This window comes from Microcoleus sp. CAWBG27 (assembly GCF_020883145.1).
Classification (GTDB): Bacteria; Cyanobacteriota; Cyanobacteriia; order Cyanobacteriales; family Microcoleaceae; genus Microcoleus.
This window is the reverse complement of record NZ_JAHREU010000051.1, coordinates 11,815-60,346: the sequence shown is the minus strand read 5'-3', so window position 1 is coordinate 60,346 and position 48,532 is coordinate 11,815. Positions and strand designations below refer to the sequence as shown.

Annotated in this window: 46 protein-coding genes and 1 tRNA gene; 31 read left to right on the top strand and 16 right to left on the bottom strand. The window is 45.5% G+C overall.

Annotated elements, in window-relative coordinates:
- The first annotated feature begins 140 nt into the window (after positions 1–140).
- Together QZ938_RS23715 and QZ938_RS23710 are read left to right on the top strand one after the other, a co-directional pair.
- Complete coding sequence (locus QZ938_RS23715; RefSeq protein WP_363318883.1) at positions 141–2,309, top strand: sigma 54-interacting transcriptional regulator; 2,169 nt, start codon at positions 141–143, stop codon at positions 2,307–2,309.
- Positions 2,290–2,523 carry a hypothetical protein gene (locus QZ938_RS23710; protein WP_293353604.1) on the top strand — a complete coding sequence of 78 codons (234 nt, stop codon included), beginning with the start codon at positions 2,290–2,292 and terminating at the stop codon, positions 2,521–2,523. Before QZ938_RS23715 ends, QZ938_RS23710 begins: the two co-directional genes overlap by 20 nt.
- Positions 2,524–2,725: 202 nt before the next feature.
- On the opposite strand, the gene QZ938_RS23705 is transcribed toward QZ938_RS23710, so the two are convergent.
- Complete coding sequence (locus QZ938_RS23705; RefSeq protein WP_293151591.1) at positions 2,726–2,899, bottom strand: hypothetical protein; 174 nt, start codon at positions 2,897–2,899, stop codon at positions 2,726–2,728.
- Between the two features lie 189 nt (positions 2,900–3,088).
- On the opposite strand from QZ938_RS23705, the gene QZ938_RS23700 reads away from it, so the two are divergent.
- Positions 3,089–3,436 carry a hypothetical protein gene (locus QZ938_RS23700; protein ID WP_293151588.1) on the top strand — a complete coding sequence of 116 codons (348 nt, stop codon included), beginning with the start codon at positions 3,089–3,091 and terminating at the stop codon, positions 3,434–3,436.
- A gap of 122 nt (positions 3,437–3,558) precedes the next feature.
- Positions 3,559–3,825, top strand: coding sequence for a hypothetical protein (locus tag QZ938_RS23695; protein WP_293151586.1), 267 nt, complete (start codon positions 3,559–3,561; stop codon positions 3,823–3,825).
- 113 nt (positions 3,826–3,938) lie between these two features.
- Here QZ938_RS23695 and QZ938_RS23690 read toward each other — a convergent pair whose 3' ends face one another.
- Entirely contained in the window at positions 3,939–4,328 is a 390-nt protein-coding gene (locus QZ938_RS23690; RefSeq protein ID WP_293151583.1) for a tautomerase family protein, read from the bottom strand.
- 57 nt (positions 4,329–4,385) lie between these two features.
- Between QZ938_RS23690 and QZ938_RS23685 the strand changes: the two genes are divergently transcribed.
- The 5 genes from QZ938_RS23685 (at position 4,386) to psbM (ending at position 9,425) form a co-directional block, all read left to right on the top strand.
- Positions 4,386–4,568 carry a hypothetical protein gene (locus QZ938_RS23685; protein WP_293353602.1) on the top strand — a complete coding sequence of 61 codons (183 nt, stop codon included), beginning with the start codon at positions 4,386–4,388 and terminating at the stop codon, positions 4,566–4,568.
- A 186-nt stretch (positions 4,569–4,754) separates the two neighbouring features.
- Positions 4,755–6,311, top strand: coding sequence for a DUF512 domain-containing protein (locus QZ938_RS23680; RefSeq protein WP_293353600.1), 1,557 nt, complete (start codon positions 4,755–4,757; stop codon positions 6,309–6,311).
- 141 nt (positions 6,312–6,452) lie between these two features.
- Positions 6,453–8,360, top strand: a complete 1,908-nt coding sequence (locus tag QZ938_RS23675) for a TolC family protein (RefSeq protein WP_293353598.1) — start codon at positions 6,453–6,455, stop codon at positions 8,358–8,360.
- Positions 8,361–8,773: 413 nt separating this feature from the next.
- A complete protein-coding gene (locus tag QZ938_RS23670; RefSeq protein ID WP_293151570.1) occupies positions 8,774–9,070 on the top strand; it encodes a 2Fe-2S iron-sulfur cluster-binding protein in 297 nt (98 codons plus the stop codon).
- 241 nt (positions 9,071–9,311) lie between these two features.
- Positions 9,312–9,425: a photosystem II reaction center protein PsbM gene (gene psbM, locus QZ938_RS23665; protein ID WP_293151564.1), complete on the top strand. Its 114-nt coding sequence runs from the start codon at positions 9,312–9,314 to the stop codon at positions 9,423–9,425.
- A 100-nt stretch (positions 9,426–9,525) separates the two neighbouring features.
- On the opposite strand, the gene QZ938_RS23660 is transcribed toward psbM, so the two are convergent.
- Entirely contained in the window at positions 9,526–10,380 is an 855-nt protein-coding gene (locus QZ938_RS23660) for a universal stress protein (RefSeq protein WP_293151561.1), read from the bottom strand.
- Between the two features lie 301 nt (positions 10,381–10,681).
- Between QZ938_RS23660 and QZ938_RS23655 the strand changes: the two genes are divergently transcribed.
- A complete protein-coding gene (locus tag QZ938_RS23655) occupies positions 10,682–11,185 on the top strand; it encodes a thioesterase family protein (protein WP_293353596.1) in 504 nt (167 codons plus the stop codon).
- A gap of 665 nt (positions 11,186–11,850) precedes the next feature.
- Complete coding sequence (locus QZ938_RS23650; RefSeq protein ID WP_293353594.1) at positions 11,851–14,682, top strand: right-handed parallel beta-helix repeat-containing protein; 2,832 nt, start codon at positions 11,851–11,853, stop codon at positions 14,680–14,682.
- A 246-nt stretch (positions 14,683–14,928) separates the two neighbouring features.
- Here the strand turns inward: QZ938_RS23650 and QZ938_RS23645 are convergent, their stop codons facing one another.
- Entirely contained in the window at positions 14,929–15,834 is a 906-nt protein-coding gene (locus QZ938_RS23645; protein WP_293353592.1) for an alpha/beta hydrolase, read from the bottom strand.
- A gap of 14 nt (positions 15,835–15,848) precedes the next feature.
- Positions 15,849–16,295, bottom strand: a complete 447-nt coding sequence (locus tag QZ938_RS23640) for a SufE family protein (RefSeq protein WP_293353590.1) — start codon at positions 16,293–16,295, stop codon at positions 15,849–15,851.
- Between the two features lie 97 nt (positions 16,296–16,392).
- Between QZ938_RS23640 and QZ938_RS23635 the strand changes: the two genes are divergently transcribed.
- Positions 16,393–17,028: a methyltransferase domain-containing protein gene (locus QZ938_RS23635; protein ID WP_293353588.1), complete on the top strand. Its 636-nt coding sequence runs from the start codon at positions 16,393–16,395 to the stop codon at positions 17,026–17,028.
- A gap of 129 nt (positions 17,029–17,157) precedes the next feature.
- Here the strand turns inward: QZ938_RS23635 and QZ938_RS23630 are convergent, their stop codons facing one another.
- Positions 17,158–17,523 (bottom strand): hypothetical protein, encoded by a 366-nt coding sequence (locus QZ938_RS23630; protein ID WP_293151543.1) that lies wholly within the window; start codon positions 17,521–17,523, stop codon positions 17,158–17,160.
- Positions 17,524–17,847: 324 nt separating this feature from the next.
- On the opposite strand from QZ938_RS23630, the gene QZ938_RS23625 reads away from it, so the two are divergent.
- The 3 genes from QZ938_RS23625 to QZ938_RS23615 all read left to right on the top strand — a co-directional run bounded on the left by QZ938_RS23625 (position 17,848) and on the right by QZ938_RS23615 (position 20,292).
- Complete coding sequence (locus tag QZ938_RS23625; protein WP_293151540.1) at positions 17,848–18,576, top strand: response regulator; 729 nt, start codon at positions 17,848–17,850, stop codon at positions 18,574–18,576.
- Positions 18,577–18,586: 10 nt separating this feature from the next.
- Positions 18,587–19,195 (top strand): adenylate/guanylate cyclase domain-containing protein, encoded by a 609-nt coding sequence (locus QZ938_RS23620; RefSeq protein ID WP_293353586.1) that lies wholly within the window; start codon positions 18,587–18,589, stop codon positions 19,193–19,195.
- Between the two features lie 161 nt (positions 19,196–19,356).
- Positions 19,357–20,292: a spermidine synthase gene (locus QZ938_RS23615; protein ID WP_293353584.1), complete on the top strand. Its 936-nt coding sequence runs from the start codon at positions 19,357–19,359 to the stop codon at positions 20,290–20,292.
- Between the two features lie 716 nt (positions 20,293–21,008).
- Here the strand turns inward: QZ938_RS23615 and QZ938_RS23610 are convergent.
- The 5 genes from QZ938_RS23610 to QZ938_RS23590 form a co-directional block, all read right to left on the bottom strand.
- Positions 21,009–21,446, bottom strand: coding sequence for a hypothetical protein (locus QZ938_RS23610; RefSeq protein WP_293151531.1), 438 nt, complete (start codon positions 21,444–21,446; stop codon positions 21,009–21,011).
- Between the two features lie 136 nt (positions 21,447–21,582).
- Positions 21,583–23,364 (bottom strand): ABC transporter ATP-binding protein, encoded by a 1,782-nt coding sequence (locus QZ938_RS23605; protein WP_293353608.1) that lies wholly within the window; start codon positions 23,362–23,364, stop codon positions 21,583–21,585.
- 377 nt (positions 23,365–23,741) lie between these two features.
- Positions 23,742–25,289, bottom strand: coding sequence for an RtcB family protein (locus QZ938_RS23600; RefSeq protein ID WP_293353582.1), 1,548 nt, complete (start codon positions 25,287–25,289; stop codon positions 23,742–23,744).
- Between the two features lie 494 nt (positions 25,290–25,783).
- Entirely contained in the window at positions 25,784–27,619 is a 1,836-nt protein-coding gene (locus QZ938_RS23595) for an APC family permease (RefSeq protein WP_293151526.1), read from the bottom strand.
- A 67-nt stretch (positions 27,620–27,686) separates the two neighbouring features.
- The gene (locus tag QZ938_RS23590; protein WP_293353606.1) at positions 27,687–28,526 is read right to left on the bottom strand and encodes a prephenate/arogenate dehydrogenase; all 840 of its coding nucleotides are present in this window, start codon (positions 28,524–28,526) and stop codon (positions 27,687–27,689) included.
- A 138-nt stretch (positions 28,527–28,664) separates the two neighbouring features.
- Between QZ938_RS23590 and QZ938_RS23585 the strand changes: the two genes are divergently transcribed.
- From QZ938_RS23585 to QZ938_RS23555, 7 genes are all read left to right on the top strand, one after another.
- Entirely contained in the window at positions 28,665–29,024 is a 360-nt protein-coding gene (locus QZ938_RS23585) for a hypothetical protein (protein ID WP_293151523.1), read from the top strand.
- Positions 29,021–30,583 carry a pentapeptide repeat-containing protein gene (locus tag QZ938_RS23580; RefSeq protein ID WP_293151520.1) on the top strand — a complete coding sequence of 521 codons (1,563 nt, stop codon included), beginning with the start codon at positions 29,021–29,023 and terminating at the stop codon, positions 30,581–30,583. The genes QZ938_RS23585 and QZ938_RS23580 overlap by 4 nt, the downstream gene beginning before the upstream one ends.
- 96 nt (positions 30,584–30,679) lie before the next feature.
- Entirely contained in the window at positions 30,680–32,242 is a 1,563-nt protein-coding gene (locus QZ938_RS23575) for a pentapeptide repeat-containing protein (RefSeq protein ID WP_293353580.1), read from the top strand.
- Between the two features lie 79 nt (positions 32,243–32,321).
- A complete protein-coding gene (locus QZ938_RS23570) occupies positions 32,322–33,851 on the top strand; it encodes a pentapeptide repeat-containing protein (protein ID WP_293353578.1) in 1,530 nt (509 codons plus the stop codon).
- Positions 33,852–33,873: 22 nt separating this feature from the next.
- A complete protein-coding gene (locus QZ938_RS23565) occupies positions 33,874–35,403 on the top strand; it encodes a helicase C-terminal domain-containing protein (RefSeq protein ID WP_293151511.1) in 1,530 nt (509 codons plus the stop codon).
- 64 nt (positions 35,404–35,467) lie between these two features.
- Entirely contained in the window at positions 35,468–35,680 is a 213-nt protein-coding gene (locus QZ938_RS23560; protein WP_293198299.1) for a DUF2839 domain-containing protein, read from the top strand.
- Between the two features lie 128 nt (positions 35,681–35,808).
- Positions 35,809–35,880: transfer RNA gene (locus QZ938_RS23555), tRNA-Val, on the top strand.
- An 89-nt stretch (positions 35,881–35,969) separates the two neighbouring features.
- On the opposite strand, the gene QZ938_RS23550 is transcribed toward QZ938_RS23555, so the two are convergent.
- Positions 35,970–36,176, bottom strand: coding sequence for a type II toxin-antitoxin system HicB family antitoxin (locus QZ938_RS23550; protein ID WP_236506884.1), 207 nt, complete (start codon positions 36,174–36,176; stop codon positions 35,970–35,972).
- Entirely contained in the window at positions 36,176–36,370 is a 195-nt protein-coding gene (locus QZ938_RS23545; protein ID WP_293151501.1) for a type II toxin-antitoxin system HicA family toxin, read from the bottom strand. The genes QZ938_RS23550 and QZ938_RS23545 overlap by 1 nt, the downstream gene beginning before the upstream one ends.
- 427 nt (positions 36,371–36,797) lie before the next feature.
- On the opposite strand from QZ938_RS23545, the gene QZ938_RS23540 reads away from it, so the two are divergent.
- From QZ938_RS23540 to QZ938_RS23525, 4 genes are all read left to right on the top strand, one after another.
- On the top strand, positions 36,798–37,460 hold the full coding sequence (locus QZ938_RS23540; RefSeq protein WP_293353576.1) for a restriction endonuclease: 663 nt from the start codon (positions 36,798–36,800) through the stop codon (positions 37,458–37,460).
- On the top strand, positions 37,457–38,929 hold the full coding sequence (locus tag QZ938_RS23535; protein ID WP_293353574.1) for a class I SAM-dependent methyltransferase: 1,473 nt from the start codon (positions 37,457–37,459) through the stop codon (positions 38,927–38,929). The genes QZ938_RS23540 and QZ938_RS23535 overlap by 4 nt, the downstream gene beginning before the upstream one ends.
- A gap of 106 nt (positions 38,930–39,035) precedes the next feature.
- Positions 39,036–39,980, top strand: a complete 945-nt coding sequence (locus QZ938_RS23530; protein ID WP_293353572.1) for a nucleotidyltransferase domain-containing protein — start codon at positions 39,036–39,038, stop codon at positions 39,978–39,980.
- A 74-nt stretch (positions 39,981–40,054) separates the two neighbouring features.
- Positions 40,055–40,822: a nucleotidyltransferase domain-containing protein gene (locus QZ938_RS23525; protein ID WP_293353570.1), complete on the top strand. Its 768-nt coding sequence runs from the start codon at positions 40,055–40,057 to the stop codon at positions 40,820–40,822.
- Between the two features lie 123 nt (positions 40,823–40,945).
- On the opposite strand, the gene QZ938_RS23520 is transcribed toward QZ938_RS23525, so the two are convergent.
- Positions 40,946–41,314: a hypothetical protein gene (locus tag QZ938_RS23520; RefSeq protein WP_293353568.1), complete on the bottom strand. Its 369-nt coding sequence runs from the start codon at positions 41,312–41,314 to the stop codon at positions 40,946–40,948.
- Here QZ938_RS23520 and QZ938_RS23515 point away from each other — a divergent pair.
- Positions 41,304–41,594 (top strand): hypothetical protein, encoded by a 291-nt coding sequence (locus tag QZ938_RS23515; RefSeq protein ID WP_293151480.1) that lies wholly within the window; start codon positions 41,304–41,306, stop codon positions 41,592–41,594. The two genes, QZ938_RS23520 and QZ938_RS23515, sit on opposite strands and share 11 nt — an antisense overlap.
- A complete protein-coding gene (locus tag QZ938_RS23510; RefSeq protein WP_293353566.1) occupies positions 41,591–41,887 on the top strand; it encodes a type II toxin-antitoxin system RelE/ParE family toxin in 297 nt (98 codons plus the stop codon). The genes QZ938_RS23515 and QZ938_RS23510 overlap by 4 nt, the downstream gene beginning before the upstream one ends.
- 220 nt (positions 41,888–42,107) lie before the next feature.
- Here the strand turns inward: QZ938_RS23510 and cobJ are convergent, their stop codons facing one another.
- Both cobJ and QZ938_RS23500 read right to left on the bottom strand, forming a co-directional pair.
- Entirely contained in the window at positions 42,108–43,880 is a 1,773-nt protein-coding gene (gene cobJ, locus QZ938_RS23505; RefSeq protein WP_293353564.1) for a precorrin-3B C(17)-methyltransferase, read from the bottom strand.
- 217 nt (positions 43,881–44,097) lie between these two features.
- The gene (locus QZ938_RS23500; protein WP_293353562.1) at positions 44,098–44,304 is read right to left on the bottom strand and encodes a hypothetical protein; all 207 of its coding nucleotides are present in this window, start codon (positions 44,302–44,304) and stop codon (positions 44,098–44,100) included.
- A gap of 226 nt (positions 44,305–44,530) precedes the next feature.
- Between QZ938_RS23500 and QZ938_RS23495 the strand changes: the two genes are divergently transcribed.
- The 3 genes from QZ938_RS23495 to cobW all read left to right on the top strand — a co-directional run bounded on the left by QZ938_RS23495 (position 44,531) and on the right by cobW (position 48,205).
- Positions 44,531–46,360, top strand: coding sequence for an N-acetylmuramoyl-L-alanine amidase (locus QZ938_RS23495; RefSeq protein WP_293353560.1), 1,830 nt, complete (start codon positions 44,531–44,533; stop codon positions 46,358–46,360).
- A 196-nt stretch (positions 46,361–46,556) separates the two neighbouring features.
- The gene (locus tag QZ938_RS23490) at positions 46,557–46,952 is read left to right on the top strand and encodes an SH3 domain-containing protein (protein WP_293151468.1); all 396 of its coding nucleotides are present in this window, start codon (positions 46,557–46,559) and stop codon (positions 46,950–46,952) included.
- 218 nt (positions 46,953–47,170) lie between these two features.
- Entirely contained in the window at positions 47,171–48,205 is a 1,035-nt protein-coding gene (gene cobW, locus QZ938_RS23485; RefSeq protein WP_293353558.1) for a cobalamin biosynthesis protein CobW, read from the top strand.
- Positions 48,206–48,532: the final 327 nt, after the last annotated feature.

Genomic DNA, 48,532 nt, shown 5'->3' with positions numbered 1-48,532 from the left:
ATTGGATGCAACTTTCAACAGTAACATCGGGTAGATTAAGCAGTCTGTCAAGATGAAGATCCATACGGTAGAAATCAATTAGTAGTATCTCATTATACACTTTTCACCAAAAAGCCAGAAGAGCCGCCTACGCTCAGCGCTTGGCCGCGAAATTAGAGCAGCTAGAAGCAGAAATCGCCTATGAAAGAGAGCGTCAAAATGCCCTCCGCAGCTATCTAGTACCGCAGGCGAAACGGGGAGTAATTGGGAATAGCCGTTATGCGGTAAAATTGCGCCAACAAATTCGGGCTGCATCGAGTGACGAGCGATCGGTTTTAATCTCTGGCGAACCTGGCTTACAAAAGGATAATTTAGCTGCTTTAATTCATTTCGGTTCAAGTCGCCGCAACGAGCCAATTATTCAGATCAAAAGTGCCTTGCTTCAGAGCAATGGAGCAGAATTATTCGGGCGTTTGGGCAGTAAGCCGGGGTTGTTGGAATGGTTGGGAGAAGGGACGTTAATTTTAAATGACGTTCAAGAATTACCCGCTCAATTAAGCCCCCAAATTCAGCAACTATTAACCGAAGGAACCTATACACCAGTTGTCAGAGAAGGACAAATACCGCCGCAACCGCGTTCTAGCAATGCTCGAATAATTTTAATCTCAGAAATCGTCCAACCCCAGCTAGATAAGCTGACGCAACACAAGATTAAAGTACCGTCACTGCGGGTGCGTAAAGAAGATTTAGAAGCACAAGTCAACTATTATCTCAACATCTTTTGTCGCCAAAAGAAATTAGTCAAGCCCCAAGTCACGCCAGAAGCAATTCGCCGCTTGCAAGCCTACGATTTTCCGGGAAACTTGCAGGAATTGCAGGGAATGGTCGATCGCGCTTTAGTTCAAGCACAGGGGAGTCAGGTATTAACCGAAGAAGTCTTTTGGGCGCAGGCGGCAAAGCAACAAAAATTTCGGCTCAATTTATTCAAGATATATCCCAAATTCCGGCAATTTTTACGGAGCGATTGGTATCCAGATCGCGTCAATTATTGGTTTACCACTTGGGTATTTGCATTGGTGGTAATTATCCTGTTTGTTGCTCCCCAAGATCGACAGCATAATTTTGCCCTAAATATCTTTTGGGCTTGGTGGTGGCCGTTAATTTTATTATTATTCCCCATCATCGGGCGATTGTGGTGCGCTTTTTGCCCTTTTATGATTTATGGAGAAATCGTCCAAAAACTATCGCTGAAAATTTTCCCGCGCACTCTCAATAAATGGCCGCGCCAATTAGCCGAAAAATGGGGCGGATGGTTTCTCTTCGGAATGTTTACTTTGATATTTCTGTGGGAAGAGTTGTGGGAGTTAGAAAATACCGCCTATTTATCCAGTTGTTTGTTATTGCTAATTACGGCGGGTGCGGTAATTTTTTCGCTGATATTCGAGCGGCGGTTTTGGTGTCGTTATTTATGCCCGATCGGCGGCATGAATGGATTATTTGCTAAACTTTCAATTATCGAACTGCGCGCCCAACAAGGAACCTGCGCGGCGGAATGCAGCACCTACCATTGCTATAAAGGAGGCAAAGGTTTTGGGGAAGGATTAACTACGAATGGATGTCCGGTTTATTCCCATCCCGCCCAATTAACCGATAATAAAGATTGCGTATTGTGCATGACTTGCTTAAAAGCTTGTCCCCATCGATCGGTAGAATTAAATCTGCGCCCTCCCGGCATTGAATTGTGGACTACCCACGTTCCCCACGGTTATGAAGTTGCCCTGTTATTTCTATTATTAGGCGGAATTTATATCCACCGCTTGCCGGAGATAAATAGTTTGTTGGGGCTGGGCATCAATTTAGAACAATTTTTACCACATTTAGGACTGTCAATCGCGGTGTTAATTATCCCGCCAATGATTCCGTTAGTGGCCTATGCAGTCATGCAAGCAATTTACCAATTGGGAAAAGCAGAAACTCTCCCATTTAAAATTACTAAACCGCTTTCATTTGTCTGTCTCGCCTACGGATATCTACCTCTAGTTTGGGGCGGTAGTTTGGCTCACTATTGGCGATTGGGTTTGCAGGAAGGCGGGCGAGTGATTCCCGTAGCTTTTGCGACTTTCGGACAAATTAGAGATGATTTGCCGAGTTTTGTGGGAGATCCGGCGGTGATTAGTTTCTTGCAAGGTTTCACTTTAATTGTGTCATTGTTTGTGACGATATTTGTGACTCAGAAAATTGCCAAGCGATCGATTAAATCTTTGATTCCTCAGCATTTAGCGAGTTTGTGTCTGATGGTGAGTTTGTGGTATGCGATCGTTGGTAACTAAAATAACCATTATCAAGTTCGTAGTGCGGACTTTAGTCCGCAAGTTCGTAGTGCGGACTTTAGTCCGCAGGTTTTTTTGGACTGAAGTTCACACTACAAACCGTCTCGGTTCTCCGTATTTTGCGGACATCATCAAGTTCGTAGTGCGGACTTTAGTTCGCAGGTTTTTTCAAGTTCGTAGTGCGGACTTTAGTCCGCAGGTTTTTTTGGACTGAAGTTCACACTACAAACCGTCTCGGTTCTCCGTATTTTGCGGACTAAAGTCCACACTACAAACCGGCAGGTTTTTGCGGACTAAAGTCCACATTACAAACCGGCAGGTTTTTGCGGACTAAAGTCCACACTACAAACCGGCAGGTTTTTGCGGACTAAAGTCCACACTACAAACCGGCAGGTTTTTGCGGACTAAAGTCCACACTACAAACCGGCAAGTTTTTGCGGACTAAAGTCCACACTACAAACCGGCAAGTTTTTGCGGACTAAAGTCCACACTACAAACCGTCTCGATCGCTGGTAATCGATCGGACATGATATGATATGCCCATGCCAAGCAGTACGACATTGAGCAGCAAGCAATGACCGGACAAACATTACCGCTTTTTCATATGACCGAAAAGAGTTAGAAATCACAGTTTAATATCATGATTAAGGTTGCTTGAAACTGAGATTTTGCGCCTGTCAGAGAAGCCGGGTTAGTAGCAAAAACTCTGTAACAAAACCTATATTTTTAGTTATAAATCCAATTTCTCAACTATTATTAAAAATGCTGAAATATTTCACTTGAAACAAATTATGTCAATACCGAAAAAAGGAACAAGAAAAATCATTGTTGATGGGGAACCTTTCATCTGGCTCATCCGCAGACAACCTACTTATACACAAGAATGCTTTCATGGCGGAAATCTTCATGTTGCAGTAGATGGTGTCGCAAAACTGGGTTCCGTTTTAGTTGTTATCACCGATCGACCCCATCCTCAATGTGTGGTAAGAAAACAAGAAGTGAAACCAGTAACACCCTCTGATGTAGCACAATGGATACGGCAAGCGATGCAACTCGGATGGCAGCCTAGACTATCTGGAATAACTTTTCGCGTGCAAATTGCAGCGCAGTGTATGGAAAAAATATAATACTTTATGCTGTTGCCCAACATAAAGCATTATATTAAAGCTCATTCAGTTGATTTGGTAAATGTAAACATCGTCTGAAAGTTAAAAGTGTATAATTAAGTTGACAACCACAGAGAACTGCGATGACTATTCTGAAACCCCGTTATAGCAAGCAAGAGTTTGCACGACTTGGCGATGAGATATACGATCGCATAGTGCGATCGCAAGTTGAGCCGAGCAACAAAGGTAAAATTGTGGCGATCGATATTGAGACATCTGCATGGGAGATCGATAGTAACGAGATAGTTGCCTGTAGCCGACTCCGAACAAAGTACCCGACTGCTCAGATATGGATCGTGCGCGTTGGTTCAAGCTATGTCCGTCGTTTTGGTGCCGTATTTTCGGACTAAAGTCCACACTACAAACTGTATTTTGCGGACTAAAGTCCACACTACAAACTGGTGAGAAGAATCAAAACCTTGCGGCTATAATTTGAAATGGAATCTCCCCGCGCCGCAGGTATTTAAACCTTTATTTTGTAGTTTAAATTCAATTCATCTCCAGGAACTCCCCTCACGCCCCAATTGTGTGGTGGCACTTCATATAGGATAATTTCAATATCGTTAGGTGCGATATTTAATGCAGCATTCAGCTTTTGGTAAATCAGGCGCATCAGGTTTTTCTTGGCTTCAACACTTCGCCCTTCAAATAAACTAATTTCTATCACCAGATATTGGTTAGTTCGATCGCCCGGATAAACAAAATCCTCTTGGGCTAGCGAGATAAACCGTTGAAATCGCTTGTCTGCTGGGTAAGATAAGGCTTCGATCGTACAAGCATGAATGCTGTCTGATATCGTTTGCCGGTGTTGTTGGATGAATTCTGTATGTCCGTAGATTTTAGTTTGAGGCATAATTCAAGAATTGAGCGATCGCAAAAAGTTGCGTATTGATAACTGTGGGGTTAAACGATGGAAATTTCCACGATTGGGCTGAGTGTGAGTTTGATCTCGGGCGGTACAACCTTTGTTGGAGCATTGCCCGTGCTATTTTTGCGGAAAATGAGCGATCGCCCGATCGCAATTATATTAGGTTTTGGCGGCGGTTGTCATGCTGGCGACAACAGCTTTTTCGCTACTCATTCCGGGGATTGAAGCTGCAAGTCAGCTTAGATGTCACTCTCAAACTGTCAACTGTCAACTGTCAACTGTCAACTGTTTCTCCCGACCCAGCGCGCTTGACAAATAATATAAATTGTGATAGCGTTGTAGGCTGAATTTAAAATAAAAATCTTTTTTTGAACAGCAATTTATCAAACTTGAAAACGCTAGCGCGATCGTATGAGCGACTCCTCCACCAGACCAGCCCGAATTACTAAAGTTATCCCCGACAGTATCGCTGCCGAAATGGGATTTGATGCCGGAGACTCCATCGTCGCCATCAACGGCGAAAAACCTCGCGACTTGATCGACTATCAATTCCTGTGCGCCGATGAATTTCTGGAACTAGAAGTTTTAGATGCTAAAGGCAAAACTCACAAGTTGGAAATAGAAAAAGACTATGACGAAGACTTGGGTGTGGAATTTGAAACTGCCTTATTCGACGGACTAATTCAGTGCAACAACCGCTGCCCTTTTTGCTTTATCGACCAGCAGCCTCCGGGAAAGCGCGAAACTCTCTATCTCAAGGATGATGATTACCGCCTCAGCTTTCTTTATGGCAGCTATCTCACTCTCACTAATCTGACTGAAAAAGAGTGGAACCGAATCGAACAAATGCGGCTTTCTCCTCTTTATGTTTCTGTGCACGCTACGGAACCAGATGTGCGAATTCGCTTGTTGAAAAATTTTCGGGCTGGGAAGATTTTAGAACAAATCAAATGGTTTCAAGAGCGCCGCTTGCAAATTCACGCTCAAGTTGTGGTTTGTCCGGGGATTAATGATGGCGAACATTTGGAACGCACTTTGTTGGATTTGGCAAAGTTTCATACTGGAAATATCCCGGCTGTGGCTTCGGTGGCTGTGGTGCCGGTGGGTTTGACTCGCTTTCGTCCTGCGGAAGATGAATTGATTGCTGTAACTGCCGAAAAAGCGCGGGAAGTTATCGCGCAAGTGCAGAAAATTCAAGCTGTTTTGAGTCAGGGGAAAGGCGGCGGCAAGGCTAAGAAAAAGAATTCAAAATTCACCCCCCCCAGCCCCCCCTTGCTAAGGGGGGGAGAAGAGTTAGAAGATGTAAAGGCGAATAAAAAAAGCTCAAAATTCACCCCCCACAGCCCCCCCTTGCTAAGGGGGGGAGAAGAGTTAGAAGAGTTAGAAGATTTCAAATCTTCTGGGAAAAAGGGAAATTCAAAATCGCGCTGTATTTGGCTGGCTGATGAGTGGTTTTTAATCGCGGGTTTGGATTTGCCGTCGGCGGCGGATTATGAAGATTATCCCCAAATTGGTAATGGTGTGGGTTCGATCCGGCAGTTTGTTGGGCAGTTTGAAACGGCTTTTGCTAAGCTGCAACCGTTGCCGGTGATTGAGCCCCGCCGGTTGGTTTGGGTGGTGGGAAATGCTGTTGAACAGGCTTTTCGCCCGATCGCACAACAACTAAACCAAATTCCCGGCTTGTCCGTCAACATGGTGGCACTTTCCAGCCGCTACTGGGGACAAACTATCACTGTTACGGGTTTGCTCACCGGGCAAGATTTACTCGAAGCTTTGCAGGGAAAAGACTTGGGAGATGGCATCCTCCTGCCCTCGGTCATGCTAAAACAGGACTCACCTCGTTTTCTTGACGACATGACTGTAGAACAGCTCGAAAAGTCCCTGAAAACCCGGATTTTGCCGGTAAGTGGAGTAGAGGAACTAATCTCGGGGGCGATCGGTCTGGCAACTGCTGAAGTTCAATTGTAAATTTTGAATCAAGCCTTCACCAGCAACAGGAGTACGGTAATTGTGACTTGCTAACTGTCGGGTTCAGGAACCAAACTAGAAACTTGAGACCTCAATCTTGCTCTAAAATTGTCTCTAGAATTGCAAAGTAATTAAAAAATTATGCGTGTTTTTCGTCAAATCGTGGTGGTCGGAGTGGGCGCTGCAATTACTTTCAGCAACGCCGGACAAAGTGCTTCAGCACAGTCTCCGGCTCAATCTCAGGATGGTTCCCCCCTTAGCAATCCGATCGAATTAGCGCAGAATATTCGATCGACCTCCAACACAGCCTCAGAACCAACATCAGAAGATCCACAACAGTCGATCGCCCAAAACCCACCAACATCCGAATCTCAAAAAGCTGGGGAACAGTCGATCGCAGCAACTCCCCCCATTGAGTCAAACCAACAAGCATCAAAGCCCCAACAGGCTGCTCCGGCTGCCCCATCTACCCAGCAGCAGGAGTATTTAGCGCAGTCTCCAAAACCAGCACCGGCAAACAACCGGCAGAAACCTGTTCCGAGCAACCCCAACAATGTTCCGGTGCCGAATTTGCCAGCACCTGTTCCCCGCGGCACTCCGAATGAAAGTTTCCCCCCTTTGCCCCCGAAGGGTATTTTAGACACCAAGCCCCCGACGAACCTAGAACCGAACCCGAATCCGCTACAGTTTCCGACAAAGCCCGAGGATGTCAGAATCGAGCAAACTCAGTCAATTACTTTGCAGCAGGCGATCGATCTGGCCCGCCGCAACAGCCAAATTTTGCAAATCGCTCAGAAACAAGTCGAACAAACTCGATCGGTTGTACGCGAACAACAAGCTGCTTTATTTCCCGATCTGACTTTTCAAATGAACGCCAGCCGTCAAGTCAGCGCCAGCGGACAGATTGGCGTGCAGACTCGACTTCGCCAAAATGACAATTTACCCGCCAGCCGCCAACTCCCCACAAATTCTCCCGAATTTCAAAATTTCGGCAGCATCGGTCTCAACAACACTTTGCAGTTGAGCTACGATCTGGACATTTTCGGTCGCCGTACCGCTAATATTCGCGCAGCTAGGGAACAGTTGCGCTTTCGGGAACTCGATTTGGAACGTCAAGCCGAGGAACTCCGCTTCGACACTTCTGAGGCTTACTACAACCTGCAAAACTCCGACGGACAAGTTGCTATCCGCCAAGCTTCGGTGAGAAATGCCCAGCAAAGTTTGCGGGATGCGGAAGCTTTGGAACGAGCAGGGGTGGGAACCCGCTTTGCTGTGTTGCAGGCTCAGTCAAATGTGGCCAACGAAGTGCAGCAACTGTCCGTGGCCCGTCGCGATCAGCGAGTGGCCCAGCGGCGGCTGGCTGAGATTTTGAATATCAGTCAGTCGGCAAACTTGACGGCGGCTGACCCCGTGGAGCAAGCTGGCTCCTGGAGGCTGTCTTTGGAAGAGAGTATCGTGCAGGCTTTTAAGAATCGCCCTGAGTTGGAACAGCAGTTAGTACAGAGGAATATCAGCCAGCAACAAAGGCGATCGATTCGGGCGGGCGGGCTACCTCAGGTTAATGTCACTGGTTCCTACAACTTTCAAGGGCTAACTACAGACGATACCAGACCGTTTGCAACTCGCGGCTGGGCGAGCGGGTATGCGGTGCAAGCCAATCTGACTTGGAATTTCTTCGACGGGGGCGCGGTGAAGGCGAGGATAAAACAGCGGGATGCCGATATCTCGATCGCCGAAAGTCGATTTGACCAAATCCGCAACCAGGTGCGCCGAGAAGTTGAACAAGCTTATTTTGGTTTGGAGTCGAGTTTTGAGAATATCGAAACTTCTGAAGCCGGAGTTTTGCAGTCGAGGGAAGCTTTGCGTCTGGCGAGACTCCGGTTTCAAGCTGGCGTAGGCACTCAGACTGATGTAATTCAGGCGGAAACAGATTTGACGAGGGCTGAGAGAAACCGATTGTCGGCAATTGTCAACTACAACCTGGGGCTTTCGTCTCTCCAGCGCGCTGTGACCAATCTTCCTACTAATAACCTCTCGGATGCTCCTTAATACCAGTTGACAGTTGACAGTTGACAGTTGACAGCGTTAATCAGTTGACAGTTGATAGTTGACAGTTGACAGCGTTAATCAGTTGACAACGACCTCGAAGTCGGAGGATTTGGGGAATGAATAGTGTGATTTTAATTTCTCCCGACAAGGCGGGCGGGCTTTCAACCAATTCTTTCTGGTAACAAAAGCCCACTGTACCTCAACTCCCAGCCACGATCTGCATCAGTCACTCCCACTCATCACTCATTCCCCAATTCCAAAATCTAAAATCTAAAATGGGTTGGGTTCAGTTGGATTGGGGCGATTCCTTGTCGGGATAGCTACAAAAGACAATTAGACATTTGTTAAATATCCGACACTCCACTTAATATTTTGTAATAGAGTTCTATGTCAACTGCGTTAAAGGATCGGCAATGGCCAATATCAAGTTTGTGAAGGAAAATCAGGAAGTCATCGCAGCAGACGGAGCCAATTTGAGATTCAAAGCTCTGGAAAACCGCATCGACTTATACACGTTTTCGGGAAAGATGATGAATTGCGGGGGCATCGGTCAATGCGGTACCTGCATTGTGGAAATTGTCGAGGGTAGTGAAAATCTGTCGCCCCGCACAGACTTTGAGAACCGCAAGCTCAAGAAAAAGCCAGAAAACTATCGCTTGGCTTGTCAAACCATGGTTAACGGCCCGGTGAGCGTCAAGACTAAGCCTTAACTGCCGGTGGGCGAAGTGAAGCGGAGGGATGGGGGATGGGGCATGGGGCATGGGGCATGGGGCATCGGCCAAACAGGGCATGGGGCATTAGGAAATAAAAATTCTTGGATTTTGAATGTGGATTTTTTACCTATTCAACTGTCTGGTGCTACCTTCTGCTCCATTCCAGTTTCCCTTTTGCCTTTGAGTGGTATCCTAGTTGTGTGTATTTTCATATTTTCCGATACAGGCGGGGGTCTTCATGGAAGTTAACGATTTAGGGTTTGTGGCAACCATTCTGTTTGTATTGGTTCCCAGTGTTTTTCTAATCATTCTGTACATTCAAACCGCTAGCCGTGAAGGCGGAAAACAATAGCGACTGCTGCTATTTATTTCTGGCGAAAGCTAATTGCAAAAAAAGCGCCAACAGTTTTTTACTGGGGCGCTTTTTTTTGTTAACAGTTAGTGTTGAGAGTTTAGCTGACGATCGTCCGAGCGAGCAAGACGGGACAGTTGGCGTAGACTCGCACGTAGTCTGATAGGGAATTTCCTAGGAGTCGATCGAGATCCAGGAAATTTTTAGCAACGTTTGGCCGCCGATCCGGGGAACCGATTACCAACAAATCTGCATTCACTTCCTCTGCAATCTGACAAATTGCTTCACCGGGCTTACCTGTAGCACTCACGCAGCGGTAGCTAACTCCCATTTGTTTCGCGAGTGCTACTCCCGGAGCCAATACGGAGTCTTTTTCAGCATTTGCTGTCACATCTTCGGCGTATTTTCCAGTCAAATCTTTGGTGACGTGTACTAGAATTATCTGCCCGCCACTCACTTCTTTAACCAAAGATAGCGCAAGCTGCAATGACTGTTTGGCAGATTCTGAGTTGTCGAGCGCTACCATGACGCGCTTGATTTTTTTGACGTAGATGTCGTCTTTTACTAACAACATCGGTCTCGATGTTAGCTGGAAAACATACTGGCTGACTGAGTTTTCCAAAATAGATTGCAGCCGTCCGAATCCCCGCGAACCCATAATTACTAAGTCGGATTGTTCTTCTTCTGCGACTTGGCAAACTGTGGTTTTCGGGTCTCCCTGTTTCAGCCGCGGATTGACTTTGCTGGGATCTATTTTCAAAGACTGCACTGCTTGTGCTAAAATTTTACCTCCTTCTTCCAACTTCTCGGCCATGCCATCGGAAGTTACTTGCTGCGGCACGACGTGCAAAACGGTGACAGAGCTTTGTTGCAAGGAAGGGATGTCCATCAACATATTAAACATCTCTTCGCACAAGCCGCGACCGGCGACGGCTACTAAAATTTTTTCTATCATAGTTTTTGGCGTGAAAACAGTTGAGTTTTGTTGTGGGGCGCTCTCTCTAGGGCGTTGTTATACCAATTTAATGTGAAGTTGCACATATCTTGATCCCCCTAAATCCCCCTTAAGAAGGGGGACTTTGAGCGGAATCTTGTCCCCCCCTTATTAAGGGGGAGTAGGGGGCAAGCTAAGGGGGGATCGGATTCTATGCAGCTTCATAAAAAATTGGTATTACTCTAGTCGCTTAATGTTAAGCATAGGCCTCAAGTTTGCTTTATGATTTGTAGAAATGTAGCGTTTTGGAACAATTTGTAACGTGCTAGAGAACGATCGAACTCAACCAGAACTTGCAGCAGGTGGTGCTATTCAAAAGCGACCTGGAATGATGGACTCGGAGGGCTGGTTTGAATATTTGGTGCGAGTCTACCCCCACCATACTGACTACAGCGGCGCGGTTTGGCACGGGACTTATCTGACTTGGATGGAGGAAGCTAGGGTGGAAAGTTTGCGCTCTCTCGGCATCGAGTATGCAGAGTGGGTGGCGCAGGGTGTCGAATTGCCGGTGGTTGAGCTTTCACTGCGCTACCACCGCTCTGTACAAATGGGTCAATCTGTGGCAGTCAGAACCCGGATGGCTGCTAGCGAGGGCGTGCGGCTGCTTTGGGATTACGAAATTCGATCGCCCGACGCTCAAGAATTATACGTGACAGCACAGGTAACTTTGGTTGGTGTCGATCGGGACAAGGGCAAGATTATCCGTCAATTGCCGCCGGCGCTGAAGGAAGCTTTAACAAGGCTTTCTGTTAAACCTTTACCCTAAGCTTTGGTTAATTATCCAAAATAGTTGGCCCAGACATCATAAGTAGAGTGGTTGAATTTTCAGTCATTAAACAAGATTGCACTGATTCGCTCGCTCTACTTAAAATTATCTCTATTTTATTTTTGTTAGATAAACTTTTAATCTACGATTGACCTGTCAATCAAATATTTATGCCAAACTTCTACTTATACCAATTGAAAAAATCCTTGCTACAACACTCTTAGTTGAGTTTGTTTAGTCAACTATTGTCGCGCTTTGCGTCGCTATAGCAATCCTAAATCATTTGTGCATTTCTTACTCCCTCCCCTTAATAAGGGGAGGGTTGGGGTGGGGTAAAAAACTTTACGACTCCTGCAAGGACTGCTATAGTTTGATGTTCTGTTGTTTTTGGAATAGATGGCGAGACACCCTATCAATATTGTTGCATTAATTTTCCAAAATTGTATTAATTCGCTGCCCAAATATCCCAATTAATGCGCTCTACACAACTGCATCGCGCATTAATATTAACATTTAACAATGTCAAAAAATGTAAATAAATATAAATTCTTTTGCCAGTTAAACACAGGCACTAAATTTGTGATATCCTTGAACAAGATAGTGTTTTTTGATCGTCCCTTTTGGAAACAGCAAAATAACTCAAGTTATATCAATTAAATAAACAAATGGAAGCATTACTTTTATTGATAGGATTTGCAGGCGGGGCATTAGTCTGCTGGCTAATTTTGAATAAGCGAAATTCACGCAATTTGGTGCGGATGCAGGGTTCGCAGGAAGCCATATCGAAGTTGGCGTCGCAGTTGGATGCTAGAACTTCGGAATTGCGGCAAAAAATGCAGAATGAAACTCAGCTAAATTCTGAAATGTCTGAGCTACAAACTCGCTTGGAAATTGTGACTCGCGAGCAAGATGTTTTAAACAATCAAGTGTCGGAATTGGAAGAATTTTTGGCAGGAATTGCTGAGGAGCGATCGCAAGTTAATGCTCTGATTGCTGATTTGCAGTTTCAGCTAGAAAATGCTCAACAAGCTGAGTCCCAGTTAGCAGAAGTGGCAGAACTTCAATATCAGTTAGAATTGGCTCAGCACGAGCGATCGCAACTTAACGCTCAAATCCGGGAAATGCAAGCAGAGTTAGAGGCGGTTAATGCAGAACGTTCTCAATTTAACGCTCTGCTTTCGGAAGTTGAAAGTCAGTTGGAAACTGCTAGCCAAGGCAGATTGCAGGTACAATACCAGTTGTCAGAAATTCAAATTAAGTTCGATCGCTCAATTCAAGAGCGGGAGCAAATTCAGTCTCAATTTTCGGGATTGCAAGCTCAACTAGAGAGTTCAGAGCAAGAACGAGAAATCCTCAACTCTCAATTGGAAACCGCCCGCCAACAACCAAATCAACCGCAACCTGAAGCATTAGAGCTGGAAACGCAGTTAGAAGCAGCGAATCAGGATAAAATGCAGTTAAACTCTCAGTTATCTGAGCTGCAAAGTCAATCAGAAACGGTTGTTCGAGAGCGGGAGCAATTGCTGGCTCAGTTGTCAGAATTGCAGGTTGAATTAGAAACGGCTAACAGAGAGCGATCGCACATTTACTCTCAAATGTCGGAATTGCAAACTCAAATCGAGACAGCCAATCAGAATCAAGCTCAACTGCAATCTCCAGTACCCGAATTAGAACACCAGTTAGAAAGTCTACATCAAGAGCGATCGCAACTGCAATCAGATTTAGAAACTGCAAACACCGAACGCTCGCACCTCAATTCTCAACTGTCGGAATTGCAAAATCAAATCGAGACAGCCAATCAAAATCAAACGCAACTGCACTCTCAAATATCCGACTTAGAAAATCAGTTAGAAAATGGGCGTCAAACTCGATCGCAATTGGAAGAGCAACTCAATTCTCAAGTCTCGGAATTGCAAAGTCAAATCGAGAGAGCCAATCAAAATCAAAATGAACTGCAATCTCAAATATCCGACTTAGAAAATCAGTTAGAAAATGGGCGTCAAACTCGATCGCAATTGGAAGAGCAACTCAATTCTCAAGTCTTGGAATTGCAAAGTCAACTTCACACAGCCAACCAGAATCAAAATCAACTGCAATCTCAAATATCCGACTTAGAAAATCAGTTAGAAAATGGGCGTCAAACTCGATCGCAATTGGAAGAGCAACTCAATTCTCAAGTCTCGGAATTGCAAACTCAACTTGAGACAGCCAACCACAATCAAACCCAACTGCAATCTCAAATATCTGAATTAGAAAATCAGTTAGAAAATGGGAGTCAAACTCGATCGCAATTGGAAGAGCAACTCAATTCTCAACTGTCGGAATTGCAAAGTCAACTTGACACAGCCAACCAGAATCAAAATCAACTGCAATCTCAAATATCCGACTTAGAAAATCAGTTAGAAAATGGGCTTCAAACTCGATCGCAATTGGAAGAGCAACTCAATTCTCAAGTCTCGGAATTGCAAAGTCAACTTGACACAGCCAACCAGAATCAAAATCAACTGCAATCTCAAATATCCGACTTAGAAAATCAGTTAGAAAATGGGCGTCAAACTCGATCGCAATTAGAGTCTCAGCTAGAAACTGCAAACAGAGAGCGATCGCACATTTACGCCCAACTCTCGGAAATGCAAAGTCAAATCGAGACAGCCAGCCAGACTCAAAATCAACTGCAATCTCAAATATCTGAGTTAGAACATCACTTAGAAGCAGTATATCAAGAACGGTTGCAGCCAACATCCGAAATTGCCGCCACAGGGGAAGAATCACCAAAAGCTGAATTAGTCGATCAAAACGCCGAGTCAACCCGAAACTCAGGAATTGGGAAAAATCAAGAAATTGTAGTTTCTCAGCAAGGCGAAGGTGACTATACCACTATTAGCGAAGCCCTAAAAAATGCTGTTTCTGGTACGAAAATTCACGTGCATCCGGGTGTGTATAAAGAAAGTATAATAATCGACAAGTCTGTGGAAATTCTCGGCAACACAGAAGCGGGTAGCGTCACTCTTGAAAGCAGCCAGTCTAACTGCATTCAAATGGCAACAGACAGCGCTTTAGTGCGAGGATTAACAATTAAAACAACAGGGAAATATTACGCTGTAGATATTCGCCAAGGCGAGTTAATCGTAGAAGACAGTGATATCACTTCTGCCAACTATTCTGTAGTGGGAATTTGCGGCTCTAATGCCGATTCGGTAATCCGTCGCTGTCAAATTCATGATGGAATATGGAACGGAATCTTTATCTCGGATAATGGCAAAGCAACGGTGGAAGATTGCACTATCTCTAATAACGGTACTCTGGGAATAGGTGTCGGATTGGGAGGAAAATTGATTGCGCGTCGGTGTAGAATTAATGGTAATCAAGGTGAGGCGATCGCAGTTTATCGAGATGGTATTGCTACGGTGGATGATTGCGATTTAACCGGCAATACTGGGGGCGCTTGGCGGATTGCAGATAACGGATATATTCGCGGGAAAGGCAATCAAGAATAGAAGAAGTCATTAGTCATAGGGCATAGGGCATAGGGCATAGGGCATAGGGCATAGGGCATAGGGCATAGGGCATAGGGCATAGGGCATAGGGTGTGTCGCTTGCGAAAAATCTCTAACTCGATATCGACAATCGAGCCAGCGACGCACCTGAAAATTAAAAATGTATGCGAGAAGCCTAAACAAGCCTAAATTCCTAACAATTGAACTAAATTTTCCTTCATCATGAAATCTATTTAGCGCTGAGTCTTAAACAAAAGACTTAACCGCATTTGCCAAATCCGCCGCATACTCTTCGTGTAAGCCCAAAGATCCCGGAATAACTCGCGATTCCACTCCCGGTAATTGGGCTAATACTTCCATTTCCGCCTTAGATTTTGGCGGTGCTTTCTCAGCAATTACAACCATCACCGGTACTGCTAATTCTTGGAAGTTGGCGACAAATTCTTCTCGGGTTTTTGCCGGATCTAAACCACCAGTTACAAAAGCCGCCGAACCAAATCTCGCACCCGCTTTCTGAGTAACTTTCCACTTGTTTTGGATGAAATCGGGGGTGACTTTTGCTGCATCCGCGTAGACGTGGCGGCGGTACATTAAACCCAGGAATGACGGCGCAGTGTTCAGTTTGTAAAGGAATTGACCGAGTAAGGGCGATCGTACTAATTCTCTCACAATTCCGTGCCAGCCGCTTTGCTGTTTGCTCATCGTCGGTAAAGGCCCGCGCCAAGTCGGTGCAGCTAACACAATTTTTGACCAAACATTCGGCTTTGACTGCGCTAATTGCATAGCATAACCCGCAGCGTGACCGGCCGCAACTACAGCCACAGGACTGCTAAAAGTAGACTCAACAACATCCTTCAGAAATTGATGGTATAATTGCGGTTCGTAGTCGGTTCGCGGGCGAGCCGAGTCGCCAAAACCAGGCCAATCTACACTCACAACTTGAAAGTTAGGAGCCAACAATTCCGCTAAAGGACGCATTTCTGCTCGTGTTGAAACTGTACTGAAAGCTGGCAGCAATAATACGGTGTTTCCTTGTCCTCTGGTTTCGTAAATAACTTTGATTTGCGTTCCTTTCCACTTCCAGAGATATTCTTGAACTGTCGCGGGATAGTTGCTAGAATTAGATTTGGTTAAATCAGCAGTCTGAGTCACAGCTTTTTCTCCTGTTAATTTGCTTCTGCTTGCGCGCTAACTTCGCAATCCAGTGCCTTATTTCTCATCATTTGAAAAATGTTGTAAAATCCGTTAGCGCGGGAAGGTGTCAGGCTGACATTCAATCCCGTATCTTGAATAAAATCTGGGGTAACGCTGACTATTTCCGCAGGCGTCAATCCGCTCAAACCTTCCACGAGCAAGCCAACTAATCCTTTGACTAACTGAGCGTCTGAATCGCCTTCAAAGGAAACTTTTCCGTCGGCTAAAGTTGCGGTAATATAAACTTGTGACACGCAGCCAGAAACTTTGTTTTCTGGCAGTTTATTGCTTTCGGGAAATGGTGGGAGTCGCTTGGCATACCACAGCAGTTGTTCGTAGCGCTGTTTCGGATCGGAGTGTCGCTGGAAGCGCTGGACGATTTTAGCTAGGGTTGGCGGTAGCGCGGTATTTGCGGACATGATTTCGATTAGCGGTTTACATCGCTAATATTATACATTTCATTTTAGCAGTCGGTGCGGGCGATCGCCTATCAGAATAGGTTATTGTAGAGACAAATTGCGTGAAGCGTTCGCTCTCCCCTTCCCGAAGGCTAGCTATCCCGTTATTAATCGCCCTACAAATCTCAACGGAGGAAATATGGTATTTGGTGCAGTTGACGAACATTGGTGCCGAGTTGTGATGAACTGCGAAACTCGCAACATCGTTAAAAGCTTGCAGCCCGATCGATTAAATACCTTAGAAATCTCTGGCGACAGTTGGGGCAAATTAGAATCTTTTCAAAGCTATAAATCCCTCAACTATCCAGAGTTTGACATTTGCGAGTGTTGCCTCGATCAAACATTTGATTTAATCATTGCCGAACAGATATTTGAACATTTACTTTGGCCTTACCGCGCTGGCAAAAATATCTATCAAATGCTCGACAAAAACGGTTATTTTTTAATAACTATACCGTTTTTGATTCGGATTCACGATTACCCTAACGACTGCTCTCGCTGGACAGAAACAGGAATCAAATACCTGCTGGCTGAATGCGGTTTCAATTTAGAGCGCATCCAAACAGGCTCTTGGGGAAACCGCGCTTGTATTGTGGCAAACTTCTCAAAATGGGAATATTACAATGCTTCCATTCATTCGTTAGCAAATGAGCCGGATTTTCCCTTAGTAGTATGGGCTTTGGCGCAGAAATAATACCCCGATCGCCGGCTTGTCGATCGCCAATCGGTATAAATTATTGTAGAGCCCAAGTGCGATCGCCCACAAATATCAAATGTCGCAACGATCGCGATATTACCAAAAAAACATTCGCTTTCTGGGCGCTCAAGTCAGATCCAGAGGCGGCAAGCCGCGCAACTGCCGCAGCGAGTTGATACACAACTGACAGTCGCAGCCAAACAGCGCCGCCGCCGCATCGCTTTCTTCTTCGGTAAAATCCAGCATCGCCACAGGCTGGCCATCCCGCGGCTGCCAACCAATTGTTTGTTTAGCATTAGCAGCAGCGGTTTTCGCGGGAAGGCGCACGCAACTCAGACGTTGGGTGTGGGGCGATCGCACGCAGGTTGGTGCATCAGCCGATTTACCCGGTGTTTCGCCTATGTTTTGAGCATTTTGGGCGATCGCGCTCAAAGACATCAGAGATCCAAACAGCGTCGGACTTACAAGCAAAGTGAGGAGCAATTTATTCATGTGTCGTCCTTAAGAACTTCAACGTACACAGTAGCGGATTATCTGTGGCAATTCAACAAGGTTTTTGGCTTGCATCAGTACAGTTTGCCGTTATTAAGGTTTAAAATCCGAATATTTTTTTTATCAAACTTGCAATAATTCCCCGTATTGGCAAGCAGATTTTTGCGATCGCGATCGCCTGTGCTTCCCAGTTTAAGATTTGTTGCAAGTTTAGATAATTCCCCTAGCTAGTGATAACAAAATCATTCAATGTGGGTAAAATAATGTCAGTCAGGGCAACTCGAAGCAGCGCGCAAGTTTACATCAGAAACCAGGTGGGGAGTGATGAGTACAGTTTTAGTTGTGGAGGATTCCCGCAGCCAGCGGGAGTGCATTTCACATCAGTTGAGATGCAGTGGATTAAATGTAATTCAAGCATCTGACGGTGTAGAAGCACTAGATAAAGTTGAGAGAAATTACCCGGATTTAGTATTATTAGATATCGTAATGCCCCGCATGGACGGTTACGGTGTTTGCCGTTTAATTAAAGCTAATCCCGAAACTCGGAATATACCAGTAATATTTTTAACCGGGAAGGGACAGCAGCTAGCTTTGTTCTCCAGGGCGATCGATCGCGCCGAGGCGTATGTTAGCAAACCTTGGCAGCCCAGGGAACTTTTGGCAACCATCAAAAAAGTATTGATTAATGCCAATATTAAGTTCGATCGGGCTTCGGCTGACGCTTGGACGGAATACGGCATTTTAAACTTAAGTACGATCGAATTGTATCAAAGTCGCGCCGATGCTTGGACAAAATACAGCGCCCAAATTATTAAATTGTACGATACCAGCATAGCAGCTTTCCAGCAAGCTTTGGCAATTGAACCGACTCACTCGACGGCCAACAAGTATCGCAACCGAGTTCAGACTGTCCGGGCAATTTTGATGAAAAAGATTGAGCAAAATCAACCTTGCAAAGTTTGCGATTATTATTACGGCAAAGATGGTATAAATTGTGCAGTACATCCCGCTGGCCGCCCTCAGCCTTTTTGTCGCGATTGGGAGTTTAATTAATTAAAATACAATGAAAACAAATAACCGCACTAACTTGGAACAACTGCTGCAAGAAAGAAACGAAAATCCCCAAAGAACGGCAGAAATTGATGCCAAAATTAATGCGACTTTCCGCCAAGAACACACCATATTGGTAATGGATATGTCGGGGTTTTCGCGAACGACTGTCCGCTACGGAATCATTCATTTTCTGGCAATGATTCACCGGATGCACGGAATTGTCAAACCGATAATTGCGGAATGTGGCGGTACTGTTGTTAAGGAGGAAGCAGACAATATTTTTGCAGTATTTCCCGATGTAAAATCTGCTGTGGAATCTGCAATTGAATCTCTGAAACAAACGGTGGCTGTCAACACGACTCTGCCGCCGGATATGGATATTTACCTCTGCATTGGTATTGGCTGCGGCGATGTTTTGATGCTGGAAGGAGAGGATATGTACGGTTCGGAATTTAATCTAGCAGCCAAGCTGGGAGAGGATTTGGCGGAACGGGGAGAGATTTTGCTTACCTCAGCAGCGTTTGAAAAGTTTGAAGGTGATAAGCAAGATTGGGAAAGAATAGATTTTTCGATTTCGGGTTTAGATTTGGTGGCGTACAAGCAGGTATCATCTACTTAATTTATCTCAGGTTTTTTTCACAATACCCGAAAATAAAATTAATAATCTCCCGTGTTAAATCAAAGAAACCGGGTTTTTTCTGAATCTCTCGACTACGACATAGGATTTTAGTAAAAACCCGGTTTCTCACTACGCGTCCAGGAATATTAAATTTAAAATTAATGATTAACGAACCCAAAAATTGGAAAACTATTAATTTATCTGCGATTAAGCAGCGGCTGGCTTGGGTACAACAACAGCCGGATGGAGTTGTATTTTGCAAAGAGTCGGGAGTTCACTATGTTGCAGTTAGAAAAGATAAAGGTCAAATTAAGCTATGTTTAGTAGAAAAAGTGAATTTGTATACAGATTTATTGCAATCTGTGTTCAACCTCAACAATCCTCTGCATTTAGTTTCAGAATATACCCAAGCGATGATGTTGGGTTTATTGTGGCAAAATCAACCTAAAAAAGTTTATATAGCTGGGTTTGGCGGCGGCAGAATTCCGTTAGTTATGCACCATTATTTGCCGGAAACTGTTGTAGAATGTGCTGATGTAGATGCGATCGCCCTGGAAGCAGCCATCGAGTGTTTTGGAGTGCAGTTCGACAGCAGACTCAGCGTCGCAATCCAAGATGGGAGAGAGTACCTAGAGCAGCAAAGCCCAGATGTGCAGTACGATATAATTATGACTGACGTGTTTTTTGGCAACGGCTACTTTCCACACCGGCTAGCAACTAAAGAATTTTATGAACTTTGCCAAAAACATTTGTCAACCGCCGGAGTTGTTTTAGTAAATCTGCTGCAAAGAGATGAGTTTTATGCCCAAAAGGTGAAGACTTTTCAAAGTGTGTTTTCCCAGGTATACGTCTGCCCTTGGAAGGATATTAATAGTGTTTTAATTGGGACTAACGGCCCTATTTTAGAGAAAGACGAGATTGTTTCCAGGGCAAAATACGTGCAAGATGGACATGAATTTTCGTTTTCCTTGACAGACAGAGCTCTTGATGTGAAAATAGGTTCAGAATTGGGTGAAATTATACCTGATTTAGACCAAGCTCAAATTTTGACCGACGATTTGCCACCTGCGGGTTATTTTGATTGCTGGTTATTTTGATTGATATCAAACACCACAAAACTGGTTCGTAGTGAGGACTTTAGTCCTCTCAAAATGCTGCGGACTAAAGTCCTCACTACGAACCTAATTAACATTTTTTCTACCGGATTAGATATAATTTATCCTTTGTTATTTTGATTGCTGGTTATTTTGATTGATATCAAACACCACAAAACTGGTTCGTAGTGAGGACTTTAGTCCTCCGAAAATGAGGACTAAAGTCCTCACTACGAACCTAATTAACATTTTTTACCGGATTAGATATAATTTATCCTTTGTTATTTTGATTGCTGGTTATTTTGATTGATATCAAACACCACAAAACTGGTTCGTAGTGAGGACTTTAGTCCTCCGAAAATGAGGACTAAAGTCCTCACTACGAACCTAATTAACATTTTTTACCGGATTAGATATAATTTATCCTTTGTTATTTTGATTGCTGGTTATTTTGATTGATCAAACACCACAAAACTGGTTCGTAGTGAGGACTTTAGTCCTCTCAAAATGCTGCGGACTAAAGTCCTCACTACGAACCTAATTAACATTTTTTACCGGATTAGATATAATTTATCCTTTGTTATTTTGATTGCTGGTTATTTTGATTGATATCAAACACAAGAAAACTGGTTCGTAGTGAGGACTTCAGTCCTCATTTTCGGAGGACTAAAGTCCTCACTACGAACCTAATTAGCATTTTTTACCGGATTGGATATAATTTATCCTTTAATATATTCAGCCATTTGTTTTTCTAGGCGATCGATCAATGTATCGACATCCGCTGCTGCGAGTTCAAAACAATCAGGGGGTGCGGGGTCAATTTCAAACAAAATTAGCTTGATTTCACCTTCGCCGATCGCCAAAATCGCCACCTCTTTCTCGGGTTTGTGAGCGTTTAGCACTCCTAAAATTTCCTGAATATGACTTTTAACTTGACGGTTTAACTCTTCTACTGCTTCTTTCTTACAGTACACGAAACGTGGCGTTCCGGCAATATCAATGCCCAAAATATCGTCGCTTTCTTCTCCTCTTTCCTGAAACAGCCCCCAAGCTAAAGCCGCCAATTCTTGTTTGTTGGCTGCTACAAATTTATCTAATTTGCGCCGCCAGTTATTTTGTTTTTTTTCTTCTGAATCAGGGCTACCAAATAAAAACATTTTCTCTCTTTGCTTGTAGAAACTAATATTTTGGAGTTCGTAGTGAGGACTTTAGTCCTCTCCTGCGGGATTTAAGGACTAAAGTCCTTACTACAAACCATGCTTTAAGGACTAAAGTCCTTACTACAAACCATACTTATTTTATACCAGATTGCACGCGCCAGAGCGACGCATAAACTCCATTATGTTCGATAAGTTGTTCGTGATGACCTGATTCTACCACTCGCCCCTGCTCCATGACAAAAATGCAATCGGCATTACGGACTGTAGAAAGACGGTGGGCGATCGCAATTGTAGTCCGATTTTTGGTAATTCGTTCGAGCGATCGCTGAATTGCGGCCTCCGTCTCGTTATCCACCGCTGAAGTAGCTTCATCGAGAATCAAAATCGGTGGATTCTTCAACACAGCCCTCGCAATCGCAATCCGCTGTCGCTGTCCCCCCGACAATTTTTGACCGCGTTCCCCTACAATAGTATTGTAGCCATCCGGCAATTGCGCGATAAACTCGTCAGCTTCCGCAATTTGAGCAGCATTTACTATCTCTCTATAGCTGGCATCAAAAGTGCCGTAAGCAATATTTTCAGCCACCGTACCGTGAAACAAGAATACATCTTGACTCACCAATCCGATCGCTCTCCGCAAATCTTTTAAATTCAGGGTAGTTAATTCTATGCCATCGAGATAAATCTGACCGTATTGTACCTCGTACAGCCTCATAATTAATTTTACCAGCGTACTTTTTCCCGAACCAGTCGCGCCCACAATTGCCGTAGTCTTCCCCGCCGGCAGAGTCAGGGAAAAATACTGCAAAATCGGTTTTCTTTGATTGTAATAAAAGGTAACATTTTTAAATTCCAGCGTGCCTTTAATCGAACTAACCGGCAGCCGAATATCACCGGTGCGAATTGCGATCGGCGTATCCAACAAATTCATCACCCGATTAGTAGAAGCCATGGCGCGCTGGTATCGATCCATAGTATCACCCAGCCGAGTCAGCGGCCACAGCAACCGCTGGGTCAAAAACACCAAAACGCTGTAAGTCCCTACAGACAATCTGCCCGCCACTACCTCCAAACCGCCCAGAAATAGCGTTGCAATAAAGCCCAGGAAAATCACCACGCGAATTAGCGGAATAAAAGCTGCCGAAATTGCGATCGCCCGTCGGTTACTTTGGCGGTAAGCTTGGCTTTGGGTTTCGATGCGCTCAGTTTCATAATCTTCGGAAGTAAAACTTTTAATAGTAGTAATTCCAGTCAAATTATTCGACAATTGCCCGTTCAAAAAACTTACCTTTTCCCGCACATCAGCATACAGTGGAGCAAGGCGATTTTGAAATGCAAACGAGCCCCAAATAATAAAAGGAATCGGCAGCATTGACAGGATAGCAACAGCAGGAGATGCTGCAAAAAAAGCAGCGCTAATCACAATTACCGTCGTACTTACCTGAATCACTTCATTGGCACCACCATCCAAAAACCTCTCAAGTTGATTGATGTCATCATTGAGAATTGAAATCAAACCGCCGGTGCTGCGTTCTTCAAAATAAGCTAATTCTAATTCTTGTAAATGGCTGTAAGCTTCCAGACGCAAATCGTGTTCGATATCCTGAGCCAAATTGCGCCACAAATAATCATAAGCATATTCAAAAATAGATTCCAAACTCCAAACAATCAAACTCAAAAAGGTAATGATTGCCAGTTGCCAAACAACATCTTTTATTCCCCACTTAGCAAGGATAGAATCTTGTTGTTTGACCACGACATCAACGGCAATACCAATTAATGCTGGTGGCGCTAAATCGAAGAATTTATTCAGCAGCGAACAAATACTTGCCAGCCAAGTTTTGAGGCGGTAGCGGCGCCCGTACTTCAGCAGCCGCTTGAGGGGATGGACAGGTTTAGAGGGATTTGGTGACAATTGAGGATGGGGATAATTGGACAAGTTTTAGATTTTACACTTACTTTCACGGCTTTGGGAACGGGCTAGAAGCCCATTCCACACCTATGAAATTGTTTTTGGGAACGGGCTAGAAGCCCATTCCACAAGCTGTAAAATTGTTTTTGGGAAAGGGCTTCTAGCCCGTTCCACACCTGTGAAATTGTCTTTGGGAACGGGCTAGAAGCCCTTTCTACAACCTGGAAATTGTCTTTGGGAACGGGCTAGAAGCCCATTCCACAACCTGGAAATTGTCTTTGGGAACAGGCTAGAAGCCCATTCCACAACCTGGAAATTGTTTTGTGAAACGGGCTTCGACGCGGTTCGTGAAAACAGTTTTTGATAACCGACAAATCAGCCTAGGCTTTAAACGTTAACACAGGCTTCATTTTAGCGACTATCCGCACCATTTGTGCCTCCACCTGAACGTCAATTACTGGTTGAATTGGTTTGTAAGCTGCCGGGGCTTCTTCGATTCTACGTTCTTCCCGCAAGGTAATGCAATCTATGCCGGTTAATCCCAAAGCGCCGTCTGTTTTGTCAGCACCTTGGCGACTCAAATCGAAGCGCGATCGCGCCCTGCCCGCACCGTGAGAAGCCGATCGCAAAAATCGATCGTTTCCCAAACCAATTAGCAAATAAGACGGCGCACCCATCGAACCCGGTACAATTACAGGCTGGCCGGAATGTGCGGGACAAGCGCCTTTGCGCGTTACCCAGCCGTCACCTTCAGGTAAGGTAATATTGTGAGGCAAATCGTAAACTAAAGGAGCTTCGATATCCCCGAAAACTTGCCGCAAACGCAGTCGCAGCAGTTCTGCTAGCAGCAAGCGGTTGATAAAACCGTAATTGGCGGCCGTTGCTTCCGCTTGTAGGTAGCTGCTCACAAGTTCGGGATTGGCTTCGACAGACAGGGGAAACAGCCCGGATTCAGGGTATTTTAGGGTTTTCGGCCAGGCTTCGCAAGCTCGATCGCGCCACATACCGCCGATGTATTTGCCGACATTTCGCGAACCGGAGTGAATCATAAAAGCGATTTGTCCCGATCGAACTCCCCAAGTATAGGCCGTAGCTCGATCGACAACTTCTTCAACCACTTGAATTTCTACAAAATGATTGCCGCCGCCGATGGTAGCTAACCCGCCATCCCTTACAGTGCCGTCGTTTGGGACTAATTCTTCGGGAGCCCATTTGACATCGCCATTCATCGAACCACCGAGAAAAGTGCGTGAAGCGCAGCTATCCCGCAGGGAATCGCACTCACCCGCCAACTGCTCAAAATCCGAATTTGCGGCGCTACCCATTGCCCGATCCAGCATACCATCCAGCCATCCGGGTATCCCGTGTTGGAACATCGCGCGGGCAGTTTTTGCAGTCATGCTGACATCGCGAGTACCGAAGAAATAATCGCCTTTCATCAACTCTACAAATCGATCGCGCTGGCTGAGGAATTGTTCGATCGACAAATCAGCAACGTGCAAGCGCATCCCGCAGTTAATATCGGAACCGACAGCCGCCGGAATCACCATTTTGTCAGTTTGGACGATCGAGCCAATAGCCACTCCCGCATCCCCCGGATGGAAGTCTGGAGTGGCGCAGGCGCGACAAACACAACCACCTTGAGGGTGACGGACATTCGCCAAATTTGCTAACTGTTTCAGCGCTTTTGCTTCCACCGGAAAACCTTCTGGAAGCAAAACTTCTGCTGTTATAGGACAGCCATTTTCACTGTTTTCTGTTGTAGAATTGGCATCTTGCCAGTCTTCTCCTGTACAATTGGCATCTTGCCAGTTTTCTTTTAGAGAACTATTGAGACAAATCGAGTAGACTTTGTTGTTGTAACTCACATCAAGACCTTGTCGAGACAAAGCTCGCAAAAGCCTGTTCAAGTTTTTTGGCTGCTGCATAAGTAGTCTGTTGCGGGTTGCAGTGCAACCCCCACAAATTGAAGAGATGTTGTAGTTCGTAAAAGACTTTGGTTCAGCAGCCGCAATCTTTTTAGAGACAAGTTGAAGGCAACTTTTCTACTTATTACAATTCTCACATATCATTTTTGATATGTCAACTTCCAGCGAGTATCAGAAACCGGGTTTCTGCCTAGATACTTCGCAAACACACAAAATTTTTGTCAGAAACCCGGTTTCTTTTCCCAGCGAGTATTAGAAACAGGGTTTCTGCTTAGATACTTCGCAAACACACAAAAATTATTAGAACTCTTGCAAAAATCCAAAGCACCCCATCCCAACCCTCCCCTTATTAAGGGGAGGGAGCAAGATTATTCTTGTTTCCCCCCGCGGGAGGGGGGACTTGCGCGGGGTAAATTTGACTTTTGCAAGAGGTCTCTTGTCAGAAACCCGGTTTCTTTTCCCACAGTCTCCTCAATAATTCCTGTTTTCATAGTTTACAGATAATATCTAACCGTTGTCACAACCCGACTTTTTTTAGCCAGCAAAGCCGCCTTCAAAAAGAAAGCAGTTTGATTGTGCAGCAGTCCCTCCCACCAATTTTTCGTCACAAAAGCCGGAATAATTAGCGTTAAGAAAACTCCCGGGCGTTGCTCTTCAAACAAAGTCAAAAAGTGAGTTAAAGCCTCACCAACAGAACGGTAAGGCGATTCCAGAATTTCTAGGGGAATGTCAGATTGCAAATCTTGCCAAGCCGCTTGCAGTTTTGCTCTATCTGTCAAACCTATATCTACGTGAACCGCCACAACCTCATCAGCAATTAAACGAGCGTAATCCAAGGCATCAAAAGTTCCCCGGTGCAACTGGCCAACTAACACCACCGCCGGATGTTTCACCAGCTTAACTTTAGGTCTGGGAGGATAAGATATAGGTTCTATTCCCTGAATGCTCAAGCGAGCCGCTACATAACGATAGTGGCGGTGAATTGCTAAAAACAGACTGACTACAATCGGAATAGTGACTACCACAACCCAAGCTCCCAAAAGGAATTTTGTCGCAATAATTACAGCCAAAACCCCCGTTGTTGCCACTGCACCAATACCGTTCATCGCAGCACTAGCTTGCCAACCTTTACCTCGCTCCTTAAACCAGTGAATCACCATTCCCGATTGAGAGAGAGTAAAAGAAGTGAAAACTCCAACCGCATACAGTGGAATTACTGCGGTGGTATCGCCTCGGAAGATGATAATTAACAGAGCCGCGCAGAGGCTGAGCAAATTAATGCCATTAGAATAAACTAGCCGATCGCCCAACAGCGACAACTGCCTCGGCAAATACCCGTCCCGCGCCAAAAAATAACAAAGTCGCGGAAAATCCGCATAACTCGTATTCGCAGCCAACAGCAAAATCAGCAGAGTTGCTGCCTGCAAATAGTAATAAAATATACCGACTCCAAAAATATCTTTTCCTAAGACAGAAAGGAGTGTTTCATTTTCAGTAGGAATCACATGATAGACATTAGCTAAGTAACTAATTCCCAAAAACATCACTCCTAGAATTACCCCCAAATAAGTTAAAGTCAGGCGCGCATTCTTCCATTCAGGAGGCTTAAAAGCCAACACTCCATCCGATATAGCTTCAACTCCAGTCAGGGCTGTACAGCCCGCGGCAAAGGCGCGCGCGATCAGAAACAATCCCAAAGGTTCCTTAGCTGGAATGTTTTCTAATGCTGGCAAAACATGACCTGTTGCCTGTTGGAATAAACCGCAGCCAATCAAGATAAAAATGCCCACGATAAACGCATAGGTGGGAACCATAAATATCTTGCCAGATTCCCGCAGTCCTCTGAGATTGGCAAACATGATCAGGACAATACAAACTAAGCACAGTTCAACGGTATAGGGCAGCAACGAGGGAACTGCGGAAGTCAAGGCGGCAATACCAGCGGAAATACTGACTGTTACGGTGAGGATGTAGTCAATCATCAGCGAAGCCGCTGCGATCAAACCGGGATAAATACCTAAGTTTTCTCGCGCCACAATGTAAGCGCCGCCACCGTTGGGGTACGCTTTTATTGTCTGTCGGTAAGACAGCGCCACGATCGCCAACAGTAAAACAATAATTCCCGAAATCGGCAGCGATAAACTCAAGCTGCTGCTCCCTGCTAGTAACAGCACCAGGAGAGTTTCTTGAGTAGCGTAGGCCACAGAAGAAAGTGCATCGGAAGCAAGAACAGCTAGTCCTGTAGCGTTGTTCAGCCGTTCGTGAACAGATGCGCTGGTGGGGAGAGATTCACCCAGTAAAACCCGCTTCAGCCGAGAATAAGTGTACATTGAAACTCAATATATAGGCGTCCACAAATCATAATGGAGGCGGGGACAGTTTTCAGCAATTTTGGGCTCACAAGTTGTAATTATCTCTGGCTTGCTGAGTCAGCTTCAGCTTCTGTTCTAGAGCTTGCCAATCTTCGGCTTCGATATCGCTGATGAATTCGTCGAGACTGTCGCGGTAAATAGAGAGCGATCGCAATAATTGCTCTCGATTGTACTTGGCCACCATCACTCCTAGCTCGGGGTTGCCGCCCCCTACGCGGCTGGTGTCCCGAAAACCGGAACTCGCCAAATTTTGGGCTAAATTCACAATATCTCGATCGCCCTCTCGATCGCACGCAGCCACCAGCGTCGCACTAGCCATTATCGGCAAATGAGAAATCCAAGCCACAGCTCGATCGTGTTCTTGAGGGCCACACCGATAAACCAACGCACCCAACAACCGCGCGATTTCCTCAACCTTCTCCACAGACTGCGGCGGAGTCTGTGCAGTCGGAGTCACCACATAGGGCCGCCCTACAAACAAATCCCTCACCGCCGCCTCAATCCCGCTTTCAGCAGTCCCCGCCATCGGGTGTCCCCCGACAAAATTCGGCCACAGAGCCGACACAGCCTCGACAATGGGAGTTTTTACCGAACCGACATCGGTTACAATCGCATCAGGGGAAAGATGGGGAATTAATTTTTGGACGATCGGCTCGATCGCTCCTAGGGGCGTGCAAATAAAAACCAAATCCGCTGTTGCCATCAAAGACAGGTGTATGCTGGCTTCAGAGACAACACCTCTGGCTTGCGCCCGATCGCAAGTCTGTTGGCGACTCGAAACCCCAACAATATTAAACCCGCGCGATCGTAAATCCAGAGCGATCGAGCCACCAATTAAACCAAGTCCTACAATACCGATATTCATCATAAAAAATGGGTTTGAAACCCCGTCCTTCGCTTGACGGCTTGACAAGAAAATTTTCGGATTAAAACCAACTTTCGCCAACAATCAAAACTTTGTCCAAATTCCTTTTCACGGATTGAGAAGCAAGCTGAAAGCGTTGTGCGAGCGCTATGGTTTGGTCGAGAACAGGAAGAATCGCATACCAGCAAGGCTAGCGCATTGGATGAGGACGATTTGCCTGTTTTCAATGCTAACAATCCCGTAACTTACCAGTTTTCTGGCAAGCTAGTTAAACGGGGTTTGTATCGGACTAAGGACGGACATTTGGTTAACCCGGATTGTAATGAGGCTGTAATTACTGGTCGCAAAAGTAAGCAGAATGGTTTTACCGGACTGTCTAGAGGGTGCCAGAACCCAGCCATTAAGAGTCAAAATCTCTTAAGAATCCCCATCCGTTTTACGGCGGGGAGTGTCAATAGCAATAAAATGGGGATATTTCGATACGGTACCGCCCCATGACAGTCGAGGAACTCCTGAAAAAATATGCCGCCGGAGAAAGAAACTTTGTCGGAATCAACCTGACTGAGGCCAACCTCAGCGGCGTCAACTTGAGCGGAGCCAACCTCACAGGTGCGAATCTGAGTGTAGCAAACCTAAGCGGAGCTAACCTCAGCAAAACCAACCTCACCGGTGCCAAACTCAACATCGCCAGACTCAGCGGCGCCCATCTCGGCGGCGCCAACCTCACCGACGCCGACCTCAACGTCGCCTACCTAGTGCGAGTTGACCTCAAAAAAGCCATACTCACAGGAGCTAAACTGATCAGAGCCGAGCTAATTCGGGCCGAACTCAGCGGAGCCAACCTCAGTGAGGCCAATCTCAGCGGCGCCACACTCACCGAAGCAACGCTCCGAGGAGCCAACCTCACTCAAGCCAACCTTCGAGGCGCTCACCTCAGTGGTGCGTGCTTGACAGAAGCCAACCTCGAACAAGCCAACCTGCAAGGCGCCGACCTCAGCCGAGCCGACCTCAGCGGTGCGGACTTGCGAGGTACCGAACTCCGACAAGCCAACCTCACTCAAGCCATACTCAGCGGAGCCGACCTCAGCGGCGTTAATTTGCGCTGGGCCATCCTCAGCGGCTGCAACCTGCGCTGGGCCGACCTCAGCGAAGCCAAATTGAGCGGCGCCGACCTCAGCCGAGCCGACCTCTGCCACGCCAACTTGCTCAATGCCAGTTTAGTTCACGCCGACCTGTCAAACGCCTATCTGATCCGCGCCGACTGGGTGGGAGCCGACTTAACCGGAGCCACCCTAACCGGAGCCAAACTCCACGCAGTTTCGCGGCTCGGCATCAAAACCGAAGGCATGACCTGCAAGTGGGTTGACCTGAGCCCCAACGGCGACCACAGTCAAATTTACTGGTTGAACTCTGGAGGAACCCACGAATTTTTTCACGAAACCTTACCCACAGTTAGGATTGTAATTGACTCGCCCTTAGACCAAGGCGCTCATTTTGCCCTAGCTGCAACTTATTACCAAATTGCCCAACAATACCCGAGTTTAAGTCAGCCACCCACGATAGAAGTCAGCTCCAGGCGCACCGTACTCGCCTTTAAAATGGACAGCGATGATAAATTATTTGCCACGGCCTACGTTGCCATTATTCCTTTTAACGACGGTGCTATAACTCAGAAAAACCTGATAGCTTTGATGAAAATGATTCAATCCCACGATGCAGGCAAACTTAGCGTCAAAGAATCCAAACACGTCCAGTTATGCAGCAAAGCTCTCAACCAAGCTATCAGCAAAGTAGACCAAATCAAAATTTCCAGTTCTTTTCCCAAAATCGGTGAAAGCATCAATTTTTTTCAAATTCCTACACAGATGCTCTTAATCAACTCCCGCGACCAAAGACTCAGCGTATATCACCACCCAGCCTTCGGCAAGCGCCTGATCAAAAAATACGATCCCAGCAACTCCAGCGCAGGCAAGTTAGCTGAGGGCACAAAATTGGGTCAAGCTAATATCGCCAGCATTTTGGATTTTATAAAAGGCTTCCACAATATAGATGTCTAGGCATATTGCATGAAGTTACAAAAAATGCTTATTCTATTTTAAAGGTTGGCATAACAAAGCTTTGTTCTACCTAACACATCAGGGAAAGTCAAAAGCATGGACGCCGAAGAACTCATCGCCAAATATGCAGCAGGAGAAAGAGACTTTACTGCCATCCTGCTTTGCGAAGCCAATCTCAGCAGGATCGATCTGAGTGGGGCTAATTTCAGCGAGGCAATCTTGAGCCTCACCAACCTGAGCGGCACCAATCTGTCAGGGGCCAACATGAGAAAAGCCAAACTCAATGTTGCCAGACTCAGCGCTGCCAACCTCAACAAAACCAACCTCAGCGGCGCTATCCTCAACGTGGCTAACTTGATTCGGGCCGACCTCAGCGAAGCCCAACTCGTCGAAGCTACATTGATCAGAGCCGAGCTGATCCGAGCTGACCTCAGCGGTGCCAACTTGAGCGGTGCCAACTTGAGCGAAGCAGATTTGAGAGAGGCCACCCTGAGAGAAGCCAATCTAGAGCAAGCCGACCTCAGCGGAGCTCACCTGAGAGGCGCTTGTCTGACAGCGGCGAACTTGGAACGGGTTAACTTGCACAGAGCCGACCTCAGCAGGGCAGACTTGCGAGGAGTGAACCTATGCAATGCCGAACTCAGACAAGCTAATCTGTCTCAAGCCAACCTCAGCGGCGCTGACTTGCGAGGCGCTAATCTCCGGTGGGCCGACCTCAGCGGTGCCAACTTGACTGGTGCTGACCTCGATGAAGCGAGATTGAGCGGGGCGAACTTGTACGGGGCAAATTTGAGCAACGTCAACCTGTTGAACGCTACTTTGGTACACGCGGATTTGACTCAAGCCAATTTGACTCACGCTGATTGGGTGGGCGCAGATTTGACGGGGGCGGCCCTGACTGGGGCAAAAATTTACGCGGTGTCGAGGTTTAATCTGAAAGCCGATGATATAACCTGCGATTGGGTGGATATGAGCCCAAACGGCGATCGCAGCCACATTCAGCGCTTTACCCCAGAAGAATCTCAGCGGTTTTTTAATGCTACACCGCCGACAGTACAAATTATTGTCGATCGACCCCTCGACCCCGACGCTAACTTTGTCCTCGCCGCTACCTACCGCCAAATTGCCAGTCAATACTCGGGTTTGAGCAATCCTCCCAGCATAGAAGTTAATTCGCGGCGCACAATCATATCATTTAGAATAGAGCAGGACGAGCAACTCTTTCCCACAGCTTTCGTTGCCATTATTCCCTTTAGCGACGCGGCATTTACTCAAAAAAATCTCATTACTCTGATCAAGATGATTCAACCCCAAAACGGCAATAATCTAGGCGTCAGAGTCTCAAATTTGGTAGTGCAATTGAACGTCGCCATGACCAAAACAATTAGAAAAATAGGGGAAATGAAAATGCAGCCGATTCGCCTCGATCGCGAACCGATGTCGAGTTTTTTTCAATCGCCTACCCAAACCATACTGGCCAACTCCAGCGCCGAAACTTTGATGGTTCACTATCACCCAGACTTTGGCAGAAACTTGACCAATTTGCCGGGAGTCAACAAAACCTCGATGGGGCCGGCAATTAAAGCGCAAAGATTTACAACCCCGCCCCTAAATACGGTGATTGAATTTGTCAAAAGCTTTTATCAGCTTGGTGAGTAAATAATATAAATTTATTTATAATTTTTATATTAATGCCACATAAAAATTAGTCCATCGCCCTTTCAGCTAGGTAAAAACAATGGAAGCAGAAGAACTTCTCAAACGATTTGAACTCGTCAAAAGATACACAGAAGGTGACAGAGATTTCACAGGAATCAACCTGAATGAAGCTAATCTCAGCCGCATCAACCTCAGCCAATCAATTTTAAGGCAGGCTAGCTTATTTGTCACCAACATCAGCGGCGCTAACTTGAGCGAAGCTGACTTGAGCGAAGCTAACCTGAATGTGGCTAGACTCAGCAGCACCAATCTCTCGCGGGCAATCTTAAACGGAGCTAGTCTCAACGTAGCAAACTTAGTCAGAGCCGATTTAACTGGAGCTCAATTAATTGGAGCATCTCTGATTAGAGGAGAATTAGTCCGCTGCGAACTTAGCAAGACTAACTTCAGTAACGCTAACATGACTGAAGCAGACTTAAGAGAGGTAAAACTGACACAAGCGAATCTGTCTGGTGCGAATCTTTCCGGTGCAAATCTTAGAGGTTCTTCAGCAAAAGAAGCTAGCTTTAAAGACGCTAATTTGCACGGCGCCGATTTGATGAAAGCAGAACTTAACGGCGTCAATTTGAGCAATGCCGATCTGAGACAAGCTTCTTTGCAGGAGGTGAATCTCAGCGGTGCTGATTTGAGCGGAGCTAATCTCAAATGGGCGGATTTAAGCGGAGCTAACCTCACTGGTGCCGATCTGAGCGATACTAAATTGAGTGGAGCTAACCTCAGCGGAGCAGATTTAAGAAATGCTAATTTAGCCAATGCGAGTTTGGTTCACGCCGATTTGACAGAAACCAATTTGATTAATGCAGATTGGGTGGGCGCAGATTTGACCGGGGCAACTTTAACTGGGGCAAAAATGTATTTGGTACCCAGATTTGGTATCGTTGCAGATGATATTAATTGCCAGTGGGTTGACATCAGCCCCGCAGGCGATCGCAGTTTGGTGCAACAATTTAATTCGTCGTCTGAAGCGAGAAAGTTTTTAAATCATACGCCGGGGTTGGTGCGAATTGTGGTTGACGCACTTTTAGACCACTCAGCCAACAGAACTTTAGCAACAACCTATAGCGAAATAGCTAAGCATTACGGAGCCATGAGCCGTCCTCCCAATATAGAAGTGGGCTATCGCCGGACAACTCTGACTTTTAGATTTGATAGCGACGAGCATTTATTGCCAGCAGCTTTTTTAGCGATTGTTCCTTTTAAGGATGCCTTAGAAACTCAGAAAAATGTGGTGGCGGTTGGCAAAACTATCGCAAATCAAAATTTAGAAAAAAAACGGATAATACAGTTATCTAAAGCATTGAATGCAGCAATGGCTAATTTAACTGATGTGAAAAGAATGCTGGAAACAACAATAAATGTCTCTCAGGAAACAAACTTTTTTCAGTCACCTACCCAAACTATTTTAATTAGTTCGGGGCAGGAGAGTTTTACAGTGCAGTCTCATCAGGATTTTGGTCGGCGAAGTGGAAATAATCAGGAGAGTAAATTTAGTTTGGCTGTGGGTCAAAAAGTAGTTGATTTTCTGGCAAGTTTTGATTATCTTGATTGATAAATATCAACAGTGAAATCGATTGATTGAGGTAGAAGTCCATAATTCGCTGCTCCGCTTTTTGCGATCGCACTCCGAGCCGCACTGGCCCCACCATTTAACGATGGCGCGACTGGTGGCGCGGGCTTTGCGCTTGGGGCGGAGCGCTCTGATCCAAACTGGGCTGCCGGCATCGGCTTACCGACAGCGATATCGAGTCAGCTATTTGATGCCAATTTTGATGTGGCCGGATCCGGTGATTTTAGTGGCGCCGACACCGCTGCTGGAACATTTGCAGGAGGTGGAAATTCCGCGATTGCAAGAGTGGCTGCAAACTGAAAGGCCGTTAGCGAAGCCCTCGAAGAGGATCGAGATTTATTCCCATAATGCCGCTGGACGGGGGTTGATGCTAGCAGATCCGCAGTCTTGGCTGGCGGCGCGCTTGACGGGAAATTCGGAACTTCACAGCAATATTCCGACAATTATCGACGGTGTGGATGATTTGGAAGTTTGGACGCGGCAGCAATTGACGGTGGGTTTGGCACCGGCCCATTGGAATGATTTAATGGAATCTGAGCCAATGCTGGCGGATGAGATCCGACAAGCGCGAGTGTTGCTAACGCGGGCTGTGTTTCAGCATCCAGCTAAACCAGACGAGTGCTATTTGCTAGAAACCGCAGAGCAAAATATTTTGCAAGGGCTGTTTGAAACGATCGAGCAAAACCCTGGGATTCCGCCTGCTTGGAGCAATTTTTGGCAGCGGTGGAACACCAACGGCAGACTGCGGTGGGCGCAAATTCATCGCTCTGCTGGGTCATTTTCGCTATTCTGCGCGCCGGTGCAGGTGGCTGATGTTTTAAGCAAAATTTGGTCTGCTGTGCCTGTGGTGTTGATTGGTGGGGCGGTGGATGTGGAACAGAAGGCTCCGATCTTCCGGCAAATGATGGGATTGCCTGAGTTGACGAGTGTGAAGTTTTCGCCCGATCGACAAAACGAGTTAATTCAACTGTACATTCCGAACTGGCTGCCGCTGCCGAATACGCCGGAATTTCAGGGTGTTTTAATGGAAGAAATTCGGACTTTGTTGTTGATGAGTGCGTCGGTGGCGGGTTTAACGGTGCTGATTGTGGGGGATGTACCGCTGAAGGCTCGGATGGCGGCGATTTTGGCTTCTGAGTTCGGTTCTCGGGTGCAGGTGGAAAAAACCGAGGTGGGCGAGAATGCGATTTTGGTGACTGGGTGGGAGTTTTGGCGGCAACATCAGGGGGAGTTGAGTGCACCTCACTTGCTGGCGATCGCGACTTTGCCGCTACCTTCTTTAGAAAATCCTTTGGTGACGGCGCGTGTGGCTTTTTATAAGGAGCAGCGGAGGGATTGGTTTCGGTTGTATTTGTTGCCGGCGGCGTTGAATGAGTTGCAGCGGGCGATCGCACCTGTGCGCGAGCGTCAGGGGGTGGTAGCGATTTTTGACAGCAGGGTGATTCACCGCAGTTACGGACAGCAAATTTTAGCGGCGCTGAGTCCGTTTGCGAGGATTGATTATTTGGATACGACTTGGTTGACGCAGGCTTGAGATGACCTGTTGGCGTATAATTTGGTTGTTATCGAATTGAAATCTAATTTAGCAGACAAAGATTATGGGCGAATCTAAGCGTCGTAAAGAGTCGATCGGCGATGGATACGGTAAAGAAGAGCGTATCTATCCCTGGCTACCAATTACGAAAACTCAAAGCGAAGATTTTCTGAAGTGGACATCTCGCGGAAGCTGGGCAGGGATTAGTCTGTTGGTGGCTTGGTGGATTGTGGTGCGGTTTGTTGGCCCTGCGGCGGGTTGGTGGGTGGTTGATTGATGGTGAGGTGCGATCGACAATTGGGCGATCGCACATTGTGTCGAATTTTCACTCCGAAACTAGCGGCTGAATTTTTTGGGAAATTTTAGTTGCTAATGGGGAGTCAGTATGTTATGATGTCTATCTGCGGGCAATTAGCACAGTGGTAGCGCACTTCCTTCACACGGAAGGGGTCACAGGTTCAAATCCTGTATTGCCCATAAAAAACTTTATCCTATCGGTCTTATTTCTGAGTTCATGCAGGCGGACTTAGTTTGACTCTTGCGCGGTTTCAACCACCGTCAGATTCTTAAGCTTCAACATATTCGCAAATAGAAACAGGTTCGGGAATCGGAAAAGCATCCTCTTGCAGTCCTTCAATATGAAATGCGATCGCCTCTTTAATTAAATTTCTCACCTCTTCTAAACTTTCAGCCACAGCTACACATCCGGGTAAATCAGGAACATACGCACCGTAGCTAGTTTCACCTTTTTCAATTACAACAGCATAACGCATTAATCTTCCTCCCCTAGTTGAGATTGCCGCAAAACACTTTTAAGCGTACCAATTGGCATATCAACGCCTAAATTACCTGACACAGTTACAGTTCCAGCCTTTTCTGGGTGTTTGAATTGACGGTGACTGCCCCTTGTTCTAGCTAGATACCAACCATCATCTTCTAACATTTTAATAACTTCTCTAACTTTCATTTTTCATCGATCGATAAAACTAATCAACTCCCGCACTTTTATTCCGATAATATACTCTAACTTCACCAACCTCTCAATTGTAACCTGGGGCGGCTGATAAAAAACCTGATTCTGCATAAATTCGGGAACTTGGGAGTTATACTAAACATGATATAACTTCAATACTTCGGACATTTTTAGATCTAATCGAGTATCTCAAACCCTTGATGGCTATAGGGATGAGTATTTTTTCAATGTTTGAGTCTAGCCCTGACTTTCAAAAAAACATTAAAAATGCCAGGGCTTACGCTGTAACGCTTACAGAGTCGTTGAAAAACTGTCCGAAGTATTGATAACTTAGGACACTGATAAATAGAGATCGAACCGCACCCTAACTTACCAACGTTCATTGAAAGTATATGTTCACAAATTCTGCAAGGCTCGCTATATGACAAGTCTGACCGTAGAAATTCTTTGTTCTGAGGCCGCAATATTCTCAGCCGCCGAGTCTCAACACCCGGAACCTTTGCTTTATGGCATCACAGACGGAAAGGCTGTTGGAACATATTTGGAGCAAAAGTTCAGACTCTATCTCAAGCAGCAATATGAATTTATAGATGGCAATTCAGCAAGTGGCATCGATTTCCCAGGGATATTGGTTGACGTGAAAGTAACAAGCGTTAGGCAACCGCAGTCGTCATGTCCTTTCAAATCTGCAAGGCAAAAGATTTTTGGGCTGGGATATTCACTGATTATATTTGTTTATGAAAAGACAGACAACAGTACGCTCCGAACTGCAACGCTGAATATTTTGCATACAATTTACGTGAGTGCTGAAAGAACAGCAGATTTTCAAATGACTCGTGGAATTCGCAATATTTTAGACAACGAAGGCAATAAAGATGATTTGCTGGCTTTCATGTTTGACAAAAATCTACCTGTTGACGAAATTGAAGCAGGTAACATTGCAGACGAAATACTGAGAAACCCACCATTGCAAGGGTTTTTGACTATTTCTAATGCGTTGCAATGGCGACTTCAGTATGGAAGAGTCATTGAGCGCGCTGGACAACAGGAAGGCGTTATCGCAGTTTATAAATCTAACCGATGAGTTCCAACGATCGCAAAACAAAACTAGAATACGGCGATTTTCAGACACCGCCGGCATTAGCCGAGATGGTGTGTCGAAAATTAGTAGAACTTAATGTCAATCCAAACACCATAATTGAACCCACCTGCGGTGTCGGTAATTTTATTCAAGCTGCTGCACGTTCATTTCCATCCGCAGCCAAGATTATCGGAGTTGACATAAATCAAAATTACTTAACAGAAATTAGACTTAATAACCAATTATTTCAGGATGAGAGATGTGATATTTTCCACGGAGATTTCTTTCAATTCGATTGGGAATCCTTAGTTAGCCACTGCACCGATAGACTGCTCATACTTGGCAACTTTCCTTGGGTGACAAACTCGAAACAAGGAACTATTCACAGCGAAAATTTACCTAAAAAAAACAACTTTCAAAATCACAAAGGCTTAGATGCTCTCACAGGTAAGAGTAACTTCGATATCTCAGAATGGATGCTGATTCAGGCGGTGCAATGGCTGCAAAAACGCGATGCCGATTTGGCGATGCTTTGCAAGACTTCGACAGCCAGAAAGTTATTGAATTACCTTCATTCTCAAAAACTGCATCTCGCTCACTGTGCAACTTACACAATAGATGCTAAAAAATATTTTGATGCAAATGTTGATGCTTGTTTGTTATTCTGCAAATTTGATGCTCATTCACGAAACTACTTCTGTGATGTATTTAGCAGTTTGGAAAGTTCAAACTGTCACCGAATTGGATATCACAACAATCTGCTGGTTAAGGATATAGATGCTTTCAGTAAATTGAGAGATCTATATGCGGTGGATTCAGGGACAAAATGGCGATCGGGTGTAAAGCACGACTGTTCTAGTGTAATGGAATTTCGGAAAATTGATAATTATTTTGTAAATACGTTGGGAGAAGTTGCCGATATTGAGGAAACTTATCTGTTTCCAATGATCAAAGGATCTGGTGTTGCTCAAAATCGAATTAATGCTACCGATCGCTATATGCTGATTACTCAAAAAACAATCGGGGAATCAACGAAAAATATCAAAGATATAGCTCCTAAAACCTGGAGATATCTGGAGCAAAGCGGGCAATATCTAGATAATAGAAAAAGCAAAATTTATCAAAACAGTCCTCGATTTGCTATTTTTGGAGTAGGTGATTATACTTTCAAACCTTGGAAGATTGCGATTGGCGGGCTTTATAAAAAATTGGAGTTCAGGTTAATTAATGAAATAGCTAATAAACCTGTGGTTTTTGATGACACTGTTTACTTTCTCGGTTTTGACGACGAGGGAGTTGCACGTCAAACTTTTGAGATTCTGAATTCATCGGCTGCTATTAACTTTTATTCGTCGATTGTATTTTGGGATGAAAAGCGTCCGATCAAATCCAGTGTCTTAAATTGTCTTAATCTAGAGCTGCTGAATCGCAAATCTAATGTAGTATCTGGAGGTAAATTGAAGAGTTATTGAGCGTGCTGGACAACAGGAAGGCGCGATCGCCCAAAACCCCCTTTCCTTTATACTACATCTATGCTACACTAAAATTGTAACTCGTGCCCCCGCCGGAGGTTCCCTGATGGCCAATGCCAATATTCCCCAAAATTTCAACCTAATCGTCCCCGCCGGAACCCAAATTGTCACCAAAATTGAGGTCAAAAACCCCGGCGGCGACCAATCTTGGAAACAAGGCGCAGTAGGTGTGATTGTCAAATCGCCTACGGACAATTCCCACGCATATTTAGTCAAACTCCCAGACGGAACAGAAGTTAGTCTGCGGCGACACGAATTCAGCATTCGCAAACAGTTTCAAAGCGAAGGATTGGATTCTGGAGGAGATTTTCTCGCAGAATATAACCTCTATGATTCTGTAATTTACCGCTGCATTGTTGGTTCTAGAGCTTACGGTTTGGATAACGAGCAATCTGATACAGATAGACGCGGAATTTATCAGCCGCAGGCAATTCTTCATTGGTCGCTTTATGGCATTCCAGAACAATTGGAAAACAAGGAAAATCAGGAATGCTATTGGGAACTGCAAAAGTTTCTGATTTTGGCGCTAAAAGCTAATCCAAATGTACTCGAATGTTTGTACACGCCTTTGGTAGAAACGGTTTCTCCGGTAGCGGCAGAATTGCTGGAAATTCGCGAAATCTTTCTATCGCAATTGGTTTATCAAACTTACAATAGTTACGTTTTGTCGCAATTTAAAAAAATGGAGCAAGACCTCCGCAATACTGGGGAAATTCGCTGGAAACACGCGATGCACTTGATTCGCTTGCTGTTGTCAGGAATTACGGTACTTAAGGAGGGTTTTGTGCCGGTGCGGGTGCAGGATTATCGATCGCAATTGCTATCAATCCGCAACCAAGAAATTCCCTGGGATGAGGTGAATCGCTGGCGGTTGAGCTTGCACGCAGAGTTCGATCGCGCTTTTGGATCAACTTCCTTACCAGAACGCCCTAATTACGAGAAAGCCAATCAATTTTTAATTGTAGCACGCCGAAGTGCGATCGGTTCGTAGTGCGGACTTCAGTCCGCAACAATTGAGCGGACTGAAGTCCGCACTACGAACCATTTTTAGAGAAGGTAAAATTTATGGAATATATTTCCAATTTAGCCAAAATCATCTCCGATCGACCTTATCCGCTGCTGTTTGCGACTGTCAGCGGATCGCACTTATACGGCTTTCCTTCCGCAGATTCTGACTTCGATTTGCGGGGAGTTCATATTTTGCCGTTACCCGAAGTAGTCGGATTGATTACAGGACAAGAAACCATCGAAGTTTCTGAGGTGCGGGAAAATTTGGAACTGGATTTAGTCACTCACGATATCAAGAAGTTTTTTGATTTGCTGTTGCGGCGCAACGGCTATGTACTGGAACAACTTTACTCGCCACTAATCGTTTACACAACTCCCGAACATGAGGAATTAAAAGCCATTGCTTCTAACTGCATTACGAAGCATCACAGCCACCACTATCTCGGTTTTGCTCAAAATCAATGGAAATTGTTCGAGAAAGAACGGCCGCGCCGGGTAAAACCGCTGCTGTATGTTTTTCGGGTGTTGCTGACAGGGATTCATTTAATGCAAACGGGGGAGGTAGAGGCGAATTTGGTGAAGCTTAATGATAAATTTCAGTTGTCGTACATTCCCGATTTGATTGCGAGAAAGTTGGGCGGGGCGGAAAAATCGGTGCTGGAAGATGCGGATATCGAGTTTTATCGACAAGAGTGCGATCGACTGATTAAACTATTGGAAGATGCAAGCAGTACAAGTCATTTGCCGTCAAATTCTGATGCAAAGGTTGCTCTTAATGAACTATTGATTAAAGTGAGGATGGCATCTATAGCAGTTGACAGTTGACAGTTGACAGTTGACAATTACATAGTAATAGACATCTTGCAAATTATTATGCTGGTTTCAGAAGGTACGTAGTTGCGATGAAAGCGCTCTTTTTGGGATATCGGAAAAAGCGCTAAAGCGCAACTACATACCTAAATCAGGCTGCGGATAAACCAAAATCTCTAATTTCTCTTGAAGATTTGATAAAGTGCCAAAGCCGGCGATATAACCGTTGACTCTTGCTGCGACGGTAGAGTTGATAAATTGAGTTCGATCGCACGTTCGATCGAATTCTTTCATCAATTCCACTTGGGTGCATATCAATGAATGCAAATATATTCGTAGGGGTATCGCATTTCGGCAGTAAATCTCTGGTTCTGGTTCATAAATTATATGCCGAAATGCTTCACCCTTGCCTTGCGCCAGATACACCCGATCGCTTTTTTGATAAAATGAGATAAAGTAAAAGTATTGTCCAAGCCTTGCACCATCAGAGGTAACAATGCAAATCACCTTGAGTTCAGATCAAACCCAAGTCCTTGAAGCTTTAGTAAAGCACGGTCAATATTCCTCCCTTGAAGAAGCAATTAACACAGCCTTGCTGTTATTAATCGACGACCTTAATTTATCCGATAGCAGCAACAACCCAAACTATTTAGCTTGGGTTGAAGAAACTCGGAAGAAAATCGATATAGCACGAGAACAGGCCGGGCGTGGTGAGTTGCTCAATGCAGATGATGTATTAGCTCAACTTAGAGATAAGGTGAAAAAAGCTAGAGAAGTAATAGTATGAATCGCTTGCTAATTACAATCGAAGCTAGTCGAGATTTATCTGAAATTTCTGATTATTTTTTGGCGCAAAGTGTAGATGCGGGCGATCGATTTGTAGAAACGTTTGGTAAAAAATGTCAGTATCTAGCGGAGTATCCATATTTGGGGCGTTCCTACGCACAATTTGCTCCCAATTTACGCGGTATACCGTTGATGGGATATATAATTTTTTACCAAATAGTTGGTGATGGTATTGAGATTTTGCGAGTTATTAGCGGTTATCGTAACTTGCAGGATGTTTTCAATACAGATTGAGTAAAAATAATGCGATCGCTTTCAACTGCTCGTTGAAGTAGGTAGACAGCGTAGGGTGCGTCGCCACCGACAATTCTCGCTACTACCAACTATTACCCTGCGACGCACCCTACAACTGGTAATTTAGGGTTCATTGGTGGCGGGTTTTATGGAGAAGATTTTTTTACCGCAGAGGGCGCAGAGGGCGCAGAGAAGGAGAAGAGAGAGAAATCATTTAAACTCAATTTTTGTATCTGCGCGGTGTGTAAACCCAAATATCTCCAAACTTCCGAGGAATAATCCGAGTTTGGCTGGAACCGATAATTACTAAAGTTCTCATATCCGCATCTTCCGGCTGGAATTCGCCAAGAGTACAAACGCGCACGGATTCTCCGGGCCTCCCGAGGTTTCGCCCCAATACAACTGGGGTTTTAGCATCGCGAGTTTCTAACAAAATCTCGATCGCCCTTCCCAATTGCCAAATCCGCTGTTTTGAGATTGGATTGTAGAATGCCATAACTAAATCAGCCTTTGCAGCCGCCGAAATCCGCTGTTCTATGACCTCCCAAGGCTTGAGAATGTCGGAAAGCGAAATCGCACAAAAATCGTGTCCGAGGGGTGCTCCGATCGCAGCAGCGGCCGCCTGCATGGCAGAAATGCCCGGTGCTACCCGAATGTCGATGCCTTCCCATTCGGGTTTAGCGTCAATGTCGATCGCCTCAAACACCGCCGCCGCCATCGCAAAAATCCCCGGATCTCCCGACGAAACGACGGCGACGGATTGGCCGGATGCTGCTAAATCTAATGCAAAACGCGCGCGATCGATCTCTTCGCGGTTGTCGGAATCGTGTCTGTTTTGTCCTTCCCGCAGAGTTCCGGCTAAGTCGAGATAGAACTTGTAACCCACCCAATCCGTGGCTTCCCGCAGAATTTCCTTGACTTCCGGGGACATCCAAGCTGCGCCTCCGGGGCCCGTACCGACGATCGCCAGTTTGCCGCGGCTGATGCCGATCGCACTTGGATCGATCGGTTCGGTAGCAAGTGCGATCGCACAACTAAAGGCGTTTGTGCGATCGTATGCGATTAATTGACTGTTTGCACCTGCTGCTGTCAGGCTAATTTGGGCAGCGGTGACATCAAAACTGGAATTATATTGTATTAATTTAACTGTGTCGAATTCCACAAGTTCGGGAAGATTCAAAAAACGGACTGGCACTTTGAAAACTTGGCTAATCGCTTCTAAAACCGGATTTCCCATATCATGTTTTAAGGCAAAAAAACCAGCAACTGAGGCTGCTGCTAAATCTGCATTTTCTAAGACTTGCTGCACGTAGGAAATTGCTATTTCCGGCTCAACATAGGATAGATTTGTAAGTGCAAATGCTGCAATTTGCGGGTGATAAACTAAACAGTCGGCTGTCGGTACAATCGCTTTTTCGGTGACGCGGATGGTTAATTGGGCTGCGGGGGCCATCGGCAAATTACTCTCGGAAAGCCAGTTAGCAGCTCCTTCTAGCTGTACTTTCGCCCCGGCGAGCAAATTTGAAATAAAAGTCTTCGCATCCTCTGGATTCGCCAAATAATAGCCTTGGGGAGGACTCAGCAGGGCGGTGCGAAAGCGGATATCTCCCGTCGTGGTGATGGCGGGTTGTACGCCGAGGGCTGCTGCAATTTCTCTGGCTAAGTCGTTGACTCCGTGCAAACCTCCTAGCAGCGGTACTACGGCGCTTCCGTCTTCGGCGACTGCTAAGACTGGGGGTTCGGCGCGTTTGTCTGATAGCAGCGGGGCGAGGGTGCGGATGATGATTCCGGCGGCGCAGATGGCGATGATTGGGGTTTCTGTGGCGAATAGTTCTCGCAAGGTTTCGCCGAAGTTGCTAAAGTTGATATCTGTGTCGGATGTGCGATCGACTAAACCGTAAATCTGGGAACCTGGGAAGACTGTGGAGATTGTTTTGGCGATGGCTAGGCTGTTTTGACCTAGGATAATTATTGCGGGCGGAAGTCGATTCACGGTTTTATATATGGCTGTGTTTGGATTGGTTTGATTATTTTAATCTGTTGTTACTGAAATAAAACATATTTGACGAACCGCGAAGGCGCGTTAGGCGAAGCCGCGCGTAAGCGCTAGGGCGCGAAGGATGAGTAAGAAAAGAAGGAAGATATAGAATAACTCGATCTTTTTTCTTATCTATCAGTGGCACAGGCATCTTGCCTGTGAATTTCTGAGATTAGTTGATTTTACCAACTTTGCCTTTAATATCCAGTTTATTCTTCTGTAAATTATTTAATTTGCGATCGTAAGTTGCGGCAGTTATGGAAGTTGTATGAGTTAACTGATGAGAAAATTGAAAGGGTAGTTGTGTAGTTTCTTGATTGATGTTTCTCAGGTGCGATCGCCAATTGGCACTACAAACCTGATAAACTGGGGCCTGCATAGTAAATAGGACTTATATCATGTCCGGTCAATTAACCAAAATAAGTAAGGTTCGTAGTGCGGACTTCAGTCCGCTTTTTCGCTGCGGACTAAAGTCCGCACTACGAACCTTTTTTGCGATCGTCATCGACTAGACATGATATTATACTTAACCCTCATCAACCGGGTTTCTCAGCCTAAGTTCGAGTATAAATAACCCACAGACTCTCAATTAGTTGCGATTTAGAATGAGAAAATTTTTAGCGTTAGTTGTGTTTGGGATGATACTTGCCCTCTCTTCTGTAGCTGTGGCCGCTCAACCTTTGTTCGTCGCTTATCCTCCAGCTAACCACAAAACGATCGCCGATCGCATTTTTCTGATCGGTACAGCCCCGCCCACCGGACAAGTATCGGTAAATGGCCAACAAATTGCGCGTAGCGCAGCCGGCCATTTCGCCCCGACTTTTCCCCTGCAAATCGGCGAAAATGTCTTTAGCTTGCGTTACGAAAATCAGCAAGTTCAAATCAAGGTGACGCGCGAGTCGAATCAGCCACAAGTCCCCGCAGGCTTGGCTTTTGCGAAAGATTCCCTGACGCCGAAAGTCGATGCAGCCAGTTTGCCAGGGGAATATATCTGCTTTGGCGCGATCGCTCCGGCGAATGCTCGAGTTGCGGTAAAATTGGCTGGCGTTGATATTCCTCTCAAAGCGCGATCGCAAGTCGAACTCCCCGACAACAAATCTGTCTTGTTAGGCGAAAACTCCCCCATCAAAAAAGGCAGTAGCGAACAGTATCAAGGTTGCGCTATTACCCCCCCCACCCCCCCCTTAGTAAGGGGGGGCAATGAATCTAATTCCCCCTCTGCTAAGGTAGAAAAAAATGATTTAGGAGTACCAATATTTTATCTAACAATGAACGAGCAAATTATCACTCAACCAGGTACTGGCAAGATTTCTATCCTATCTCCAGCCGATTTAGAAGTAGCAGAAGTCACAGCAGATCCGGGTGTTGCTAGAACCGGGGCGAGTACGGATTTCTCTCGGATGACACCGCTACCCAAGGGAACGCGGGCAACAGTTATCGGGCGCGAGGGAGAATGGATTCGGCTCGATTACGGCGCTTGGATTAAAGCATCCGAGGTGCGAATTGTCAAGGATGCAGTGCCTGCGCGATCGATTGTTCGCAGCGCCAGATCCCGTCAAGTTTCCGGCTGGACAGAGGTCTTATTTCCTTTAGAAATACCAGTCCCAGTCACGGTACAAGAAGGTGAACGCACGTTCACTTTAACCCTGTACAATACCACCGCTCAAACTGACATTATTCGCCTCGACGATGACCCGGTAATTTCGCGTTTGGCATGGCAACAAATCTCGCCGCTGCAAGTACAATACACTTTCAATCTCAAATCTGCCCAGCAGTGGGGATATAAATTGAGATACGAAGGCACTACTTTAGTGCTGTCTTTAAAACACCCGCCAGCGAATACAAGCGCGGTGCCAATTTCTGAGGCAAAACCGCTGTCAGGAATTAAGATTCTGATCGATCCGGGACACGGTGGCCCGCAGGATTCAGGGGGTGTCGGCCCCACCGGCTACCGCGAGAAAACAGTGGCTTTAATTGTGTCGAAACTGGTGCGGGAGGAATTGGTAAATCGGGGCGCAAATGTGGTAATGACGCGGGTGGAAGATGTCGATTTGGATTTGCCACCGAGAGTGGAAATGATTCAAAAAGAAGAACCTGCGATTGCAATTTCAATTCATTACAATGCTTTGCCGGATAACGGCGACGCGATTAATACTAAAGGTGTCGGCGCTTTCTGGTTTCAGCCACAAGCCCACAGTTTGGGAATGTTTTTGCACAATTATTTAGTTGCAAAACTGAACCGTCCGAGCTATGGTGTATTCTGGAACAATCTAGCGATGACTCGTCCTGCCGTTGCTCCATCTGTTTTAATGGAATTGGGATTTATGATCAATCCCGAAGAGTTTGAATGGATTGTGAATCCGACAGAACAGAAGAAGTTAGCTTCTGCCATTGCCCAAGGTATTACCGAATGGTTTGCTTCGTCCAACAGTTGACAGTTGACAGTTGACAGTTGACAGTTTGAGAGAAACCTCTACCTAGAAGGAAAAGGATTGGAGTAATTAATAGTCTGATTTTAATTACTCCCTCAAAGGGTTCCAGCTTGCAACCAATTATTTCTGGTAAAATAACAGTTCGCAGTACAGTTCGTAGTAAGGACTTCAGTCCTTCCCACCCAAGGAGATTAAATAAATGTTGAGTTTTAGTCAATCAAAAGCCTTTTTCATTGCAGCCGCCTTTGCAAGTTTTAGTTTTTCGCTTTACAGCTTTCCAGTTTTCGGTAAAGAGCAAAGTCTTTCGCCGGAAAAAGTAGAAGCTTTAAAAAAGCAAACTCAATGCTCGTTTATTACAGGTGAAGGCGGCCCGGTTAATATTCGCAAAGGCCCCGGCAATAAGTACCCGGTTGTAGCTAAACTCAAAAGAGGAGACGGAGTTCGGGCTGTTAGCAGACAAGGTAATTGGGTGAAAATTGCCGCCAGAACTTCTGGGAATGCTCCTAATGAAACTTTTACAATCCTTGACGGTTGGGTGAACAATCAATTTATTAATGGCTGTTCCGAAGACCAATTTGATAGATGGCGGAAATAGAGTCAATACTCTAAGGTACGTAGTTGCGCTTGGGCGCTCTAGATCAAAGAGCGCCCAAGCGCAACTACGTACCTTTATTCAATAAACCTGGTGCAAAATAATTTTATTATATAATAAAAAGGTTTGCTAAGAGTTGATTGAATGCTAACTCCTAACTTATTTTCACTCTTGTCTTTCTATAAAGTGTCATACTCTAAACACTCAATTGGTAATTAATAATGCACAAGATTCCTGTTACAGTAATCACTGGTTTTCTCGGTAGCGGCAAAACCACCCTAATTCGCCATTTATTGCAAAACAATCAAGGCCGCCGCATTGCTGTTTTAGTTAACGAATTTGGCGAAATCGGAATTGATGGAGAACTGCTGCGCGATTGCCAAGTTTGCGATGAAGAAGAAACTGTAACCAGCAATATTGTCGAATTAACTAATGGTTGTCTTTGCTGTACCGTGCAAGAGGAATTCTTGCCGACTATGCAGGAATTGTTGAAGCGCAAAGACCAAATTGATTGTATCTTAATCGAGACTTCCGGCTTGGCACTTCCTAAGCCTTTGATTCAAGCTTTTCGCTGGCCGGAAATTCGCACGGGCGCTACAGTTGACGGTGTGGTTGCGGTTGTTGATTGCGAGGCTGTTGCTAGCGGTACTTTTGTCGGCGATATCGATGCTTTGATGGCGCAGCGAGAGGCTGATTCTAGTTTGGATCACGAAACGCCGATCGAGGAATTGTTTGAAGATCAGTTGGCCTGTGCCGATATGGTACTGTTGACGAAGGTCGATCGCGTAAGTGGAGAAACTCACCAGAAAGTCCAAACCTGGTTGCAGCAAGAGTTACGCCCGAGTGTGAAAATTGTTCCCTGCAAGGCTGGCGAAATAAACCCCGATGTGCTGTTGGGATTTAATGCCGCGGTTGAGGATGATTTGGAGTCCCGCCCGAGTCACCACGACACCGAGGAGGAACACGAGCACGATGATGATATTAACTCGACTTTCTTTATTGCCGATCGCGAATTTGAACCAGAAGCCTTGGTGAAAAAGCTGCAATCGCTGATGCAGCAGGAAGAAATTTATCGGATTAAGGGGTTTGTGGCGGTTCCCAAGAAACCGATGCGGATGGTATTGCAAGGTGTGGGCGATCGCATAGAATATTTTTACGATCGCCCTTGGCAACCTTCCGAACTCCGTCAAACCAAACTGGTGCTGATTGGCAAAGAGTTGGAGCGCGATCGAATTGCAGCTATAATTGGCAGTTAATTCTCTTGAGTCATCGGTCATACCTATAAAGGTTCGTAGTCAGGACTTTAGTCCTTCTTCTATGGATGCGGACTAAAGTCCTCACTACGAACCTACAATCTGTCAAGGTTCGTAGTCAGGACTTTAGTCCTTCTTCTATGGATGCGGACTAAAGTCCTCACTACGAACCTACAATCTGTCAAGGTTCGTAGTCAGGACTTTAGTCCTTCTTCTATGGATGCGGACTAAAGTCCTCACTACGAACCTACAATCTGTCAAGGTTCGTAGTCAGGACTTTAGTCCTTCTTCTATGGATGCGGACTAAAGTCCTCACTACGAACCTACAAT

What these genes read in the sequence shown, in the direction of transcription:
- QZ938_RS23710 (WP_293353604.1), top strand. Translation starts at nt 2,290, where the DNA reads ATGCGATCGTTGGTAACTAAAATAACCATTATCAAGTTCGTAGTGCGG.
- QZ938_RS23705 (WP_293151591.1), bottom strand. Translation starts at nt 2,899, where the DNA reads ATGTTTGTCCGGTCATTGCTTGCTGCTCAATGTCGTACTGCTTGGCAT.
- QZ938_RS23695 (WP_293151586.1), top strand. Translation starts at nt 3,559, where the DNA reads ATGACTATTCTGAAACCCCGTTATAGCAAGCAAGAGTTTGCACGACTT.
- QZ938_RS23690 (WP_293151583.1), bottom strand. Translation starts at nt 4,328, where the DNA reads ATGCCTCAAACTAAAATCTACGGACATACAGAATTCATCCAACAACAC.
- QZ938_RS23685 (WP_293353602.1), top strand. Translation starts at nt 4,386, where the DNA reads ATGGAAATTTCCACGATTGGGCTGAGTGTGAGTTTGATCTCGGGCGGT.
- QZ938_RS23680 (WP_293353600.1), top strand. Translation starts at nt 4,755, where the DNA reads ATGAGCGACTCCTCCACCAGACCAGCCCGAATTACTAAAGTTATCCCC.
- QZ938_RS23675 (WP_293353598.1), top strand. Translation starts at nt 6,453, where the DNA reads ATGCGTGTTTTTCGTCAAATCGTGGTGGTCGGAGTGGGCGCTGCAATT.
- QZ938_RS23670 (WP_293151570.1), top strand. Translation starts at nt 8,774, where the DNA reads ATGGCCAATATCAAGTTTGTGAAGGAAAATCAGGAAGTCATCGCAGCA.
- psbM (WP_293151564.1), top strand. Translation starts at nt 9,312, where the DNA reads ATGGAAGTTAACGATTTAGGGTTTGTGGCAACCATTCTGTTTGTATTG.
- QZ938_RS23660 (WP_293151561.1), bottom strand. Translation starts at nt 10,380, where the DNA reads ATGATAGAAAAAATTTTAGTAGCCGTCGCCGGTCGCGGCTTGTGCGAA.
- QZ938_RS23650 (WP_293353594.1), top strand. Translation starts at nt 11,851, where the DNA reads ATGGAAGCATTACTTTTATTGATAGGATTTGCAGGCGGGGCATTAGTC.
- QZ938_RS23640 (WP_293353590.1), bottom strand. Translation starts at nt 16,295, where the DNA reads ATGTCCGCAAATACCGCGCTACCGCCAACCCTAGCTAAAATCGTCCAG.
- QZ938_RS23630 (WP_293151543.1), bottom strand. Translation starts at nt 17,523, where the DNA reads ATGAATAAATTGCTCCTCACTTTGCTTGTAAGTCCGACGCTGTTTGGA.
- QZ938_RS23625 (WP_293151540.1), top strand. Translation starts at nt 17,848, where the DNA reads ATGAGTACAGTTTTAGTTGTGGAGGATTCCCGCAGCCAGCGGGAGTGC.
- QZ938_RS23620 (WP_293353586.1), top strand. Translation starts at nt 18,587, where the DNA reads ATGAAAACAAATAACCGCACTAACTTGGAACAACTGCTGCAAGAAAGA.
- QZ938_RS23615 (WP_293353584.1), top strand. Translation starts at nt 19,357, where the DNA reads ATGATTAACGAACCCAAAAATTGGAAAACTATTAATTTATCTGCGATT.
- QZ938_RS23610 (WP_293151531.1), bottom strand. Translation starts at nt 21,446, where the DNA reads ATGTTTTTATTTGGTAGCCCTGATTCAGAAGAAAAAAAACAAAATAAC.
- QZ938_RS23600 (WP_293353582.1), bottom strand. Translation starts at nt 25,289, where the DNA reads ATGCAGCAGCCAAAAAACTTGAACAGGCTTTTGCGAGCTTTGTCTCGA.
- QZ938_RS23595 (WP_293151526.1), bottom strand. Translation starts at nt 27,619, where the DNA reads ATGTACACTTATTCTCGGCTGAAGCGGGTTTTACTGGGTGAATCTCTC.
- QZ938_RS23590 (WP_293353606.1), bottom strand. Translation starts at nt 28,526, where the DNA reads ATGAATATCGGTATTGTAGGACTTGGTTTAATTGGTGGCTCGATCGCT.
- QZ938_RS23580 (WP_293151520.1), top strand. Translation starts at nt 29,021, where the DNA reads ATGACAGTCGAGGAACTCCTGAAAAAATATGCCGCCGGAGAAAGAAAC.
- QZ938_RS23575 (WP_293353580.1), top strand. Translation starts at nt 30,680, where the DNA reads ATGGACGCCGAAGAACTCATCGCCAAATATGCAGCAGGAGAAAGAGAC.
- QZ938_RS23570 (WP_293353578.1), top strand. Translation starts at nt 32,322, where the DNA reads ATGGAAGCAGAAGAACTTCTCAAACGATTTGAACTCGTCAAAAGATAC.
- QZ938_RS23560 (WP_293198299.1), top strand. Translation starts at nt 35,468, where the DNA reads ATGGGCGAATCTAAGCGTCGTAAAGAGTCGATCGGCGATGGATACGGT.
- QZ938_RS23550 (WP_236506884.1), bottom strand. Translation starts at nt 36,176, where the DNA reads ATGCGTTATGCTGTTGTAATTGAAAAAGGTGAAACTAGCTACGGTGCG.
- QZ938_RS23545 (WP_293151501.1), bottom strand. Translation starts at nt 36,370, where the DNA reads ATGAAAGTTAGAGAAGTTATTAAAATGTTAGAAGATGATGGTTGGTAT.
- QZ938_RS23540 (WP_293353576.1), top strand. Translation starts at nt 36,798, where the DNA reads ATGACAAGTCTGACCGTAGAAATTCTTTGTTCTGAGGCCGCAATATTC.
- QZ938_RS23535 (WP_293353574.1), top strand. Translation starts at nt 37,457, where the DNA reads ATGAGTTCCAACGATCGCAAAACAAAACTAGAATACGGCGATTTTCAG.
- QZ938_RS23530 (WP_293353572.1), top strand. Translation starts at nt 39,036, where the DNA reads ATGGCCAATGCCAATATTCCCCAAAATTTCAACCTAATCGTCCCCGCC.
- QZ938_RS23525 (WP_293353570.1), top strand. Translation starts at nt 40,055, where the DNA reads ATGGAATATATTTCCAATTTAGCCAAAATCATCTCCGATCGACCTTAT.
- QZ938_RS23515 (WP_293151480.1), top strand. Translation starts at nt 41,304, where the DNA reads ATGCAAATCACCTTGAGTTCAGATCAAACCCAAGTCCTTGAAGCTTTA.
- QZ938_RS23510 (WP_293353566.1), top strand. Translation starts at nt 41,591, where the DNA reads ATGAATCGCTTGCTAATTACAATCGAAGCTAGTCGAGATTTATCTGAA.
- QZ938_RS23500 (WP_293353562.1), bottom strand. Translation starts at nt 44,304, where the DNA reads ATGCAGGCCCCAGTTTATCAGGTTTGTAGTGCCAATTGGCGATCGCAC.
- QZ938_RS23495 (WP_293353560.1), top strand. Translation starts at nt 44,531, where the DNA reads ATGAGAAAATTTTTAGCGTTAGTTGTGTTTGGGATGATACTTGCCCTC.
- QZ938_RS23490 (WP_293151468.1), top strand. Translation starts at nt 46,557, where the DNA reads ATGTTGAGTTTTAGTCAATCAAAAGCCTTTTTCATTGCAGCCGCCTTT.
- cobW (WP_293353558.1), top strand. Translation starts at nt 47,171, where the DNA reads ATGCACAAGATTCCTGTTACAGTAATCACTGGTTTTCTCGGTAGCGGC.